At 57.1% G+C, this 57,671-nt stretch carries 49 protein-coding genes and 4 tRNA genes (2 of these 53 cut by a window edge); 43 read left to right on the forward strand and 10 right to left on the reverse strand.

From position 1 onward, the window contains the following. A protein-coding gene (gene rne / locus QQF73_RS07465; protein WP_285367785.1) for a ribonuclease E crosses the window boundary here: on the reverse strand, positions 1 to 665 show its beginning. It extends 2,530 nt beyond the left edge of the window; the window shows 665 of its 3,195 coding nt (coding positions 1-665); the start codon lies at positions 663 to 665; the stop codon falls past the left edge of the window. A 593-nt stretch (positions 666 to 1,258) separates the two neighbouring features. Between rne and rluC the strand changes: the two genes are divergently transcribed. The 3 genes from rluC to QQF73_RS07480 are packed head-to-tail and all read left to right on the forward strand — an operon-like array spanning position 1,259 to position 4,014. Continuing rightward, positions 1,259 to 2,284: a 23S rRNA pseudouridine(955/2504/2580) synthase RluC gene (gene rluC / locus QQF73_RS07470; RefSeq protein ID WP_228743309.1), complete on the forward strand. Its 1,026-nt coding sequence runs from the start codon at positions 1,259 to 1,261 to the stop codon at positions 2,282 to 2,284. Then, positions 2,285 to 2,932: an HAD family hydrolase gene (locus QQF73_RS07475; protein ID WP_285367786.1), complete on the forward strand. Its 648-nt coding sequence runs from the start codon at positions 2,285 to 2,287 to the stop codon at positions 2,930 to 2,932. Positions 2,933 to 2,970: 38 nt separating this feature from the next. Beyond that, positions 2,971 to 4,014 carry a S49 family peptidase gene (locus QQF73_RS07480; RefSeq protein ID WP_285367787.1) on the forward strand — a complete coding sequence of 348 codons (1,044 nt, stop codon included), beginning with the start codon at positions 2,971 to 2,973 and terminating at the stop codon, positions 4,012 to 4,014. 21 nt (positions 4,015 to 4,035) lie between these two features. Here the strand turns inward: QQF73_RS07480 and QQF73_RS07485 are convergent, their stop codons facing one another. Then, positions 4,036 to 4,632, reverse strand: a complete 597-nt coding sequence (locus QQF73_RS07485) for a Maf family protein (protein WP_285367788.1) — start codon at positions 4,630 to 4,632, stop codon at positions 4,036 to 4,038. A gap of 138 nt (positions 4,633 to 4,770) precedes the next feature. Here QQF73_RS07485 and QQF73_RS07490 point away from each other — a divergent pair, with 138 nt between their 5' ends. The 16 genes from QQF73_RS07490 (at position 4,771) to QQF73_RS07565 (ending at position 22,745) form a co-directional block, all read left to right on the forward strand. Then, positions 4,771 to 5,325 carry a YceD family protein gene (locus tag QQF73_RS07490; RefSeq protein WP_219866105.1) on the forward strand — a complete coding sequence of 185 codons (555 nt, stop codon included), beginning with the start codon at positions 4,771 to 4,773 and terminating at the stop codon, positions 5,323 to 5,325. Positions 5,326 to 5,406: 81 nt separating this feature from the next. Further along, a complete protein-coding gene (rpmF, locus tag QQF73_RS07495; protein WP_219866104.1) occupies positions 5,407 to 5,586 on the forward strand; it encodes a 50S ribosomal protein L32 in 180 nt (59 codons plus the stop codon). A gap of 43 nt (positions 5,587 to 5,629) precedes the next feature. Continuing rightward, positions 5,630 to 6,631: a phosphate acyltransferase PlsX gene (plsX, locus tag QQF73_RS07500; RefSeq protein ID WP_285367789.1), complete on the forward strand. Its 1,002-nt coding sequence runs from the start codon at positions 5,630 to 5,632 to the stop codon at positions 6,629 to 6,631. 112 nt (positions 6,632 to 6,743) lie between these two features. Continuing rightward, positions 6,744 to 7,688: an ACP S-malonyltransferase gene (fabD, locus tag QQF73_RS07505; RefSeq protein WP_285367790.1), complete on the forward strand. Its 945-nt coding sequence runs from the start codon at positions 6,744 to 6,746 to the stop codon at positions 7,686 to 7,688. Positions 7,689 to 7,704: 16 nt separating this feature from the next. Further along, on the forward strand, positions 7,705 to 8,448 hold the full coding sequence (gene fabG, locus QQF73_RS07510; RefSeq protein ID WP_285367791.1) for a 3-oxoacyl-ACP reductase FabG: 744 nt from the start codon (positions 7,705 to 7,707) through the stop codon (positions 8,446 to 8,448). A 133-nt stretch (positions 8,449 to 8,581) separates the two neighbouring features. Then, positions 8,582 to 8,815: an acyl carrier protein gene (gene acpP / locus QQF73_RS07515; RefSeq protein WP_007154069.1), complete on the forward strand. Its 234-nt coding sequence runs from the start codon at positions 8,582 to 8,584 to the stop codon at positions 8,813 to 8,815. Between the two features lie 131 nt (positions 8,816 to 8,946). After that, entirely contained in the window at positions 8,947 to 10,194 is a 1,248-nt protein-coding gene (gene fabF, locus QQF73_RS07520; protein WP_285367792.1) for a beta-ketoacyl-ACP synthase II, read from the forward strand. An 8-nt stretch (positions 10,195 to 10,202) separates the two neighbouring features. Beyond that, positions 10,203 to 11,021: an aminotransferase class IV gene (locus QQF73_RS07525; protein ID WP_285367793.1), complete on the forward strand. Its 819-nt coding sequence runs from the start codon at positions 10,203 to 10,205 to the stop codon at positions 11,019 to 11,021. 5 nt (positions 11,022 to 11,026) lie between these two features. Beyond that, positions 11,027 to 12,094, forward strand: coding sequence for an endolytic transglycosylase MltG (mltG, locus tag QQF73_RS07530; RefSeq protein ID WP_285367794.1), 1,068 nt, complete (start codon positions 11,027 to 11,029; stop codon positions 12,092 to 12,094). Continuing rightward, complete coding sequence (gene tmk, locus QQF73_RS07535) at positions 12,094 to 12,729, forward strand: dTMP kinase (RefSeq protein ID WP_219866098.1); 636 nt, start codon at positions 12,094 to 12,096, stop codon at positions 12,727 to 12,729. The genes mltG and tmk overlap by 1 nt, the downstream gene beginning before the upstream one ends. 39 nt (positions 12,730 to 12,768) lie before the next feature. After that, complete coding sequence (locus QQF73_RS07540) at positions 12,769 to 13,548, forward strand: helix-turn-helix transcriptional regulator (protein ID WP_219866097.1); 780 nt, start codon at positions 12,769 to 12,771, stop codon at positions 13,546 to 13,548. 195 nt (positions 13,549 to 13,743) lie between these two features. Then, the gene (putA, locus tag QQF73_RS07545) at positions 13,744 to 16,923 is read left to right on the forward strand and encodes a bifunctional proline dehydrogenase/L-glutamate gamma-semialdehyde dehydrogenase PutA (RefSeq protein ID WP_285367795.1); all 3,180 of its coding nucleotides are present in this window, start codon (positions 13,744 to 13,746) and stop codon (positions 16,921 to 16,923) included. A gap of 178 nt (positions 16,924 to 17,101) precedes the next feature. Then, the gene (putP, locus tag QQF73_RS07550) at positions 17,102 to 18,595 is read left to right on the forward strand and encodes a sodium/proline symporter PutP (protein WP_219866095.1); all 1,494 of its coding nucleotides are present in this window, start codon (positions 17,102 to 17,104) and stop codon (positions 18,593 to 18,595) included. Positions 18,596 to 18,827: 232 nt separating this feature from the next. Beyond that, a complete protein-coding gene (locus tag QQF73_RS07555; RefSeq protein ID WP_219866094.1) occupies positions 18,828 to 19,835 on the forward strand; it encodes a TAXI family TRAP transporter solute-binding subunit in 1,008 nt (335 codons plus the stop codon). Between the two features lie 2 nt (positions 19,836 to 19,837). After that, positions 19,838 to 21,985 carry a TRAP transporter permease gene (locus QQF73_RS07560; RefSeq protein ID WP_219866093.1) on the forward strand — a complete coding sequence of 716 codons (2,148 nt, stop codon included), beginning with the start codon at positions 19,838 to 19,840 and terminating at the stop codon, positions 21,983 to 21,985. Positions 21,986 to 21,998: 13 nt separating this feature from the next. Continuing rightward, positions 21,999 to 22,745 (forward strand): sulfite exporter TauE/SafE family protein, encoded by a 747-nt coding sequence (locus QQF73_RS07565; protein WP_219866092.1) that lies wholly within the window; start codon positions 21,999 to 22,001, stop codon positions 22,743 to 22,745. Between the two features lie 107 nt (positions 22,746 to 22,852). On the opposite strand, the gene acnB is transcribed toward QQF73_RS07565, so the two are convergent. Then, positions 22,853 to 25,447: a bifunctional aconitate hydratase 2/2-methylisocitrate dehydratase gene (acnB, locus tag QQF73_RS07570; protein WP_219868028.1), complete on the reverse strand. Its 2,595-nt coding sequence runs from the start codon at positions 25,445 to 25,447 to the stop codon at positions 22,853 to 22,855. Positions 25,448 to 25,640: 193 nt separating this feature from the next. Between acnB and QQF73_RS07575 the strand changes: the two genes are divergently transcribed. Next, entirely contained in the window at positions 25,641 to 26,246 is a 606-nt protein-coding gene (locus tag QQF73_RS07575; protein ID WP_285367796.1) for a MiaE family protein, read from the forward strand. Position 26,247: 1 nt separating this feature from the next. On the opposite strand, the gene QQF73_RS07580 is transcribed toward QQF73_RS07575, so the two are convergent. Continuing rightward, the gene (locus tag QQF73_RS07580; protein ID WP_285367797.1) at positions 26,248 to 27,129 is read right to left on the reverse strand and encodes a LysR family transcriptional regulator; all 882 of its coding nucleotides are present in this window, start codon (positions 27,127 to 27,129) and stop codon (positions 26,248 to 26,250) included. Between the two features lie 143 nt (positions 27,130 to 27,272). Here QQF73_RS07580 and QQF73_RS07585 point away from each other — a divergent pair, with 143 nt between their 5' ends. Then, positions 27,273 to 28,043, forward strand: a complete 771-nt coding sequence (locus QQF73_RS07585) for a ferredoxin--NADP reductase (RefSeq protein ID WP_219866089.1) — start codon at positions 27,273 to 27,275, stop codon at positions 28,041 to 28,043. 65 nt (positions 28,044 to 28,108) lie between these two features. On the opposite strand, the gene QQF73_RS07590 is transcribed toward QQF73_RS07585, so the two are convergent. Next, positions 28,109 to 28,684: an outer membrane protein gene (locus tag QQF73_RS07590; RefSeq protein ID WP_219866088.1), complete on the reverse strand. Its 576-nt coding sequence runs from the start codon at positions 28,682 to 28,684 to the stop codon at positions 28,109 to 28,111. Positions 28,685 to 28,946: 262 nt separating this feature from the next. On the opposite strand from QQF73_RS07590, the gene QQF73_RS07595 reads away from it, so the two are divergent. Next, entirely contained in the window at positions 28,947 to 29,339 is a 393-nt protein-coding gene (locus QQF73_RS07595) for an acyl-CoA thioesterase (RefSeq protein ID WP_285367798.1), read from the forward strand. A gap of 14 nt (positions 29,340 to 29,353) precedes the next feature. Here the strand turns inward: QQF73_RS07595 and QQF73_RS07600 are convergent, their stop codons facing one another. Further along, positions 29,354 to 30,406 carry a 2-dehydropantoate 2-reductase gene (locus QQF73_RS07600; protein WP_219866086.1) on the reverse strand — a complete coding sequence of 351 codons (1,053 nt, stop codon included), beginning with the start codon at positions 30,404 to 30,406 and terminating at the stop codon, positions 29,354 to 29,356. 195 nt (positions 30,407 to 30,601) lie between these two features. On the opposite strand from QQF73_RS07600, the gene QQF73_RS07605 reads away from it, so the two are divergent. From QQF73_RS07605 to QQF73_RS07625, 5 genes are all read left to right on the forward strand, one after another. After that, complete coding sequence (locus tag QQF73_RS07605) at positions 30,602 to 31,495, forward strand: hypothetical protein (RefSeq protein WP_416383193.1); 894 nt, start codon at positions 30,602 to 30,604, stop codon at positions 31,493 to 31,495. A 261-nt stretch (positions 31,496 to 31,756) separates the two neighbouring features. Continuing rightward, positions 31,757 to 32,782 carry an amino acid ABC transporter substrate-binding protein gene (locus tag QQF73_RS07610; protein ID WP_219866085.1) on the forward strand — a complete coding sequence of 342 codons (1,026 nt, stop codon included), beginning with the start codon at positions 31,757 to 31,759 and terminating at the stop codon, positions 32,780 to 32,782. A gap of 90 nt (positions 32,783 to 32,872) precedes the next feature. Beyond that, positions 32,873 to 34,060, forward strand: coding sequence for an amino acid ABC transporter permease (locus tag QQF73_RS07615; protein ID WP_285367799.1), 1,188 nt, complete (start codon positions 32,873 to 32,875; stop codon positions 34,058 to 34,060). Beyond that, positions 34,060 to 35,145, forward strand: coding sequence for an amino acid ABC transporter permease (locus QQF73_RS07620; RefSeq protein WP_219866083.1), 1,086 nt, complete (start codon positions 34,060 to 34,062; stop codon positions 35,143 to 35,145). The genes QQF73_RS07615 and QQF73_RS07620 overlap by 1 nt, the downstream gene beginning before the upstream one ends. A gap of 98 nt (positions 35,146 to 35,243) precedes the next feature. Further along, the gene (locus QQF73_RS07625) at positions 35,244 to 35,954 is read left to right on the forward strand and encodes an amino acid ABC transporter ATP-binding protein (protein WP_228743304.1); all 711 of its coding nucleotides are present in this window, start codon (positions 35,244 to 35,246) and stop codon (positions 35,952 to 35,954) included. A 36-nt stretch (positions 35,955 to 35,990) separates the two neighbouring features. Here the strand turns inward: QQF73_RS07625 and lpxH are convergent, their stop codons facing one another. Both lpxH and QQF73_RS07635 read right to left on the reverse strand, forming a co-directional pair. Then, a complete protein-coding gene (gene lpxH / locus QQF73_RS07630) occupies positions 35,991 to 36,716 on the reverse strand; it encodes a UDP-2,3-diacylglucosamine diphosphatase (RefSeq protein ID WP_285367800.1) in 726 nt (241 codons plus the stop codon). After that, positions 36,713 to 37,222 (reverse strand): peptidylprolyl isomerase, encoded by a 510-nt coding sequence (locus QQF73_RS07635; RefSeq protein WP_219866081.1) that lies wholly within the window; start codon positions 37,220 to 37,222, stop codon positions 36,713 to 36,715. Before QQF73_RS07635 ends, lpxH begins: the two co-directional genes overlap by 4 nt. Before the next feature lie 166 nt (positions 37,223 to 37,388). Between QQF73_RS07635 and QQF73_RS07640 the strand changes: the two genes are divergently transcribed. The 5 genes from QQF73_RS07640 (at position 37,389) to QQF73_RS07660 (ending at position 44,625) form a co-directional block, all read left to right on the forward strand. Beyond that, the gene (locus QQF73_RS07640; RefSeq protein WP_285367801.1) at positions 37,389 to 37,994 is read left to right on the forward strand and encodes a DNA polymerase ligase N-terminal domain-containing protein; all 606 of its coding nucleotides are present in this window, start codon (positions 37,389 to 37,391) and stop codon (positions 37,992 to 37,994) included. Between the two features lie 209 nt (positions 37,995 to 38,203). Next, on the forward strand, positions 38,204 to 39,103 hold the full coding sequence (gene ligD, locus QQF73_RS07645; protein ID WP_219866079.1) for a non-homologous end-joining DNA ligase: 900 nt from the start codon (positions 38,204 to 38,206) through the stop codon (positions 39,101 to 39,103). 132 nt (positions 39,104 to 39,235) lie between these two features. Then, complete coding sequence (locus QQF73_RS07650) at positions 39,236 to 40,915, forward strand: glutamine--tRNA ligase/YqeY domain fusion protein (RefSeq protein WP_219866078.1); 1,680 nt, start codon at positions 39,236 to 39,238, stop codon at positions 40,913 to 40,915. Continuing rightward, the gene (gene cysS / locus QQF73_RS07655) at positions 40,912 to 42,300 is read left to right on the forward strand and encodes a cysteine--tRNA ligase (protein ID WP_219866077.1); all 1,389 of its coding nucleotides are present in this window, start codon (positions 40,912 to 40,914) and stop codon (positions 42,298 to 42,300) included. Before QQF73_RS07650 ends, cysS begins: the two co-directional genes overlap by 4 nt. Positions 42,301 to 42,444: 144 nt before the next feature. Beyond that, positions 42,445 to 44,625, forward strand: a complete 2,181-nt coding sequence (locus QQF73_RS07660) for a malate synthase G (RefSeq protein ID WP_219866076.1) — start codon at positions 42,445 to 42,447, stop codon at positions 44,623 to 44,625. Positions 44,626 to 44,715: 90 nt separating this feature from the next. Here the strand turns inward: QQF73_RS07660 and folD are convergent, their stop codons facing one another. After that, positions 44,716 to 45,573, reverse strand: coding sequence for a bifunctional methylenetetrahydrofolate dehydrogenase/methenyltetrahydrofolate cyclohydrolase FolD (gene folD, locus QQF73_RS07665; RefSeq protein ID WP_219866075.1), 858 nt, complete (start codon positions 45,571 to 45,573; stop codon positions 44,716 to 44,718). 232 nt (positions 45,574 to 45,805) lie between these two features. Here folD and QQF73_RS07670 point away from each other — a divergent pair. From QQF73_RS07670 to QQF73_RS07715, 10 genes are all read left to right on the forward strand, one after another. Next, positions 45,806 to 45,882, forward strand: a tRNA-Pro gene (locus QQF73_RS07670). A gap of 33 nt (positions 45,883 to 45,915) precedes the next feature. Beyond that, positions 45,916 to 45,992 (forward strand) — tRNA-Arg (locus tag QQF73_RS07675). Positions 45,993 to 46,078: 86 nt separating this feature from the next. Then, positions 46,079 to 46,154 (forward strand) — tRNA-His (locus QQF73_RS07680). A 75-nt stretch (positions 46,155 to 46,229) separates the two neighbouring features. Next, positions 46,230 to 46,314: transfer RNA gene (locus QQF73_RS07685), tRNA-Leu, on the forward strand. A 221-nt stretch (positions 46,315 to 46,535) separates the two neighbouring features. Next, entirely contained in the window at positions 46,536 to 47,840 is a 1,305-nt protein-coding gene (gene tig, locus QQF73_RS07690; protein WP_285367802.1) for a trigger factor, read from the forward strand. Positions 47,841 to 48,014: 174 nt separating this feature from the next. Further along, positions 48,015 to 48,650: an ATP-dependent Clp endopeptidase proteolytic subunit ClpP gene (gene clpP / locus QQF73_RS07695; protein ID WP_219866073.1), complete on the forward strand. Its 636-nt coding sequence runs from the start codon at positions 48,015 to 48,017 to the stop codon at positions 48,648 to 48,650. 76 nt (positions 48,651 to 48,726) lie between these two features. Next, a complete protein-coding gene (clpX, locus tag QQF73_RS07700; protein ID WP_219866072.1) occupies positions 48,727 to 50,010 on the forward strand; it encodes an ATP-dependent Clp protease ATP-binding subunit ClpX in 1,284 nt (427 codons plus the stop codon). Between the two features lie 167 nt (positions 50,011 to 50,177). After that, positions 50,178 to 52,595 carry an endopeptidase La gene (lon, locus tag QQF73_RS07705; RefSeq protein ID WP_219866071.1) on the forward strand — a complete coding sequence of 806 codons (2,418 nt, stop codon included), beginning with the start codon at positions 50,178 to 50,180 and terminating at the stop codon, positions 52,593 to 52,595. A 239-nt stretch (positions 52,596 to 52,834) separates the two neighbouring features. Continuing rightward, on the forward strand, positions 52,835 to 53,107 hold the full coding sequence (locus tag QQF73_RS07710; RefSeq protein WP_041344017.1) for an HU family DNA-binding protein: 273 nt from the start codon (positions 52,835 to 52,837) through the stop codon (positions 53,105 to 53,107). A gap of 153 nt (positions 53,108 to 53,260) precedes the next feature. Further along, a complete protein-coding gene (locus tag QQF73_RS07715) occupies positions 53,261 to 55,114 on the forward strand; it encodes a SurA N-terminal domain-containing protein (RefSeq protein WP_285367803.1) in 1,854 nt (617 codons plus the stop codon). A 94-nt stretch (positions 55,115 to 55,208) separates the two neighbouring features. Here QQF73_RS07715 and QQF73_RS07720 read toward each other — a convergent pair whose 3' ends face one another. Next, complete coding sequence (locus QQF73_RS07720; RefSeq protein WP_219866069.1) at positions 55,209 to 56,081, reverse strand: MurR/RpiR family transcriptional regulator; 873 nt, start codon at positions 56,079 to 56,081, stop codon at positions 55,209 to 55,211. A gap of 213 nt (positions 56,082 to 56,294) precedes the next feature. On the opposite strand from QQF73_RS07720, the gene zwf reads away from it, so the two are divergent. Continuing rightward, positions 56,295 to 57,671 carry the 5' portion of a glucose-6-phosphate dehydrogenase gene (gene zwf, locus QQF73_RS07725; RefSeq protein WP_219866068.1) on the forward strand. It continues 99 nt past the right edge of the window, so the window shows 1,377 of its 1,476 coding nt (coding positions 1-1,377); its start codon is at positions 56,295 to 56,297; the stop codon falls past the right edge of the window.

A 57,671-nucleotide genomic window follows, 5' to 3' on the forward strand; every position in this document is an offset into this window, starting at 1 on the left:
TAGTCACGTACCGCGCGAATAATGACGTTACTTTCCTGGTGGATCAGGAACGGCGCTTTGCGCTCGCCGGCGGCCTGGGTAATGGCTTCCCAGAACTGAACCAGGTAATCAAGGTCCCACTGGAGTTCTTCCGTGGTTCGCCCGATACCGGCCGTGCGGACGATGATGCCCATGGATTTGGGCACCTGGACGTCGTTCATGGCCTCTTTGAGTTGGGCGCGCTCATCACCCTCGATACGCCGTGAAATACCTCCGGCGCGAGGGTTGTTGGGCATCAGTACCAGGTAGCGCCCGGCCAGGGAAATGAAAGTGGTCAGGGCCGCGCCCTTGTTGCCGCGTTCTTCCTTGTCAACCTGGACAATGACTTCCTGGCCTTCGGATACCACATCCTTGATGTTGATCTTGCCTTCGATCTGGCCGGGGGATTTCTTGAAGTACTCCTTGGAGATCTCCTTCAGAGGCAGAAAGCCGTGGCGCTCGGCGCCAAAGTCAACAAAGGCAGCTTCAAGGCTGGGCTCGACGCGCGTAATGCGGCCTTTGTAAATGTTGGCTTTTTTCTGCTCGCGGGAGCTGGATTCGATGTCGAGGTCGAACAGACGCTGGCCGTCGACCAGAGCTACGCGCAACTCTTCGGGATGAGTTGCATTGATGAGCATTCTTTTCATGGAAAGAAAGGGTTCCTGTCGTTTGATTTTGACAGAAAACCGGAGGGGATCGCATCAGCGAAGCGGGATGTGCGTGCCGCGGGGCTCTTCTACAGCAAGAGCAGGCCGGCGGCCAGACGAATCAGACCCTTATGGGGTGCGATTCTCTTGGTCTGAGACCACCGACTGTCCGACTGCCGGTAGGCAGCGAGAGGTCGTGTGAGGTTCGTGTCTGTTGACGCATGTTATCCGTTTTCAGGTTCACTCAGGTGCCTGGGTCTCACGTCGTATTCGTAAGCTGGACGGCCCGGCCCTGCGTGGCAATGATTCTTCGTGATGTTGCCCGTCGGTTTTCCGCACGGTTTTCCACTTCTCCCGAAGGCAGGTTCACAGCCGTCATCGGTCTGTCCTGGAGCTCCGGGAGCATTTCCTCCGCCGATCCCGATAATGATTGGGTATGCGGCGTTCAAACTCTCGAATAGTGTCGGTATACTTCTGCCGCTCCGGCTTCTGACTGGAGTTCGTCAGGCCGTAGACAAACGGCAGAGCACGCCGGAATATAACAGTATTCGGGTGGCCGTTCAATCCCGTACACACGCCTATTAAGGAATTCCATGTCTCGCAAGCCCGCGACAAGAAAAACCACCCGGAATGAGGGGCCCGAAGCGCATTCCGGTGGCCGGAAGGAGGTGCGCCAGGCGGTTCAGTGGGTCACGGTCGATGAGGACAATGAAGGGCAGCGCGTCGACAACTTCCTTCTGGCGCAGCTGCGCGGGGTGCCGAAAAGTATCATCTACCGGGTGGTGCGTAAGGGCGAGGTGCGCGTTAACAAGGGGCGTGTAAAGCCCGATACCCGATTGAAAGCCGGTGACCAGGTCCGTATCCCGCCGGTGACCCGGAAGGAAAGGCCGGCGCAAGTGGCACCGGGCAGTCGGGTTCAGGGCGTGATGGAGGCTGCGGTCGTTTTCGAGAACGACCAGATGCTGGTGGTTAACAAGCCGTCGGGCATCGCTGTGCACGGAGGCAGTGGTCTCAGCTTTGGTCTGATTGAGGTGTTGCGCTCCGCGCGGCCGGAGGCTCGCTTCCTGGAATTGGTGCATCGGCTCGATCGGGATACGTCCGGCCTGATTATGGTTGCCAAGAAGCGGTCGGCACTTCGCTACCTGCAGGATGAGTTGCGTCAGAAACGAATCCGGAAGCATTATCATGCGTTGGTCGCGGGCCATTGGTCGGATTCGGTTGGTCGGGTGGATGTGCCGCTTCTGCGCTACGAAATGCCCAATGGCGAGCGTCGGGTGAAAGTGGATGATGCGGGCAAGGACTCGCTGACGCTCTTTCGCTGCCTGGCGCGGTATGAGGGTTACAGTCTGGTGGAGGCGTCGCCGATTACGGGCAGGACCCATCAGATCCGGGTTCACAGTGCCTGGGCGGGTCATCCGATTGCCGGTGATGACAAGTATATGGATGATGTGAGTCTGAAAGCTTTCCGCGCTATTGGCGGTCAGCGGCTCATGCTTCACGCCCGCGCGCTCGAGTTTGCCCTGCCGGTAACCGGAGAGGCGATGCGCCTGGAAGCGCCCTACGACGATGCATTCAACGACGTGCTCAGAAAGCTCGAGGCGCGTAACAGGAATCGATAAATGAAGGTCAAGGTCGTTATTTTTGATTGGGACGGGACCCTCGTGGATTCCGTCGAGCACATTGCTGAAAGCCTGCATCAGGCCGCTACCGATCTGGGGTATCCGCAGCTCGAGCGGGAGGCCTACCGGGATATTATCGGGCTTGGAATGGTGGAGGCGCTGGAAAAGCTCTATCCCGGAATCAGTCGGGAAGAAATGAACGCCATACGCGAAGGCTACGGCCGGTATTTCTTCAGCAAGGTCACTACGCCGCAAAATGTCTTTGATGGCATGGCAGACGTCGTCACCGATCTCCGTGGTTCGGGGCGCGGCTGTTCAGTTGCCACCGGTAAGAGTCGGCGCGGACTGGATATGGCCCTGGTTTCCAGTGGTCTTGGTGACCATTTTGATATCACCCGGTGTGCTGACGAGACCCGATCCAAGCCTGATCCTGCCATGCTTGAGGAAATTATCCGTTTTTACGGAATCGAGCCGACGGAAGCCGTGATGATCGGCGACACCCGGTACGATCTGGATATGGCTCAACGCCTGGGGATGCCGTCAATCGGAGTCGAGTGGGGGGTGCACAAGCGCGACGTCCTTGAGGATTATGCTCCCCACGCCATCGTCGACACTGTGGTCGATCTTCGCCGTGTGCTGGGGCTCTGAAGTTTCAATCAAAATAATGTTGCTGACAGGATGTATGCATGACTGACTGGGATTCCGATAAGACACCTGAGTGGGGTGACAAGCCCGTGGCGCCGGAAGATGGCGGCAAACCTCACGCTGGCCGGAGGGGACCGAACTTGCCACCGGAGAGTGGGCGCGACTGGAAGCTGATTGAAAAGCTGGTGATGTCGCTTCAGTCTGAACAGCGTCGCAGTCGGCGTTGGGGCATCTTCTTCAAGTTCCTGACCTTTGGGTATCTGATTGCCCTTCTGCTCCTGTTCAAGTTCCCGCTGGGCGACACAATCGATACAGCGACCGGCAAGCACACCGCCTTGATCGAGGTGAGTGGCACGATTGCGGCTGATGAGCTGGCCAGTGCCGATAATATTGTGGGCGCGCTGCGTTCCGCCTTTGAAGAGAAGAATGCGGTTGCTGTGGTGTTGCGGATCAATAGTCCTGGTGGAAGTCCGGTGCAGTCGGGCTATGTCTACGATGAAATCAAGCGCCTGCGGGCGGAATACCCTGACAAAAAGGTGTATGCAGTGATTTCGGATATCGGAGCGTCCGGCGCCTATTACATAGCGTCTGCGGCTGATGAGATTTACGCCAATCGTGCCAGCCTCGTCGGGTCTATCGGTGTGGTGGCTGGCGGCTTCGGTTTTACCGGCGTCATGGAGAAGGTGGGTGTAGAGCGTCGGCTATACACCGCGGGCGAGAACAAGGCGTTCCTTGATCCGTTTTCGCCGGAGCAGGACGAAGAAGTGGCCTTCTGGCAGGACGTTCTCGAGAGCACTCACAGCCAGTTCATTGAGGCGGTCAAGGCCGGTCGTGGTGATCGCCTTGCGGACGATGACCGGCTTTTCAGTGGTCTGGTCTGGAGCGGTGAGCAGGCTGTGGAACTGGGTCTGGTCGACGGTCTGGGTAGCTCATCCTGGGTGGCCCGCCAGATCGTAGGTAAGGAAAATCTGGTGGATTACAGTCGGCACAAATCGCCGTTGCAGGACCTTGTCGACCAGCTCGGCGTTGCCTTTGGTGAAGGGTTTGCCGGCCAAATGCTTGAGTCCCGCCTGGAGCTCCGCTAGGCGGGGTATCTGAGGGGCTGCTCAAATCTCGAGTAACGGGTTTCGTCCCCAGTTTCTCAGCATGTCGTTCAGCGCGATCAAAGGCAGGCCTATGAGACTGTTCGGGTCGCGCCCGTCCATGCGGCTGAACAGGGAGATGCCAAGCCCCTCCATGCGGAAGCTCCCTGCGCAGTCGTAGGGTTGCTCCCTGCGAAGGTAAGCGTCAATCTCTTCGAAACTAAGGTCTCTGAAGTGCACCGCAAAGGGTTCGCAGTGGTTCTGGATGTTTCCGGAGCCGGTGTCGAGCAGGGTCAGGCCGGTCATGAACAGTACTTCGTGGCCGCTGCTCTGGCTCAGTTGCCGGATTGCCTGTTCGTGATTTCCGGGTTTGTTAAGCAAGGTGCCGTTTGGCAGGCAGGCGACCTGATCAGAGCCGATTATCCAGTGCGCAGGATAGCTATCGGCAAGGCTACGGGCCTTGGCCTCTGAAAGTCGGGTGGCCAGCTGGTCTGCGGTTTCCCCCGGTTCCGGGGTCTCATCAATGTCGGGGCTTGCGGTCTCAAAGGGCAGGCCCAGCCTTTTCAGCAGGTCCCGGCGGTAGGGTGACGAGGAGGCCAGCAGCAGAGGGGAAGAGGGCATCGAGAGATTCCTTGTCGCGTTTGTTGGTGTCGCACGGGCCAGCTTATCGTAAAATACACCTATCTTCCGCCAACCCCCTGGCCAAAAGACAACGAAGTCTTTGACACCAGCGGGCCGCGCCCCTAAAATTGCGCGCCTATGTCAAAAGCTCCGCACGCCGAGTTGCCCAAGTCCGTCGATCCCTACCGATTGGCGGAACATAACAGCACACTGGAGGGAGAAATCCCCCTCAGTGCGTTGTCTCGTTTCCGGGAAGCAGTGCTGGGTGTTGATGAAGGCGCCGTCTGCAGTGTCAGGCTCTCCTTTTACATGGATGCCGAGCGCCGCCGCATTGCATCAGGAGAGCTGGAGGCTCCGGTCAGACTGGAATGTCAGCGTTGCATGAATGCCATGCAAACGACGCTGGTATCCCGGTTTACTCTGGGGCTCGTGACCAGCGATGAGCAGGCGCAGCAGTTGCCGAAAGATCTGGAACCGTTCCTGACGGATGACTTCAGTGCGGATCTCTGGTCCATGGTTGAGGACGAGCTGTTGTTGGTGCTGCCGGCATTCCCGTTGCACGACCGGAACGAGTGTCCGGCTCGGGAAGAGTTGGAGGCCTATGAGCCTGACAGTTCGTCCGCGCAGCCGGAGGAGCCACGAAAAGAGAATCCCTTCAGCGTGCTGGCGGATCTCAAGAAGACGAAACATTAAGCGGGTGCGGGCTCTGTTCGGGAGTCGGCGCCGTACAACGAACACACGTTCTATTTACGTTAACAGGTCAGGAGCATAATCATGGCTGTACAGAAAAACCGTAAGACCCGTTCCAAGCGTGGCATGCGTCGTTCGCACGACGCCCTGAGCGCTACCGCTCTGTCCACCGACGCGACTACCGGCGAAGTTCATCGTCGTCACCACGTCTCCCCGGACGGCTTCTACCGCGGCAAGCAGGTAATCGAAGCAGGCGACGAGTAAGCTCTCAGCGAAAAGGCGCCGCCCAGTGTCGGATGGAGAAACGGTGAAACCGGTTACCATTGCGATTGACGCCATGAGCGGCGACCGCGGCGCCACAGTGGTGGTTTCCGCGGCGCTGGATGCGGTGCGAGAAAACGAAGCCTTGAGTATCGTTCTGGTTGGTATACGGAGCGAACTCGAGGCTTTGTTGCGTGAGGGGCATGCCAGAATCCGGATCGTCGAGGCGGCAGATGTCGTCCGGATGAACGAGCGCCCGTCCCATGCGCTTCGCCACAAGAAAAACTCTTCCATGGCCATTGCTCTCGGGCTGGTCCGGGACGGAGAGGCGCAAGGGTGCGTAAGCGCCGGAAACACGGGCGCCCTGATGGCGTTCGGTCGGTCCATCATCCGGATGTATCCGGGAATCGAGCGTCCGGCCATCTCCAAGCTTATTCCATCGCTTCGTGGGCGCTGTCACGTCCTGGATCTCGGGGCGAATGTCGACTCCACTGCAGAAAATCTCTACCAGTACGCCCTGATGGGATCGCTTATGGCATCGGCCATGTCGCGCCAGTCTGAGCCGCGCGTGGCGTTGCTCAACGTTGGCGAGGAAGAGATCAAGGGCAATGAGCAGGTGCGTCTTGCGTCCCATATGCTTGCACAGTGCGATACCATCAACTACATCGGTTACGTTGAGGGCAGCGACCTGTTTCGGGACGTGGCTGACGTGGTTGTCTGTGACGGTTTCGTTGGCAACATTGCGCTGAAAACCGGCGAGGGCGTTGCCGGGCTGCTGATTGAGTTGATGGAGCAGGCCTTTACCCGAACCCTGTACGGGCGGATAGTGGGGTTGATGGCCAGGCCTATTATTGGCCGGTTGCTGCGGCTAATGGACCCGTCCCGCCACAATGGTGCCAGTCTGCTCGGTTTGCAGGGGGTTGTGATAAAAAGTCATGGCAACGCCAATGAGCGGGCCATGCTGGCCGCAATTCGCCAGGCCGTGAGGGAGGTGGAGCTCGAAGTGCCGCGCCGCATCAATGAGCGTCTCGACGATCTCATGCTGTAACTGTCTGAGACTAAAGTCTGTCCTGTTTTTGTCCTGCATTCGCGGATAATTGGCCTAACTTGTACTATTGGCTAATCTCCCGAAACCCCTCAATGACGTTAAGATCCTGTTTATGAAATCAGCCTTTATTTTTCCCGGTCAAGGGTCCCAGTCTGTCGGCATGCTCTCCGCAGCGGCAGAGGCCTGGCCCATCATCAACAGAACTTTCGCCGAGGCGTCCAACGTGCTCGGGTATGATTTGTGGCAAGTCTGCCAGAAAGGTCCTGCCGAAGAACTGAATCAGACCACGGTGACTCAGCCTGCACTGTTGACTGCGAGTGTTGCCTTGTGGCGGCAGTGGTTGGTCGCCGGTGGTGGTGGCAGTCGCCCCGATTTTGTGGCGGGCCACAGTCTTGGTGAGTACAGTGCGCTGGTGGCGTCTGAGAGCCTGGATTTCGTCGAGGCCGTCAAGCTGGTTCGCCTGCGTGGCGAGTTGATGCAGGAAGCGGTCCCGGCTGGAGAGGGCAAAATGGCGGCGATTCTCGGTCTTGAAGACGAGGACGTGGTGGCAGCATGCGAGAGCGCTGCTCAGGGTGACGTGGTTGCCGCGGTCAATTTCAATGCACCGGGACAGGTTGTGATCGCTGGCTCCGCTGCCGCTGTCGAGCGTGCTATCGAGGCATGCAAGGAAAAGGGTGCGCGCAAAGCGATGCCTCTTCCCGTCAGTGTGCCGTCCCACTGCGCGCTGATGAAAGGCGCCGCCGAAGAGCTGGCAGAGGCACTTGAAGACGTTCGCTTTAATGACGCTGTCATACCGGTTATACAAAATGTTAACGCAGTTGCTGAGACGGATTCCGATACACTCAAGGCCAATCTGCTGAAACAGCTTTATTCGCCCGTATTGTGGACGGATTCGGTTCGTACTCTGGTCGACCATGGCGTAGAGGTGGCTGTTGAATGTGGCGCCGGCAAGGTACTGGCCGGTCTGATCAAACGTATTGATCGCGGGCTGACTGTTCACGGTATTGAAGATCCGGATTCTCTGGCGAAAGCGCTGGACGCATTCGGTCAGTCATAAAGAAAGGGAGTTATTCATGTCTCTGGAAGGCAAAACCGCACTGGTGACCGGTGCAACCCGTGGCATCGGCAAAGCTATTGCTCGGGCGCTGGCCGAGCAGGGTGCCGAAGTGGTGGGAACCGCCACCAGCGCCGAGGGTGCCGAATCCATATCCAACGATCTGAAATCCGCTGGCCTGAAGGGCTACGGGATCGTGATGAACGTCGCGGATCCCGAGAGTATTGATGCCGGCCTGAAAGCGGTTACGGAAAAATCCGGAGCGCCGCAGATACTGGTCAACAATGCCGGTATTACCCGTGACAACTTGCTGATGCGGCTGAAAGACGATGACTGGTCTTCGGTTCTGGAGACCAACCTGTCCAGCGTCTATCGGACCAGCAAGGCAGTGCTTCGGGGGATGGCCAAGGCCAAGTGGGGGCGGATCATTAACATCAGCTCCGTGGTTGCCGGTATGGGCAACCCGGGCCAGAGCAATTACTGTGCAGCCAAGGCTGGCGTGGAAGGCTTTACGCGCAGTCTTGCGAAGGAAATGTCGAACCGGGGTATTACCGCAAACTGCGTCGCACCCGGGTTTATCGACACGGATATGACAAAAAAACTGGACGACAAGCAGCGTGAGGCTATGCTGGAAATCATACCTGCGGGTCGTCTTGGTGAGCCGGAAGAAGTTGCAGCCGTAGTTGCCTTCCTGGCCTCAGATGCAGCCGGATACGTAAGTGGCGAGACCATTCACGTCAACGGCGGAATGTACATGGGATAAGCGCCTGGCGTTGCTTTCACGCAACCCCTTGTCGCACAACATGTTTGACCGAATCCCTGCTTGTTTGCAGGTAGGGTTTAATCTAAACTGGCAGCACTAGAGTTGCTTGGTTGACACACAAAGTGAGGACATTATGAGTACAGTTGAAGAGCGCGTTAAGAAGATTGTTTGTGAACAGTTGGGCGTAAAAGAGTCCGAAGTTCAGAACACATCTTCTTTTGTAGAGGATCTTGGCGCTGACTCACTGGACACCGTTGAGCTGGTCATGGCACTGGAAGAGGAATTCGAAACTGAGATTCCTGATGAAGAAGCCGAGAAACTGGCCAGTGTTCAGGACGCGATCGACTACATTGTCGCGCACACCTGATACTCTGCAGTTATAAAAGCCAGGCAAGAAGCCGTCCTTGTGACCAAACTAAGGACGGCTTTTTTATTGGCCGGAGTTCGGGTTCAATCGGTGAACGGAAGCACTCAGACTAGATTCAGGTGAAAGGGGTTATGAGCAAACGACGGGTTGTCATCACAGGCATGGGCATGTTGTCTCCTCTGGGCAACGACGTACAGAGTTCCTGGGAAGGCGTTCGCACAGGTCGCAGTGGAATAGGCATGATCGAGCGTTTTGACACTTCCGGGTACAACACCCGTATTGGTGGAGCCATCAGGGATCTGGATCTTGAACCGTGGCTGTCCACCAAGGACGCCAGGAAGCTTGACGCCTTTATTCATTACGGTCTGATTGCGGCGCAACAGGCTGTCGATGACAGCGGTTTGAACGACTATGACGAGCTCGATAAGGAGCGTGTGGGTATTGCCATCGGTTCCGGTATTGGTGGTCTGGAGTACATTGAAAAGAATGTCCTGACCATGGACAAATCCGGTCCCCGAAAGGTGTCGCCGTTTTTCGTACCTGCGTCGGTCATCAATATGATATCCGGTAATGCTGCCATCCGTTTCGGTTATCGTGGTCCCAACATTGCCATTGTCACCGCCTGTACCACGGGTACCCACAACATTGGGTATGCGGCACGAACCATTGCCTACGGCGATGCAGACGTGATGCTTGCGGGTGGTTCGGAAATGGCGACCACGCGCACGGGGATTGCTGCGTTCTCCGCGGCTCGGGCGCTGTCCACGCGCAATGAAGAGCCGGAAAAAGCCAGTCGTCCCTGGGACCGCGAACGCGACGGCTTCGTGTTGAGTGATGGCGCGGGTGTGGTGGTTCTGGAAGAGCTGGACCATGCCAAAAGGCGGGGAGCGACCATCTACGGAGAGGTTATCGGCTTCGGCATGAGCGATGACGCCCATCATATTACCGCGCCACCGGAAAGCGGGGAGGGGGCTGCTCGTTCCATGCAGAACGCGATCCGTGATGCCGGCATCAGTTCCGACGAGATTGATTACATCAACGCTCACGGCACGTCCACCCTGGTGGGCGATGTGGCTGAGGTGGCTGCCGTGAAGAGTGTCTTTGGTGATCATGCCCAGAAACTGGCAATGAGCAGTACCAAATCCATGACCGGGCACTTGCTCGGGGCCGCGGGTGCGGTTGAAGGCATATTTTCGGTACTTGCAATTCGCGACGGACTCCTGCCGCCGACAATTAATCTGGACAACGCGGATGAAGGCTGCGACCTGGATTTCGTCGCCAATGCCAGTCGCAATGCTGATGTGCGTGTGGCGCTTTCCAACTCCTTCGGTTTTGGTGGCACCAACGGGACTCTGATCTTTCGCCGTTACGAGGGCTGAGTAGTCCCATGCTCAACCTGTTCTGGGCGGACGAGGCCGGTCTCCCTGCCAATGATCGCGGACTTGCCTACGGTGACGGTCTGTTCGAGACCATCCGTATGGAAGGGCGGCAGGGTGTCCTGCTTTCACGGCATATCAACCGCCTGGTCCGGGATGCAGCGCGACTGGGCATTACGGTATCGGGAAGCGAGTTAAAGTCGGTCTGTGCCCGGGCGGCTGACCGGCTGTCCGGGGGGGGTGATGGAGCTGGCTGGATTCTCAAGCTGACCCTGACCCGAGGTGGGGGCGGCCGTGGCTATCGTCCGGATTCAGCCATGGTCCCAAACCTGATGGTATCCGGGACCTCACCCCCGCCCCAGACCGACCCCGCCGGAGTTGTCGCGGACTTCTCCCGAGTCCCTCTGACGGTGAATCCCCTGTTTGCGGGCATCAAGTCACTGAATCGGCTTGAGCAGGTGATGGCCGCACGGGAGCTGGACGACCGGCTGTTTGAAGTCATTATGTCGAACAGTGCTGGGCATCTGGTCGAGGGCACCAGAACCAACCTTCTGGTCAAGGTCCGTGATCGCTGGGTAACGCCGCCCGGTGCCTCATTGGCGGTTGCTGGAATCATGCGTGAATGGGTACTCGAGCGTTTGCGGGAGCGAGGAGAGCATGTGGAGGAGCGTCCGCTGACCACGGACGATATCCTGGGTCCGGATTGCCGGGGCCTGTTCCTGCTCAACAGCGTGCTCGGAGTGGTCCCGGTTCGCACTCTCGCCGACCATGATTTGCCTGTCGAAACCGGACTTGCGACAATCTTCAATCCTTTCGAACTACTGGAATAATTCCCTTGCTCAAGAAGTTACTGATAGCCTCATTTAGTGCGGCGATACTGGTTGCAACCGGCACCGGGCTCTGGGTGTGGCAGGGTTTTCAGACCCTTGAAAAGCCCGTGGCTCTGGACGAGCCGGTTCTGTTCAGTGTGCCCAGTGGTGCCGCGTTCAGTCAGATTGCCCGAATGCTCGAGCGTGAAGAGCTGGTTGATCAGAGTCTTTGGCTGCGTCTGCATGGGCGCCTCTATCCGGACCAGGCCCGGATTCAGGCCGGCGAGTATGAGTTTACCGATGGCATGACGCCGCTGGACATGGTTGCTGCCATGGTGTCGGGTGATACCAAGCACTGGTCCGTTCAGTTTATTGAAGGTTGGACGTTCAGTGACATGAGGGCTGCCCTGGCCCGGACAGAGCGACTTGAGCAAGTCACCAAGGACTGGACGGATGACGAAATCATGGCGGCAGTAGGGGCCGAGGGCGAGCACCCGGAAGGTCGCTTTTTCCCGGATACCTATCTGTTTACCAGTACCGAAACGGATCTTGATCTCCTCAAGCGCGCCTTCAACACCATGTCGGCGGTATTGGAGGAGGAATGGGCTGGCCGCGAGGAAGGGCTGCCCTACGATACCCCCTATGAAGCGTTGATTATGGCCTCCATTGTCGAGCGTGAAACCGGCGCGCCGTATGAGCGAGAGCAGGTGGCCGGTGTATTCGTTCGCCGATTGCAAAAAGGCATGAGGCTGCAGACCGATCCCACGGTGATCTACGGTATGGGCGACAAGTACCAGGGACGCATTGGCAGCCGTGATCTGCGCACGCATACCCCCTATAACACCTACCGGATTGATGGTCTTCCGCCGACGCCGATAGCATTGCCGGGCCGCGAGGCCATTCATGCGGCGCTGAACCCGGATGATGGCAATGCGCTTTATTTTGTTGCCCGGGGGGATGGCACGCACAAATTCTCCCGGACGCTGGCGGAGCACCAGAAAGCCGTTCGCGAATTTCAGCTCAATCGTCGTAAAGACTATCGGTCGTCACCAGCCACCCAGAGTGATGAAGATAATGGTAGTGGAGACCAGTGATGGCCTTGCGCGGTCAGTTTATTACCTTTGAGGGCACCGAGGGGGTTGGGAAATCCACCCAGTTGGCGAACGCTGCGGCAACCCTCGAGGCCCTTGGCGTTGACGTCCTCGTCACCCGTGAGCCCGGGGGCACGCCAATGGCAGAAGCCATCCGGGAACTGCTGCTGACCCCCCGGGATGAACCGGTAAACGATCTCACTGAATTGCTGCTCATGTTTGCCGCCCGGGCCCAGCACTTGCACACCCGTATTCTCCCGGCATTGGAACAGGGGCAGTGGGTACTTTGCGACCGGTTCACCGACGCCACCTTCGCTTACCAGGGCGGCGGGCGTGGCGTTCCCGTTGACCGGATCGCTCAGCTGGAAACTCTGGTCCAGGGGGACCTACGGCCAGACCATATCATCCTGCTGGATGCACCGGTGGAGACTGGCATGAGACGCGCCAGCCAGCGCGGTGAGCTCGACCGTTTCGAGCAGGAGGCTGTGTCGTTTTTCCAGCGTATCCGCGACACCTATCTGGAGCGCGCAGAGGCTGCGCCTGAGCGGTACAGCATCGTCGACGCCGGAGATCCGCTCGAGCAGGTCAGCGCCCATGTACGTGACCTTGTGTGCAAGTTTCATTCAGATCTGCTTTAATTAAGTAACATTCTCAGTAATTAAGGTCCGTTCGCGTCTATGCTGGATGCACGCCTACTGAAGTTGCCCATTGCCTCTCATCAGCACCGACATGAGCATCATCAGATCGTGGTGGGCGTTCAGGGCGAAGCGGAACTCAGTGTGGACGGCACCGGCTCCCACCTGGATACCTGGAAAGCCTGCCTGGTCCCGACCGAGGCCCGCCATGACTATTGTGGCGACAATCAGAATCATGTTCTGGTCATCAACCTCGACCCTTACATTCCCGCGATCAACACACCCGCTCACGGCGATTACGAGTGTCTCGCACCACTTTTTGAGCGCCCCCGTACACTGGGGATGGACAACAAGTTACAGGGGCTTGTGCAGTTCGCCGCCGGAGAATTCGATCGGTCACCGTCGAACGACAGTATGAAGCGCCACCTTGCGGCCAGCATTCTTCATTGCATGGCGGAACGGCTGAACGCGAGTCGGACGGTTGCGACGAACCGTCAGGCGGTTCGCCCGGATACAGTGCGGCGTTACATCATGGAAAATCTCCATCGCAAGATCACCGTTCAGGATCTTGCGGGTGTGGCCTGTCTCAGCGTCAGTCGTTTCCATGAAATGTTTCGGGAAGTCACCGGCGTGACCCCGCACCAGTTTCTCCTCCAGACCCGGCTGGACCAGGCGGCCCAGCTCCTCATGTCCACCTCTCTTTCCGTCTCGGAAGTCAGCTATCGCACGGGGTTTTCGTCCCACAGTGCGTTGACCAATGCCTTGAGAAAACACAAGGGCACGACCCCCACAAAGTTACGATTTGGTGAAAAAGTAGCCTAAATTGCGAAAAGATCGGCTTTTTCGGACGAATTTATAAAAGAATCGTAGGATTTTGTAAGCCGCGGGTCCGTAGTAATACTAAGTTAAACGGTAACTTAATTCGTCAGAGTTGCAGGCCTTTTTGCGCCAGTGTGATGACGCTGTAATCACGAACCGGATGCCGGCCAAAACCGGACATTCATAACAGGTGCCGACATGTTTCACGCGAGCAAGGTTCTAGAGCCTGCCTTCCAGGAGCAGCCCCGATCTGTCTTCTGGCAGGGCCTGGTTGCGAACTATGCTGTGGACGAAGCCGGGTACCTGCAGGAGCTGATCGCACTTGCTCAGAGTGATGCGGCTGAAGATCGGGCGATCACCGAAACCGCTACCGGATTGATTGCCAAGGTGCGTGAACAGGACGATGCTGTCCATATGATTGACGCGCTGTTGCAGGAATACAGCCTCGATACTCAGGAAGGCATCTTGCTGATGTGCCTGGCCGAAGCGCTGATGCGCATTCCCGATAAGTACACGGCCGATGCCCTGATTCACGACAAGATGTCTGTGGCGGATTGGCAGAAGCACGTGGGACGCAGTGAGTCGACGCTGGTCAACGCCTCTACCTGGGGGTTATTGCTGACAGGGCGGGTCGTGAAGATGGATAAGCGCCTGGACGGGTCCCCGTCCAGCGTCTGGAAACGACTGGTGAAGCGCAGCGGAGAGCCAGTCATACGCAGTGCGATGTACCGGGCGATGGGCATCATGGGGAAACAGTTTGTCCTCGGCCGAGACATTGATGAAGCGCTCAGGAATGCCCGGGACTATCGTGAGATGGGCTACACCTATTCCTTCGATATGCTGGGGGAAGCGGCGCTGACCGCTGAGGACGCCGCCCGCTACCTGAATGACTATATGAAAGCCATCGAATCGGTGGGCGCTGACTCGGTTCCCGGTCATCGTGAGCCCCGGCCTTCTATTTCGATCAAACTTTCCGCTCTTCATCCCCGCTATGAATACGCCCAGGAGGAGCGAGTTCTCAAGGAGCTGTATCTCACCGTTCGCGATCTCGTGACCTTTGCGCGTGAAAGGCATGTGTCCATCACGATTGATGCGGAAGAGATGGATCGGCTGGAGATCTCGCTGAAGCTTTTTGAAAAAGTTTTTTCGTCCAGTGCTGCCAAAGGGTGGGGCGGCTTCGGGCTGGTTGTCCAGGCGTATTCCAAGCGCGCCCTGCCGGCATTGTGCTGGCTGACCAAACTGGCAAAAGAGCAGGGCGATGAAATCCCGATCCGGCTGGTCAAAGGTGCCTACTGGGATACTGAAATCAAAATCTGTCAGCAGTTGGGCCTGACGAGTTACCCGGTGTTTACCCGCAAGGAAGCGACGGACACATCCTACCTGGCCTGCCTGCGGTATCTATTGAGTGACTACACCGATGGTGCGCTTTATCCGCAGCTGGCCAGTCACAATGCCCATACCGTTGCCTCTGTGTTGGTTATGGCCAGAAATCGCGAGCGCAAGATCGAATTCCAGCGGCTGCATGGCATGGGGGACGCACTCTACAACAGCATCCTCAAGGATAACGACATTCCCGTGCGCATCTACGCGCCGGTTGGAGCCCACAAGGACTTGCTGCCGTATCTGGTCCGGCGGCTGCTGGAAAACGGAGCAAATTCGTCGTTTGTTCACCGGCTTGTGGACGCTGCGACGCCGATCGAGGCACTGGTCCAGAATCCCGTTCAGGAGTTGCTGAAATACGAGTCCATGCCGAACGACCGAATTCCTGCACCTACGGACATTTATGGACAGGAGCGCATCAATTCCCGGGGCCTGAATATTCAGGTTGAGACGGATCTCGCCTTCCTGCTGAGCGGTCTCGACCAATGGGGGGGGCAGAGCTGGACTGCCGGGCCCATCATTGGCGGAACTCGCCATATCGACGGCGAGCGCGTCGAGGTCCGCTCGCCCTATGACAACTCTCGCTTGGTTGGATCGGTCGTATTCGCCAGTGAACGGCATGCTGAGGAAGCGCTCGCGGTCGCACGCAACGGCTTTGGTCCCTGGAACGCCCGCCCGGTCCAAGAGCGGGCGCGGTGTCTTGAAGCCTATGCCGATCTGCTCGAGAAAAACCGGGCTGAACTCATTGCCATTTGTTGCCGGGAAGCGGGAAAAAACCTGCAGGATGGCATTGATGAGGTCCGAGAGGCCGTGGATTTTTGCCGCTACTACGCGATACAGGGCCAGGCCCGTTTCGGCGATGCCATTGCCATGCCCGGGCCGACCGGGGAAAGCAATGAACTTTACATGGAAGGGCGGGGCGTCTTCCTGTGCATCAGCCCCTGGAATTTCCCACTGGCTATTTTTACCGGCCAGATCATGGCGGCTCTGGTATCCGGCAACAGCGTCATTGCCAAGCCGGCCGAGCAAACGAGCCTGGTGGCGGGTCGTGCTGTTGAGCTGATGCTCGAGGCTGGCTTTCCACCCGATGTAATTCAACTGTTACCCGGTGATGGCGCAAAACTTGGCGGCAAACTGACCCCGGACCCCAGGATTGCCGGAGTTGCCTTCACCGGATCTACTCAGGTGGCGCGGCTGCTCAACCGCACGCTGGCCCAGCGTGAGGGTGCGATTGTGCCGCTGATTGCCGAAACCGGCGGCCAGAACGCAATGATTGTGGACAGCAGCGCGCTTCCGGAGCAGGTGGTTCGTGATGTGCTTCATTCTGCCTTTGCCAGTGCGGGTCAACGGTGCTCTGCGCTGAGGGTGTTGTATCTTCAGGAGGACGTTGCCGAGCGGGTGGAGTCGATGCTGGCGGGTGCCATGCGGGAACTGTCCGTGGGTAACCCGGAGAAATACAGCACCGACATCGGTCCGGTGATCGACGCCGAGGCCCGGAAGGGACTGCAGGAGCATCTCAACGAGCTCGAACAGTCTGCCCGCTTTATCGCCCGTTCGCCGTTGCCGCCATCGTGTTCGGTGGGGCATTTTGTGGCGCCGTCAGCCTACGGTATCTCGCGCATGGACGATCTGAAGTCGGAACACTTCGGGCCCGTTCTGCATGTGATCCGATACAAGGCCGAGCTGCTGGATGCGGTGATCGAGGAGATCAATGGCGCCGGGTATGGCCTGACGCTTGGTATCCACAGTCGCAGCGAATCGACCGCCGCCTGGATTGAACAACGTGCCAAAGTCGGTAACTGCTACATCAACCGTGACCAAATAGGTGCGGTCGTTGGTGTGCAGCCGTTTGGTGGTCTGGGGCTGTCCGGTACTGGTCCGAAAGCAGGCGGGCCACACTACCTGCAGCGGTTTGCAACCGAGCGAACCAGGACCATCAACACCACGGCTGTGGGGGGCAATGCGTCGCTGTTGTCACTAGGCATTGAAAAAGTTTAGGAATTACAAAAGTATAGTAACGACACGGATGTCGTCTAGAATTCGGGTATCTGGCGCCTTCGGGTGTCAGGTTTCCGTCTCAGGGTTGTCCCTCTCATCCTGTCCGCAGGGTGCAGAAGGAGAGCCGTTCCAAAGCCAACAATAAACAACCCAGATAGCGCACGGGGAGAAAACCGAAATGATAGGAAACAGTGTTGGGATCAGTATTACGTTCCTGGCCTATATTATGCTGATGCTTGGCGTCGGCTATGTAGCCTGGAAACGCACTTCTAATCTTTCCGATTACATCCTGGGTGGCCGTAGTCTTGGCCCCCTGCCATCTGCAATCAGTGCCGGCGCGTCCGACATGAGTGGTTGGCTTTTGCTGGGCCTGCCCGGTTACGCATACGCGGCCGGTTACGAGGCCATCTGGATTGCCGTTGGCCTGCTGGCAGGTACCTGGCTGAACTGGCTGTTTGTTGCCAGCCGCCTGCGTACCTATTCGCTGTCCGCTGGAGACTCGCTTACGCTGCCGTCGTACTTCGAGAACCGCTTCCATGACACCAGTCGCATCCTGCGTGTGGTGAGTGCCTTTTTCATCCTGATGTTCTTCCTGTTCTATACCAGTTCCGGTCTGGTAGCAGGGGGCAAGCTTTTTGAAACGGTATTCGGGCTTGATTACACGGTTGCCGTGATTGTCGGCACCATTGCGGTGGTTTCGTACACCTTCTTTGGTGGCTTCCTGGCCGTGACCTGGACCGATGTGATTCAGGGCCTGTTGATGTTTGCAGCTCTGTTGCTCGTGCCGATCATGGCGATCAATGCTGACGGTGGCTGGAGTGCAACGACAGCCGCGATGGAAGCGAAGAATCCTGAGTTCCTCAATGCCTTTACGGGCACGGATGGCGCGGCTCTGGGTGTCCTCTCGATCCTGTCCCTGCTGGGGTGGGGCCTGGGTTACTTCGGCCAGCCGCACATTCTTGCGCGCTTCAAGGCTATTCGGAGCGAGGATGACGTACCTGCGGCGCGCCGTATTGCCGTGACCTGGAGTGGTCTCGGCCTGCTGGGCGCCCTGCTGTGTGGTTTCGCCGCCATCGGCTATTTCGAGACTCCGCTGGATGACGGTGAGCGCGCTTTCATGCTGCTCGTTGATGCCCTGTTCCATCCGGTCATTGCCGGTATCCTGCTGGCGGCCATCCTTGCGGCCATCATGAGTACAGCGGACTCCCAGTTGCTAGTATCTTCCTCTGCGCTGGCGGAAGATTTCTACAAGGCACTGTTCCGTAAGGAAGCCTCGCAGGAAGAGTTGGTCTGGGTCGGACGGTTTGCCGTTGTCGGCATCGCGGTCATTGCCTGTATTCTGGGCCTCAACCCCGACAGCAAGGTCCTGGAACTGGTGTCATACGCCTGGGCCGGCTTCGGTGCGGCCTTCGGTCCGGCACTGATTCTGTCGCTGTTCTGGCGTGAAATGACCCGCAACGGCGCAATTGCCGGTATCATTGTGGGTGGCGCGACAGTCGTAGTCTGGGGCAATATGTCCGGCGGTCTTCTCGACCTGTACGAGATTATTCCGGGCTTCATCTTTGCCACCATTGCGATCGTGCTTGTCTCCAAGTTTGGTGATAAGCCGCACGCCGAGATCCTGGCTGGTTTCGATAAGGCCATCAAGGCTCGCTATCACAACCTGCCGTAACTGACCGCCCCGGCCGGGCTGAACAGCGAACGCCGGGTAGGTAAAAGCGAAAGCCCTCGTCAGCAATGACGGGGGCTTTTTTTTGGTTCCGGTCCAGACCCTTGCCAGGAACCTCTAGTACATAGGTCGAAGGTGGCGCTGTGTTGCTGGCAGTCGTTTCGTCTAAGCGCTACCTTGATTACTTGTTAGGAAATGTCTCGAAATAACAATAAGCATATGAGGATAAGGACTTATGAACCGGAAAAGTCTGTGTAAATCTGCTGTGGGCGTGGTCGCCGCAGCTGCCGTTTCGCTGTCGGCCAGCGTGCAGGCCGAAGGCAATTACGTGATGGGCACGGCCACCACCGGTGGCACCTATTACCCGGTTGGCGTGGCCATCTCCACTTTGGTCAAGGTAAAACTCGAACCGCAAACCAATATCTCTGTTTCTGCCATCAGTTCGGCAGGTTCTGGTGAGAACCTCAAGCTGATGGACGAAGGGCAGATCCAGTTCGGCATTCTTCAAGGGCTATACGGCGCCTACGCCTGGAACGGTACAGGGCCAGTCCCCAAGGCTTACAAGAACCTGCGCTCAGTATCAATGCTGTGGCAAAACGTCGAACACTTTGTCCTGCGTGACAGCGTCGTGAAGACTGGCACCATTTCGGATATGACCAACCTGTACGGTGAAGGCTTCTCCATCGGTGCCCGTAACTCTGGAACCGAAGGCTCGGGCCGTTTCATCCTTGGTAAGGTGGGCATTGATCTGGAGCAGGTGGATATTGCCTATCTCGGCTACGGTCCGAGTGCCGATGCGATGCAGAACGGAAATATCGACGGAATGAATATTCCGGCGGGTGTACCCGCTTCGGCGGTGACTCGTGCATATGCCAACCTTGGCGACGAAATTGCCACATTGAACTTTACCCCCGAGCAGTTGGCTCAGGTCAACAGCGACTTTGAGCTGTGGACGCCGTATACCATTCCGGCCGGCACCTATCCGAATCAGGACAAGGACATCAACACCATTGCCCAGCCAAATATCATGGCGGCGCGCGCCGATGTCCCGGAAGAAGATGTCTATCAGATTACCAAGACCATCTACGCCAATCTGCCATTCCTGAACAACATTCATCCGGCCACCAAGGCCATGGCACTGGAGAGGGCTATCGCTGGTCTGCCTATGCCGCTGCACCCTGGTGCTGCGCGTTTCTACCGTGAGCAGGGCCTCGACATTCCCGAGCGACTGATCGCGGAATAAACGTGGCAGAGCAATCAACCAGCGAACCTCGCATTGAGGTTCGCGACGAAAGCGCCAGCGACGCCAGCCAACGCCTTGATCACCGGCTCCTCGGACCGGTGATTTTTGGTTTGGCCATCGCAACGTCGCTGATCCATTTGTACTTCAATACCGTGTCCACGCTTTCCGAGTTGTGGACATCTGCTTTGCACTTCGGCCTGTTTGGCCTGATCTGTGCGCTCACCACCCCCATGCTGAAGGCGCACTCTGTGACTGGACAACGAGCAGTGCTGGGCGTGGATGTGTTCCTTGGGCTTGCAGCGTTAGCCTGTGCTGCCTACTTAATGCTGTTCGAAAACGCGCTCTATGAGCGCGGGGTCAACTTCAGCAAGGGCGATTGGATCTTCTCCGTGACAGCGGTGCTGCTGATTCTCGAATTTGCTCGCCGTACCGTGGGCTGGTTTATCCCGATGCTGTGTATCCTGGCCTTGTCCTATGTCGCCTGGTGGGGGCAATACGTAGACGGGATCTTCAACTTTCCGGGGCTGACTTGGGAAACTGTCCTATTCCGCTCCTACATTGGGGGACAGGGCATGCTGGGCTCGATCGCCCGAATCTCCTGGACCTATGTGTTCATGTTCATCCTGTTTGGGGCCTTCCTGGTGAAGTCCGGGGCCGGTGATTTCATTATCGAACTGGCCCGGTGCGCCGCTGGTCGCTTTGTAGGTGGTCCGGGCTTCGTGGCGGTGTTTTCCTCGGGGCTGATGGGCTCGGTGTCCGGTTCCAGCGTCGCTAACACCGTATCCACTGGTGTGATCACCATTCCGCTGATGCGGAAGGCCGGTTTTCCGGCCCGGTTTGCCGCCGGTGTAGAAGCTGCAGCCTCGACCGGTGGCCAGTTGATGCCACCTGTGATGGGGGCAGGTGCGTTCATCATGGCCTCTTATACCCAGGTGTCCTATCTCACCATCATTTCGGTCGCCGCGTTGCCGGCCCTGCTGTATTTTCTGTCAGTGGCCATGTTTGTTCGGATCGAAGCCAAGCGCAGCCACGCCGTCAAGCTGGACGATGCTGATGCGCCTAGTCTAAAAGAAGTGCTCAAGGATGGCTGGCATTTCCTGCTGCCACTTGTGGTGCTGGTGGCAGCGCTGATCTATGGCTTCACGCCCACCTACGCGGCCGGTATTGCTATTCTCTCGGTGATCGTTGCGTCCTGGGTATCGAAGTATCCGATGGGGCCGAAGGACATTCTGGAAGCTCTGGTGATGGGGTCCCGTAACATCACCACCACCGCAATTCTGTTGATTACCGTGGGACTGATTGTGATGGTGGTCTCGACCACGGGCATCGGTAATACCTTTTCAATCATGATTACCGACTGGGCCGGCGGCAGCCTGCTCATTACCATTGTCCTGGTGGCACTGGCATCGCTGATCCTGGGCATGGGATTGCCGGTGACGGCGGCCTACATCGTGCTGGCCACGTTGTCGGCGCCGGCGATCTACAACCTGATTGCCGAAAGCCAGTTATTGGAGCTGGTGATGAACGGCAAGCTGCCGGAACAGGCCAAGTCGATCTTTATGCTGGCCGCACCGGATAAAATGGAGTTACTGAATGCGCCCATGGATCTGGCCAGCGCAAAACAGCTGCTGGCGTTGGTTCCGGACACCTTCAGCAATCAATTGTTGGAGCAGGCTCTGTCGCCGGCAACCCTGTCGATGGCGTTGGTGGCGGCCCATATGGTGATTTTCTGGTTGTCCCAGGATTCCAATGTGACACCGCCGGTGTGCCTGACGGCCTTCGCCGCCGCCGCCATCGCCGGCACGCCTCAGATGCGCACTGGCTTTACAGCATGGAAGCTTGCCAAAGGGCTTTACATCGTACCGTTGCTGTTTGCCTATTCACCGCTGATCACCGGAGAATTTGACCAGATGCTTCAGGTGTTCTGTTTTGCGCTATTTGGCGTCTACGCCATCGTAGCGGGGCTTGAGGGGTATCTGGAGCATCCTCTCAATCCGCTTGTGCGTTTGCTGATGTTTCCGATCGGAGTGCTCATGCTCTGGCCCCATGGCCAGATAATGCTGGATGTGGCCGGCCTTTTGATTTTCATCGTTGCCTTTGCTTGGAGTAGTCGCCAGGGCAGCCGGGTAGCCAATCCCGCCACCGCATGACGGAAGCCGGACCATGACGCTGTTGGAAATGCTGGCGTTGATGGCGCTTGGAGGAATCGCAGGCTTTATCAATGTGCTGTCGGCCGGCGGGTCCATGCTGACCCTGCCGTTGCTGATGTTTCTTGGCCTGCCACCGCAGGTGGCCAATGGCACCAACCGCGTGGCTATTACCCTGCAAAGTATCACCGCAGTGGGCAGTTTTTCCCGCATGGGGCACGGCAACCTGCTGGTGAGCCTGCGCCTGGCGGTGCCCGCAGTGCTGGGATCGTTGCTGGGGGCCTGGGTTGCCACCTGGGTGCCGGATGCGGTGTTCCAGGTGGTTCTGGTCTCGGCCATGATCGGCGCCTCGGTGTTCATGTTATTGCCTCAGCCAGCTCTTGATACCCGCCCTCTGACAACCGATCGTTTGAGCCCGGCCATCTATGTCGCGATGTTTTTTGTTGGGATGTATGGCGGGTTTATCCAGGTGGGCGTCGGCGTGCTTTTCATCGTTGTCCTTTACCATATGCTCAAAATTGACCTGCGACAGGTGAACGTCCTCAAGGTTTCCATTGTCTTGCCTTTCACCTTCGCGGCGCTTGTGGTGTTTGCCATCAACGATCAGGTGCGCTGGGGTGTAGGCCTGACCCTGGCGCTGGGCAACGTTACCGGCGCCTTCATAGCGACCCGGGTCAACATGAGTAAGCAGGGTGCGCGTTGGGTCAAGGCGATCACGTTGGTGATGGTGGCGGCGATTCTTGTACGACTGATTCTTTACTGATAGCTGAAAATGGGTGTTCGACTGGGAAAGCGAGCGTGATTGGGGCATAAAAAAACGCCAGCCCGAAGGCTGGCGTTTTTATGGAGCTAAACCGCAAAGGTTGGATCTTAAGCGACGTTTGCCTCAGATGCCTTGCTGGTGTAGTTCTCCATCTGGTCGAAGTTGAGATACTTGTAGATCTCTTTCGACATGCTGTTCAGGTCCTTGGCGTACTCCATGTACTCCGCCGGAGACGGGAGTTTGCCCAGAACCGCACCAACCGCAGCCAGTTCCGCAGAGGTCAGGTACACGTTGGCACCGTCGCCCAGTCGGTTCGGGAAGTTACGGGTGGAGGTAGACAGCACGGTGCTCTTCGCAGCTACGCGAGCCTGGTTACCCATGCACAGGGAGCAGCCCGGCATTTCGGTGCGAACACCGGCGGTGCCGTAGATGTTGAAGTAACCTTCTTCCATCAGCTGGGCCTGGTCCATCTTGGTGGGCGGGGACATCCACAGGCGGGTCTTCAGGGGCTCCTTGTTCTGCGCCAGCAGTTTGCCGGCGGCACGGAAGTGACCGATGTTGGTCATGCAGGAACCGATGAATACTTCGTCGACCTTGTCGCCAGCGACTTCGGACAGGAACTTGGCGTCGTCCGGGTCGTTGGGGCAGCACACGATCGGCTCTTTGATGTCGGCCAGATCGATTTCCACCACGTGGGCGTACTCGGCGTCCTTGTCGGCACGCATGAGCTTCGGATCGGCAATCCATTCTTCCATCTGCTTGGCACGACGCTCCAGGGTACGCGGGTCGCCGTAGCCTTCAGCAATCATCCAGCGCAGCATGGTGATGTTGGAGCGAAGGTACTCAGCCACGGAATCTTCAGACAGGTTGATGGTACAGCCGGCTGCAGAACGCTCTGCGGAGGCGTCAGACAGCTCGAATGCCTGCTCGACTGTCAGGTGCTCCAGACCTTCGATCTCCAGGATGCGACCGGAGAATTCGTTGATCTTGCCCTTCTTCTCCACGGTCAGCATGCCCTGCTTGATGCCGTACAGGGGAATGGCGTGTACCAGGTCGCGCAGGGTAATACCCGGCTGCATTTCACCTTTGAAGCGAACCAGTACCGACTCGGGCATGTCCAGCGGCATTACGCCGGTGGCAGCTGCGAAGGCAACCAGACCGGAACCAGCCGGGAACGAGATGCCCATCGGGAAACGGGTGTGGGAATCACCACCGGTACCCACGGTGTCTGGCAGCAGCATACGGTTCAGCCAGGAGTGGATGATACCGTCGCCCGGACGCAGGGCAACACCGCCACGGGTCTGGATGAAGTCTGGCATGGTGTGCTGCATTTCTACGTCTACCGGCTTCGGGTAGGCCGCTGTGTGGCAGAAGGACTGCATAACGAGGTCTGCCTGGAAGCCCAGACACGCCAGGTCTTTCAGTTCGTCACGGGTCATCGGGCCAGTGGTGTCCTGGGAACCGACAGTCGTCATGTGCGGCTCGCAGTAAGTGCCGGGACGAACGCCTTGGCCTTCTTCAAGGCCACACGCCTTGCCAACCATCTTCTGGCCGAGGGTGAAACCCTTGGTGCCAGCTTCCGGGTCTTTCGGCAGACGGAAGATGTCGGTCGCACCCAGGCCAAGTGCAGCGCGTGCCTTGGCGGTCAGACCACGGCCGATGATCAGCGGGATACGGCCGCCGGCCTGAACTTCGTCCAGGATCACGTCGGACTTGAAGCTGAACTCGGAGATGGTCTCGCCGGCCTCGTTCAGGATCTTGCCTTCGTACGGACGGATATCGATAACGTCGCCCATGTTCAGGTCGTCGACCGGGGCTTCGAATACCAGGGCGCCAGCGTCTTCCATGGTGTTGAAGAAGATCGGGGCAACCTTGTTGCCGATACAGACACCGCCGGCACGCTTGTTCGGAACGCCCGGGACGTCTTCACCGAAGAACCACAGAACGGAGTTGGTGGCAGACTTACGTGAGGAGCCGGTACCGACCACATCACCGACGAATGCCACGGGCAGCCCCTTGGACTTGATTTCGTCGATCTGGCTCATAGGGCCGGTGATACCCGGCTCTTCCGGCTTCAGGCCGTCGCGCTCCATTTTATAGGCAGCGCGGGCGTGCAGCGGGATGTCCGGACGGGACCAGGCATCCGGAGCCGGAGACAGGTCGTCGGTGTTGGTTTCGCCGGTCACCTTGAAGACCACCATCTTGGTGCTCTCGGGAACCTTCTTCTTGTTGGTGAACCACTCGGCGTTGGCCCAGGATTCAACAACGGCCTTGGCGACGGCATTGCCGGCGTCCATTTTTTCCTTCACGTCGTTGAAGGCATCGAACATCAGCAGGGTGCGCTTGAGCTTTTCACCGGCCAGTTCGGCCAGCTCGGCATCGTCCAGCAAGTCGACCAGGGTGGCGATGTTGTAGCCCCCCTGCATCATGCCCAGCAGCTCAACAGCTTTCTGCTTGCTCAGCAGCGGAGAACTGGCTTCGCCCTTGACGATGGCGGTAAGGAACGCGGCTTTGACGTATGCTGCTTCGTCCACGCCTGGCGGGATGCGGTTTTCCAGAAGATAAACGAGAGTTTCTTCTTCACCGGCCGGCGGGTTTTTCAGCAGTTCAACCAGAGCGGCGGTTTGTTCGGCGTTCAGCGGCTTGGGAGGAATACCCAGAGCTTCACGTTCTGCAACGTGTTCACGATAGGCTTCTAACACGATATGGACCCTCATCAGTTGGAATGTCCCGCGCCCTTGGCTATAGAGCCCGGCGGGAGTTTTATGGCGGAAAGGCCTTAAACTGGCGCTGCATTCTATAGGAAACCCCTTATAAAGTTAAGATGGACAGAGGTCGGAGTGTTCTGATACATGCGCTATACTCCGCCGTCCAACTCACCAGCCCCATATCGACATGACCGAAGCCCTGCAAGAGATTCACGCGTTCCTGCCGTGCCGTACGCCGCAGCAATGGATCGACAACGCCCTGGCCAATCAGGATCTTATGCTGATTGATCACGCCCACTGTGAAAAGAAGGCAGCATCCACGGCGTTGAGCCTGATGTACCGTTACGTTGATAACACCGACTTGCTGAACAAGATGTCCCGGCTGGCACGGGAAGAACTCCGGCACTTCGAACAGGTGCTGGCAATCATGAAGAAGCGGGGCGTAGAGTATGGCCATCTGACTCCCGCGCGCTACGCGGCAGGCCTGCGGCAGGAGGTCAGGGCGGAGGATCCGGGGCGTCTGGTGGATGTCCTGATTGTCGGTGCCATTATCGAGGCCCGTTCATGCGAGCGCTTTGCAACCCTGGCGCCGCATCTCGACGACACGCTGGCCGATTTCTACAACAGCCTGCTGAAATCTGAAGCCCGTCACTACCAGGATTACCTGAGGCTGGCAGAGCAGGCGAATGGAGGGCCTGTGACGGATCGTGTCCGGGAGTTCCTTGAAATTGAGCATCGACTGATTATCGAGCCGGACACCGAGTTCCGTTTTCACAGCGGCCCGGTGCAGTAAGTCAGAGTTTTCGGCACAGCTCCATCCACGCGTCAATCCCGGCGCTGCGATATTTTTGCTTGTGAAGAATGAAGTAGAACTGACGGTCGAATTGCCGGTGCTCGGGCACTTTTAGCGGAACCAGGCTGCCACGTCTGAAAGCGTCCTCAAGGACCACCTCGGAAAGGCAGCCGATGCCAAGGTTGGTTTCCACCGCCCGCTTGATCGCCTCGGTGTGCTCCAGCTCCAGCAAGACGTTCAGATCGGACAGCAGACCGTGCATGCCCCGTTCGAAGCTTTGCCGGGTGCCGGAGCCCTGCTCGCGCATGATCCAGGTGGCTTCACGCAGATCGTCATCGGTCAGGGACGTCTTGTTGGCCAGCGGGTGGCTGGGGGAACAGAAAACCACCAGCTCGTCTCCGCGCCAGGGCAGAACCTCCAGTTCGGAGGAGTGGAGCTCACCCTCGATCAAACCGATGTCCAGTTCGAAATCCCGGACCCGTCGGGCAATGGTGCTGGTGTTGGCGACCTCCAGGGATACCCTTGGGTGGGTAGGGGTATTCATGTATTGGGCCATGACGCCCACGGCCAAATAGTTACCGATAGTCAGCGTGGCTCCGACCTTCAGGGCGCCCACTTCGGAGTGTTTACTGAACGCTCGCTCCAGCTCTTTGGCCTGCGCCAGTACAGCCTCCACTTTCGGCCGGTAAAGGCGCCCGAGTTCATTGAGCTGCAGTCGCTTGCCCACGCGATCGAACAGCTGAATATCAAACTGGTTTTCCAGTTCCTTCAGCGCGCTGCTGGCGGCGGACTGGGACATGGCCAGGGATTCGGCGGCGCGGGTAATGTTCTGGAAATGCGCGGCAGCCAGAAAAACTTCCAGTTGGCGAAAGCTGTATTTCATAAGAAAACGCTCTAAATCGATTGGGCCGAATAAGGTTATGAGAATATCCCATTTTCCCGATAGGTTAGTGGTGGGTTACACTTTAGGCAATTTAAAGTTGAAACTTTCGCAGTGAAAAGCGACCCGAACAGGACGAGGTTTACATGAGCAACCTGATCAAAGAAACAGTGACCAGCGTACACCACTGGAACGACACCCTGTTCAGCTTCAAGACCAGCCGTGATCCGGGATTCCGTTTCAAGAACGGCCATTTTGTGATGATTGGCCTGGAAACCGACGGCAAGCCCCTGATGCGTGCCTACAGCATCGCCAGTGCCAACTACGAGGAAGAACTGGAGTTCTTTTCCATCAAGGTTCAAGACGGCCCGCTGACATCGCGCCTGCAGAAGATTCAGGTGGGGGACGAGATTCTGGTCAGCCGCAAACCCACGGGCACGCTGGTTCTGGATAACCTGTTGCCAGGCAAGAATCTTTGGCTGATCAGCACCGGTACCGGCCTTGCGCCGTTTATGAGTATTATCAAGGATCCGGAGGTTTACGAAGCGTTTGATAAGGTCATCCTGACCCACGGCGTCCGTTACGTGTCCGAGCTGGCCTATCAGAGCGAGATCGAAGAGCTGCCGGAGAACGAATTTTTCGGCGAGATGGTCAAAGGTAAGCTTGAGTACTACCCGACGGTCACCCGCGAAGACTTCCGTAATCAGGGTCGTCTGACTGATGCCATGGAAACCGGAAAGATTACCCGGGACCTTGGTCTTCCGGACTTCGATCCGGAGAACGACCGCTTCATGATCTGTGGCAGTCCGAGCATGCTCAAGGATACCTGTGCCATTCTCAACAAGATGGGATTCAAGGAAGCCCGTGGTGGAGAAATGGGCCACTACGTCATTGAGCGGGCCTTCGTCGAGCAGTGAAATACCGGCGGCGGTGTTATTGAGAAAAAACCGGAGCAGGGCTCCGGTTTTTTTATTTCTACCTGTCAGAACCGGAAGGTCGCACCGACACTGAATACGTCGATATCCTCGTAGGTATCCAGTCGTCCAACCAGTGCCAGATTGTCGCGGAGGTTGTACCGAGCGCCGATACCGATGGCGATGTCAATGCTGGAGTCATCTGCAGATGCGGTTGCGCTGCCATTGCTGGCTGATGCTTCGGCATCCGTGTACGCCAGCCCAAGGCGTCCCAGCACTTCGAGGTCCTTGATCTGCTTGTCCAGGCTATAGGTATAGGTTGCATAACCGGCCAGTGACGCATAGCTCGCTTCGACTTTGCCGCCGAAATAGTTTGATTCAGCGTCGACTGCCGTAAGAGTCAGATCGGCTTCAGCGCCCAGCCCTGGGTAAACGTGGGCCAAGCTGGTTCCGAAGGTGCCTGCAACAACGATTGCACTATCATCAAGCCCCACATCCGCGAAGCCGAGCCGTGCTTCTACATAGCCATTCTCAACCAGACTTTGGCCGCTGATGGCGCTCCCATTGCTGCTGTGGTTGTCTGCGTGAGCATATCCGGATGCCAGGGCAGCGGTCAGCGCTGAACAGATCAGAACGTTTTTCATAGTGTTTCCTTGAATTACTTTTTATTGACGCACATCCGATTACGGGGCGCAGGCGAACCCTATAGCAGGCCCGGAATACAATCGACATGAATCTTGTAAGATATTGAAAAGGAATCGTAATTTTTGCGCAGCGTGTGAAGTGTTACGCATCGGGGTGCACGGTATCCGGACTGATCAGCCTCTACTTACATCGCAGGTCCTTGCGTTTCGGAGGTCTTGCCGGGCGGTGTATAATGCCCGGTTTTCACGACAGGAAAATGCGATGTTTGAACTGGAAATTGAACCCCGATTCAGCGACACGGATGCCCTGGGTCACATCAGTAACACCGCGTTGCCAATCTGGTTTGAGCAGGCAAGAACGCCGGTGTTCAAGATCTTTCACCCAAGCCTCGACGTCGAAGGCTGGCCGCTGATCATTGCGCGCCTTGAGGTCGACTTGCTGGCCCAAAGCTATTGGCACATGCCGGTACAGCTCCGGACCGGCATTGGCAAGATCGGCAACTCGTCATTTCACGTGGTTCAGGAAGCCTGGCAGAACGGCAAGCAGATCGCGCGCGGCGTCGCGGTGCTGATCCACTTCAATTATGACACTGAGAAAGCCCTGTCGATTCCGGATGACATCCGGGCAAAACTGTCAGAGCACCTGATCAACTGAGGCGTCGGGAGCGTTCAGGAATTCGCTTTGCGCAGTGCGGCCCGAAGTTCTGCCAGTAGCTCGTCCCCCGGCCAGCGTCTGCGGGTTTTCTCGCATTCATGCACGAGCTCCGTCAGGCGCCGGTTTACCGGCGCCGACTTGTTCAGGGTCTCGGCCAGCCTGACGACTTCACCGTTGATCCAATCCACCTCAGTTGGCCGGCCGGCTTCCAGGTCCTCCCACATAGACGACCGGGCGATCGGGTCAATGGCCAGCATGCGGCTTGCCAGTCGCTTGAACAGCCAGTCGGGCAGGCTCATCACGACGGGCACCAGGCGCATTGGAATCGCTGTTAGCTTGATCGTGTCAATGCCCGCGTGTCCCATAAGGCTCAGGGTTTCGCGCTGGGCCGCTGCCAGGCAGCGTCGATAGGAGCGATCGGACAACTCTTCCAGCAAAGGCACATTGGACAAGGCGTTGATCGGGTTGTTCAGATTGAGCAGGAGCTTGGACCACATCACCGATTTCATGTCGTCACGGAGTTCCAGTGGCAGGCCGCATAGTTCAAATAGCGGCAGAAAAGCGTCGAGGCTGTCGTCTCGCTCCGCCATCAGATGACCTTCGGTACCGTGATGAAAGTGTCCGGGGCTTTTCTGGACGACATTGAACGGAATCATGCCGGCACACACCCGAGCATTGGGCAGGTGTTGACGAAGTTCTTCCGCATTCGAAATGCCATTCTGCAGACTGATTACAGGCGTCCCAGGCTTGAGGTGCCTGGCGAGCGTCAGCGCCGCCTCGGTTGTGGCAGCAGACTTTACCGTCACAAGAACCAGGTCGGCTTCAGCAACTTGCGCGGGATCCTCCGTGAACTGCTCGGGCGTGAGTTGCGTCTGAAATTCGAAGCTCTGGTAATCCGTGACTACCAGTGGATGTTTTTTCAGGGTTTGACCGATCCGGGCGCGGCCGATCATAACCACGTTTGCGCCCCCGGATATCAGTCGGCCGCCCACATAACAGCCCACGCTGCCTGCCCCGAACACGACAATACGAGGAGAGGAAGAGCGGGAAGAAGTGGCCTGTACCATGATGAATCCGTTGTTTTTGTTATGACACCGTGAAGAGTGTCTGGCACCTCCTGATAAGTCAATGCGGTTTATTTCAATTTCGTAAGCCAAATTCTGTCCCCCGGTAATCACGACTGTTCCATACTTAAGCGTCTTGAATTCAACCGGGAGAGATTGTTGGTCGCTTCCGAACGGTACAGAGGAAGAGGTATTTTCGTGGCTTTGGCAAAGAGTGTGTGGTTTTGCGCGATTGCGGTTCTGGTGCTGACGGGGTGCGATGCACGGGAAGAGAAGGTCGGTTATCAACCCCCGGAAATGCAGGCCGACGCCGAGGCGGAATCCGACGAACCCGATGTCTCCATAACGCTTGAAGCGGCCCAGATGGATTGGGTTGGAGCTCAGATTTTCCGCAACGAATGTGCGGGTCAGCTCGACTGTCTCGTGCACTGGAATGTGGGGGAAAAGTTTCCGTCATTGGGGATCGGGCATTTCATCTGGTATCCCAGGGGCGTGGAGGAACGTTTCGTCGAGAGCTTTCCAGCGCTTATCCAGTACATGATGCAGCGGCAGGCTTCCGTGCCTGAGTGGTTGCGGGAGTTGGAACCTTTTGACGCACCCTGGCCGGATCGCGAGGCGTACCTGGCCTCCGAAGACTCCGTGGAAATGGCAGAGCTGCGGGAATTCCTCGCCGGTACCCAGGGCCTACAGGCCGAGTTCATTGTCCGCCGTGCCAAACAGTCGCTGACCGATGTTGTCGCTGCTGCACCGGAGGAAAAGCAGGAGGCCGTAAGGAATCGACTTAAATCCCTGACGGCGACCCCCGGAGGAATCTATGCGCTGATGGATTACGTCAATTTCAAAGGCGAGGGCCTTTCGCAGATGGAGCAATACCATGGACAGGGCTGGGGGCTGCTGCAGGTACTCCTTGCCATGGAGAAACAATCGCCTGACCAGACGGCACTGACCCGTTTTCGGAAGGCGGCGGCGGATGTACTGACCCGCCGGGCTGAGAATGCCGAAAATCCGATTGAAAGGGAACGTTGGCTAGAGGGCTGGTTGAAGCGACTGGAGACCTACAAGGAACCGGCAGAAATGAGAGCGTCCACATAAAAATTTCGTAAAAACTAGTTGAAATCTCGAACTTTGTTCTACTTTGTAAGGGTACGGTCCGTTAATCTTGCTTCAGGACAGGGCACGGAATCAGGCTCGATGCGCCATTTCGGTGCCGGTTTGACTTTTATTGCTTGCTGAGGCGAGAATTGAGGCTGGTAAATTGAAAATAAGTACAATGAATCAATAACCTAGCTTGCATGGCTCACAATTTGCTGACAACCATTGCGAAGCAACCAACCGAAGTTCGGAGATCCGATAATGAAAAAGACGAAATCGATTGCCCTGGGAATGGCACTGACAGTGGGCGCTTTCACGGCCACAGGTGCAATGGCCGCAACGACGCTGGAAAATGTGAAGGATAAGGGGCACCTCCAGTGTGGTGTGACTAGCGGTCTGCCCGGGTTCTCCCAGCCTGATGAAGAAGGCAACTGGACCGGCATTGACGTGGATACTTGTCGCGCCGTCGCCACTGCCATCTTCGGCGATTCCAAGTCGGTTGAATTTACTCCGCTGACGGCAAAGGAGCGGTTCACCGCCCTCCAGTCAGGTGAAATCGACATGCTGTCCCGGAACACAACCTGGACGCTCACTCGCGACGCTTCCCTGGGTCTGAATTTCGCAGGCGTTAACTACTATGACGGTCAGGGGTTCCTGATCAACAAAGGGATTGGTGTTGATGATGCCACCCAATTGGATGGCGCCACCATTTGTATCCAGTCCGGTACGACCACCGAACTGAACCTGTCCGACTATTTCCGCGCCAAAGGCATGGAATTCAAGCCAATCGTGTTTGATACCTCAGAGCAGACTGTTCAGGGCTTCTCCGCAGGTCGCTGTGATGTGCTGACATCCGACCGTTCACAGTTGGCCGCTCTGCGCTCCAAGCTGGCGGATCCGAGTTCCGCGAAGATCCTGCCGAACACCATCTCCAAGGAGCCGTTGGGTCCGGTGGTCCGTCAGGGCGACGACCAGTGGTTCAACATCGTGAAATGGGTGCTGTCTGTTCAGATCAACGCCGAAGAGCTGGGCGTAACCAGTGCCAATGTTGACGATATGCTCAAGTCCGACAACCCGAATATCCAGCGCTTGCTGGGTACTGAAGGCGACATGGGAGCCAAGCTTGGTCTTCAGCACGATTTCGGTTACGAGGTTATCAAGCACGTCGGTAACTATGGCGAGATGTACGATCGCAACGTTGGCCCGGACACGCCGCTCGGGCTTGATCGTGGCCTCAACGCCCTGTGGACCGAAGGCGGCATCATGTATGCTCCGCCGGTACGGTAAAACCTGAAAGCGTATGCGGGCGCCCCTATCCGGGGCGCCCGCTGTTATCTCTGATGACGTTAACTGCAGGGAAGCTTTCCGGGAAAATGCATGAAAAAACAAACCATTGATTCAAGACCCGCGGGCCCAAAACCCTGGTATGACCCTCGGGTACGCTCGCTCTTCTTCCAGGTTGTCGCTATAACTCTGGTCTTCTGGGGTGGCTGGACACTCGTCGACAACACGCTCTCGAATATGGAGAGCCGCGGTATCAGCACCGGTTTCGGATTCCTCGAGGAGTCGGCCGGTTTCGGCATCATCATGCACCTTGTGCCCTACGATGCCACCATGTCCTACGGACGAACCTTCTGGGTAGGTCTCACGAACACCCTTCTTGTGTCTGCAATGGGTGTTGTGGCGGCAACGATCCTGGGTTTCGTGCTCGGTATCGCGCGTCTTTCGAGCAACTGGCTGGTTGCCAAAATCTCGCTGGCCTACATCGAAGTCATCCGTAATATTCCACTACTGCTCCAGATTTTCTTCTGGTATTTCGCGGTCCTGAGCAATCTGCCGTCTCCCCGACAAAGCGTCGATGTGGGTGGCACCCTGTTCCTGAATAACCGCGGACTGTATCTTCCAGAACCACTGACTCAGGACGGTTTCGGATTGGTTTGGGGAGGCGTTCTTGCGGCCATCGCGGCAGTGATCGGGATTCGCATCTGGGCCAAGAAGCGGCAGCTGGCTACCGGCCAGATCTTCCCAACCTTCAAGGTTGGCGTTGCCATTCTCGTGCTGGTGCCGATCATCTCGTATCTCGTGGCGGGCAGACCGCTGGAGTGGGAAATTCCGGCGCTCAAAGGCTTCAACTTCGGCGGTGGTATCACTATCATTCCGGAGCTGGCCGCGTTGTGGATTGCCTTGTCCCTTTACACCGCGAGCTTTATCGCGGAAATCGTTCGTTCCGGCATACTGTCGGTCAGCAAGGGGCAGACCGAGGCATCCAAAGCGCTAGGGCTTCCGCACGGTCTGACCCTGAGGTTGGTGGTTATCCCCCAGGCAATGCGGGTCATCATTCCTCCGCTGACGAGCCAGTATCTGAACCTGGTGAAAAACTCCTCGCTCGCAACCGCAATCGGTTACCCCGATCTGGTTGCCGTCTTCATGGGCACGACCCTGAACCAGACCGGACAGGCAGTTGAGGTCGTGGCGATGACAATGGCGGTCTACCTGACTATTAGTCTGCTGATCTCCCTGTTCATGAATATCTACAACCGGGCCGTGGCGATTAAGGAGCGATGATGACTGAGTCTACGATGAAACCTCCCAAGAAAGTGCTCAGTCCGGTCAACTGGATGCGCCAGCATCTTTTTTCCACCTGGTACAACGCGCTGCTGACCGTCGTGGTCGGTTACCTGATTGTTACCAGCGTCGGGCCGTTGCTGAACTGGGTATTTTTTGATGCCAATTTCCAGGGCAGTGACCCTAGTGACTGTAGTGGGGCAGGTGCCTGCTGGCTGTTTATCAACCAGCGTCTTAATTTCTTTATCTACGGGTTTTACCCGGATGAACTGCAGTGGCGCGTGGACTTCATGTTCCTGCTGCTGGCAGTGTCTTTCGTTCCCCAGTTCATTGAACGTTTTCCGGGGCGGAAGTGGCTTGGCATTTTCGGGATGACCGGTCTGCCATTGATTGGCTTCTTCCTCATTCCGGGCGGGAGCTTTGGCCTTGAGCAGGTAGAAAGTACCAAGTGGGGCGGGTTGATGCTGACGCTGATCCTCGCCTACATCGGGATCATTGCGTCTCTCCCCATAGGGACCCTGCTGGCGCTTGGACGGCGTTCAGAGATGCCAATCATTCGAGGACTGTGTGTCGTCTTCATTGAAGTGTGGCGCGCAGTGCCGTTGATTACGGTGCTGTTCATGGCGTCAGTCATGCTGCCGTTATTCCTGCCCGAAGGAATGAACTTTGAGAAGTTGGCGAGGGCGCTGATTGGTATAACCCTTTGGCAATCGGCCTACATGGCCGAGGTTATCCGCGGGGGCTTGCAGGCCATTCCGCGTGGGCAGTACGAGGCTGCAGATGCACTTGGGCTGGGTTACTGGCGCAAGATGGGGCTCATCGTCCTGCCACAGGCGCTGAAGTTGGTGATTCCCGGCATCGTGAATACCTTCATTGCCCTGTTCAAGGACACCACGCTGGTCCTGATCATCGGCCTTTTCGACATTCTCGGTACGGTTCAGTCAACCGTAACAGACCCGGCCTGGCAGAACGTTGCCGTGGAGGGGTATGTCTTCGTGGCCTTCTGCTTCTGGGTGTTCTGCTTCGGCATATCCCAGTACAGCCAGAAACTTGAACGCAAACTCGACACCGGTCACAAAACCTGATGGGTAATCCAATGACAGAACAGACCCAAACTTCTGAAACACAGTCTTCCCCTCGGAGTGAGGCGGGCCAGAAGCCTGACATTATCCGGGTTGAAGGGATGCACAAATGGTATGGTGATTTTCACGTCCTCAAGGACCTTAATCTGAACGTTAAGCAGGGCGAGCGCATCGTCATCTGTGGCCCGTCCGGTTCTGGTAAATCGACCTTCATCCGGTGTCTCAACCGGTTGGAAGAGCACCAGCAAGGCAAGATCATCGTGGACGAAGTGGAACTGACGGACGACGTGCGTCACATCGACACGGTGCGCAGGGAAGTGGGCATGGTGTTCCAGCATTTTAACCTGTTCCCGCATCTCACGGTTCTGGAGAACTGCTGCCTGTCCCCGATCTGGGTGCGTAAGATACCGCGCAAGGAAGCGGAAGCGTCGGCCATGGAATACCTGGAGCGGGTCAAGATCCCGGACCAGGCCAATAAATTCCCGGGTCAGCTTTCCGGTGGCCAGCAGCAGCGTGTTGCCATTGCCCGGGCACTGTGCATGAAACCGAAAATCATGCTGTTTGATGAGCCGACGTCGGCACTCGATCCGGAAATGATCAAGGAAGTGCTGGACGTCATGATTGAGCTGGCGGGAAGTGGCATGACCATGCTTTGCGTAACCCATGAAATGGGCTTTGCGAAGACCGTGGCAGACCGGGTGATCTTCATGGATGGCGGCGAAATTGTGGAGGAGGCACCTCCGCACGAGTTCTTTACCAATCCGCAGGAAGCGCGAACCCAGAAATTCCTCAAGCAGATTCTGCAGCACTAAGACCAAAAAGGCCGGGCAATTGCCCGGCCTTTTGCATTAGATGGGGTACTTATCCAGTACCGGCTCCTCGCCGGGCCGTACCTCCAGCCACCACACGTTCTTGTCCCAGTCCCCGAGCACAATCCGTTTCGCCGGTTGGCCGTTGGCCTCCAGTTGATGCTCTGCGGGACGATGGGTATGGCCGTGGATAAGCCGCTGGACCCCATGCGCCTCCATTTCTTTCACCACTTCTTCCGGAGTGACGTCCATGATGGTTTCTTCCTTGCCCTGATTCTTGGCCATGCTGATTTCCCGTAACTGACGGGCCATCTGCTGTCGGTCGGCCAGGGGCCGCTGCAGAATCATTTGCTGCCACTGAGGATTGCGCATGTTGGCTCGGAATTTCTGGTATTCCACGTCGGCCGTGCAAAGGCTGTCCCCGTGCATAAGCAGGGTAGGGGTGCCGTACAGGTCCACCACGGTGGGGTCATCCAGCAGCGTGGCACCGGCTCGGTTGCAGAAATCTTCCCCAATCAGAAAGTCCCGATTGCCATGCATCAGGAAGATTGCGGTGCCGCTTTCGTTCACTTCCTTCAAGGCGGACGCCACCTTCTCCTGAAGCGGAGTACGCTCGTCGTCACCAATCCAGGCTTCGAAAAAGTCGCCCAGGATGTAGAGTCTTTCCACACCCATCGCCTTATTGGTCAGGAAATCCAGAAAAGCCTCGGTAATATCCGGCCGCGACTCCTCCAGGTGAAGGTCGGAGATGAACAGCATGGTCACGCTGTGCCTCCGTCCTCCAGAACTTCGGCTTTTTCGATAACGACGTCGTCGGCGGGGACGTCCTGGTGGCCGGCTTGCATGGTGGTGCGTACCGCGCGAATCTGATTGACCGTGTCCATGCCCTCGACAACCTTACCAAAGACGCAGTAACCCCAGCCTTCTGCGTTCTTGGCGGTATGGTCCAGGAAACCGTTGTTTTCAACGTTGATAAAGAACTGGGCGGTGGCGGAGTGTGGATCCATAGTCCGCGCCATGGCCACCGTGCCCTGCATGTTGCTTAGGCCGTTGTCGGCCTCGTTCTTGATCGGCTCCCGGGTTTTTCGGGGTGTCATGCCGGGCTCGAAGCCGCCCCCCTGAACCATGAAGTTGCTGATCACACGGTGGAAAATCAGGCCATCGTAAAAGCCATCGCGCACATATTGTTCAAAGTTCTTAGCTGTTTCCGGGGCTTTGTCGTAGTCCAGTTCCAGCTTGATGTCACCGTGATTGGTTTTCAGCAGAATCATTCGTGGTTCCTGTTAGGTCGTTATGGATCGTAGAAAAATTGCTAGGCTTATTGTACTGGAGAGTCGAGTACTGTGCATGACCCGGCTCCGGATTTCTCGACGCTGGCCATCGTATTATCAGGCCCCAGGGTTGCGGGCAGAAAGAGCGAGCGGTGGAGGAGGCAGAATGACTGGAGATCGCCTGTCGAGTTATCGCAAAAAGAGGAATTTCAAGCGTACCTCGGAGCCGCGCGGGAGTTCAGGTTCGTCCCGGGGAGGGCGGAGGTTCGTTATCCAGAAACACGATGCGTCGAGCCTTCATTATGATTTCCGGCTGGAAGTAAAAGGGGTTCTGGTGTCCTGGGCTGTTCCCAAGGGGCCTTCGACCAATCCTGCTGACAAACGTCTCGCAATCCAGACAGAAGATCATCCCCTGGATTATGCACAGTTCGAGGGCTGCATCCCAGCTGGAGAGTATGGGGCGGGCACAGTAATGGTCTGGGATACCGGGACCTATCGTAACCTCCGTGCTGAAAAGGGTCGTGACTCAAAAAGCATGGAGGCGTCGCTGGAGGATGGCCTGGTGGAAGTTTGGCTCCAGGGCGAAAAGCTCAGTGGGGGCTACGCATTAAAGCGGATGCAAGGCAGTAATAAGCCTCAGTGGTTGCTGATCAAGATGGATGATCAGGCCGCCGATGCCCGTCGCAAACCCGTTTCCACCGAACCCGATTCCGTGAAGACAGGCCGATCCATGGCCAGGATTGCAGCTGAAGAAGGAGGGGGCGATGACTGACTGGCCTGACCGCCTTTCCCGCGGCGACCGGCAACTGCTCACGAAGTGACTGTAGTTCGCGGGTCCCCTTCGTTTTACCGACCATCGTAACGAAGACGGCCTGGCATACTACCGCGAGGCCTGCCAAAAAGTTGGGAAGGGGTGATTGCCAAGCGGGCAGACAAGCCCCTATCGATCGTCCCGCTCCAGTCACTGCGGGAGGAATCAGTATGGCAAAGCGACGGTTCGGCCCATATACCGTAGATGTCTCCAACGAGGGCAAGGTCCTGTTTCCGGATGCCCATATTACCAAGGGCGACCTGATCGACTATTACGAAGCCGTTGCCGACACCATGCTGGGATACCTTGAGAACCGGCCGCTTGTCCTTCACCGCTTTCCGGATGGGGTCAAGGGGGAGGGGTTTGTCCAGCAGCGCGTCTCAGATTATTTCCCGGACTGGCTTGATACGTTGACGGTAGATCGGGCCGAGGCCGGCAAGGGGCGGGTGCAGCACCCGCTCTGTAACAACCTTGTGTCGCTGATTTACCTGGCCAACCAGGCAACGATCGCCTTTCACCGGTGGCTTGCCCGAGGTGATCGTCCGGATTGTCCCGACCTGCTGGTGTTCGATCTCGACCCTTCCACCAGAGACTTCAGTCGGGTGGTCGACGCGGCGAATAAAGTCATTGAGCTCATACAGGCGGTCGGAGGCACTCCCTACGCCATGACTACGGGCTCGCGGGGTTTGCATGTGGTCATGCCGTTGCGCCGTGACGATGGTTTCGATGAGGTACGGGGAGTCGCCCAGCGGATGGCAAAGTGGCTGGCCGACCGATACCCCGAGCGTCTTACCACCGAGCACCGTAAACGCAATCGCGGTGACCGGATTTACCTCGACGTAGCGCGCAATGCCTATGGCCAGACCTTGGTTTCTCCCTACTCCGTGCGGGCAAAGGCCGGCGGCCCTGTGGCTATGCCACTGAGGCTTGAAGAACTGGACGATCCCGAACTTCGTCCGGACGGCTTCTCGATGGAGGAAGCCCCGCATCGGCTCAAGCAGCGCGGTGACGCCTGGAAAGGCATGCACCGACACGCTGTCTCCCTCGCGACCGTCCGCAAGGCACTCTGAAGACCGCGGCAGCCCCCGACGGGTTATCGGTGCGGCATCTTCATCGACTTTGTATTGCAGGCATGAGTTGGGCAGGGTTTTGTGAGTATAATAGGCGGTTTCAGATCCACCTCCTTTTCTAACAGAGAATGTATGAGCGCCGAATCGAAGAAAGCCCACAACTTTATTCAGAGCCTGATCGAAGACGCCATCGCCAAGGGCGAGCACACTGGCAAGGTGGTGACCCGCTTTCCGCCAGAGCCGAATGGCTATCTGCACATTGGCCACGCCAAATCCATCTGTCTGAACTTTGGCATCGCCGAAACCTTTGGTGGCGAATGCAACCTGCGGTTTGACGACACCAATCCGGAAAAAGAAAACCAGGAATACATCGACGCCATCAAGCAGGATGTGGAGTGGCTTGGCTACCAGTGGGCTGGTGATGTCCGTTTCGCGTCCGACTACTTTGACGCGCTGTACGCGTTTGCCGAGGAGCTGATTGAAAAGGGTAAGGCTTACGTCTGCGCCCTGTCTGCCGACGAAATGGCCGAGTACCGTGGCAGTCTGAAAGAACCCGGGAAAAACAGCCCTTATCGGGACCGGCCAGTCGAGGAGAACCTTCAGCTGTTCCGGGACATGCGCGACGGCAAGTACCAGAACGGTGAGCTTGTGCTGCGGGCGAAAATCGATATGGCGTCCCCCAATATCAATCTCAGGGATCCTATTCTTTACCGCATCCGCTATGCGGACCACCACCAGACCGGTGACAAGTGGTGCATCTATCCGATGTACGATTTTACGCATCCGATTTCAGATGCGATGGAGGAGATTACACATTCCCTGTGTACGCTCGAATTTGAGGATCACCGTCCGCTCTACGACTGGGTTCTGGATAACATTTCCGGTCCCTGCCATCCGCGCCAGATCGAGTTTGCCCGGCTGAACCTGAATTACACCATCACCAGCAAGCGCAAACTCAAGCGCCTGGTGGATGAGCATCATGTCGATGGCTGGAACGATCCCCGGATGCCCACCATTTCCGGCATGCGCCGTCGCGGGTACACCCCCGAGTCCATCCGGACCTTCTGCGACATGGTTGGTGTCAACAAGGCAGGCGGGACCGTTGATGTGGGGATGCTGGAGCACGCCATTCGCGAGGACCTGAATACGCGGGCGCCGAGAGCCATGTGTGTCATGCGTCCGCTGAAAGTGACGTTGACCAATTACCCGGCCGATAAGACGGAAACCCTGGTGCTGCCGGTCCACCCGCAAAACCCGGACATGGGTGAGCGGGAAGTGACCTGGAGTCAGACGCTGTTTATCGACCGTGAGGATTTTGTGGAGGAGCCGCCGCGCAAATGGAAGCGGCTGGCACCGGACCAGGCCGTTCGCCTGCGCGGGGGCTACGTGATGACCTGTCGCGAGATCGTTCGTGACGACAGCGGCGAGATCGTCGAGCTCAAATGCGAGTACGATCCCAAGACCCTTGGCGTGAACCCGGAAGGTTACAAGCCTAATGGTGTGATCCACTGGGTCTCGGCCACCGACAGCGTTGAGGCAGACGTCAACCTCTACGACCGTCTCTTCAACCACGAATCCCCGGACAGCGACAAGGACGGTGACCTTGTCGATCACCTGAACCCGGAATCGCTGGTTGTGCTCACAGGAGCGAGGGCCGAGAAAGGGCTGGTCGAGCCCCGCACCGACCTGCCGTACCAGTTCGAGCGAGAGGGGTATTTCTTCTGCGATCCGGAACTCACCGCAAGCGCCGGCCGGCCCGTTTTCAATCGGACCGTTACCCTGCGCGATTCCTGGGGTAAGGGGGGCAAGTGATCCGTATTTACAACACGCTCTCGCAGCAGAAGGAAGAGTTCCGGCCGATCGAGTCGGGCAAGGTGCGCATGTACGTCTGCGGGATGACCGTTTATGACTACTGCCATCTCGGCCACGCCCGGGTTCTCGTGGCCTTTGACGTCATTACCCGTTATCTCAGGCATCGTGGCTACGACGTTCACTATGTGCGCAACATTACCGATATCGACGACAAGATACTGCGTCGGGCGGACGAGAATGGCGAGGCCTTTACGGACCTGACTGAGCGCATGATTCGCGCCATGCATGAGGATGAGGCTCGGCTGGGGGTGCTGTCCCCAACCGAAGAGCCTCGTGCGACCGCCTACATTGACGAAATCGTGGCGATGATTCACAAACTGGTTGCCAGCGGCCATGCCTACGCAGCGGATAACGGCGATGTGTACTTCGCGGTCAACTCCTTTGCCGACTACGGCAAGCTCAGCAAGAAAAAGCTGGAAGACCTGGTCGCCGGTGCGCGCGTCGACGTGCAGGAAGCCAAGCGCAGTCCTGCGGACTTCGCGCTCTGGAAAGCCGCGGCTGAGGGCGAAGTCAGCTGGCCGTCGCCCTGGGGCGAGGGTCGTCCGGGCTGGCACATCGAATGTTCCGCCATGTCTACGTGCTGTCTGGGTGACACTTTCGATATTCATGGCGGTGGCCCGGATCTGCTGTTTCCGCATCATGAAAATGAGATCGCTCAGTCGGAGTGCGCGACGGGCCACGATTTCGCCAGAACCTGGATGCATGCGGGTGCGATCAGGGTTAACAAGGAAAAGATGTCCAAGTCCCTGGGCAACTTCTTCACCATCCGTGAAATCCTTGAGACATACCCTGCCGAAGTCGTGCGGTATTTCCTGGTGTCGAGCCACTATCGCAGCCAGGTTGACTATTCCGAGGAAAACCTGGCTGAGGCCGGTCGAACCCTGACCAAGCTGTACCATTCGCTTCGAGGCATCGTGCCCGCCAAAGATGGAGACGTTGCGGAAACCGAGTACGATAGACGATTCCAGGAAGTGATGGACGACGATTTCAATACCGCGGGCGCCATCGCCGTGCTTCATGCTGTGGCCAATGATATCAACCACCATCGGCGTGAAGGTCGTGACCAGGAGGCTAAGGAAAGCGCGTCCGTGCTGGTTCGTCTTGGTGCGATCCTGGGCTTGTTGCAGCAGGATCCGGAGGCATTCTTCCAGGCTGACACCGGCGGTGAACTGAGCGCCGAGGACATCGAGGGAATGATTCAGGCCCGGGCTGATGCCCGCGCGGCACGAGACTTTGCCGAAGCGGATCGCATCCGCGACGAACTGGCAGGCAAGGGTATTATTCTGGATGATTCCCGCGAAGGTACCAGCTGGCGACGGGGATAGCAGGGCGGAGAGTCCACGAATGCCGTGTTGCGCGGGCGGGAATGACCTGATAGGCATTTTCCCGTACAATGCGGCGCTCAAATTAGAATGCCCCCTCGTTGCAAAGGGGGAGTCGGGAAACGTAACCCACTGAGGCAGACAACGATGACAGAACGCGTACAAGTCGGCGGCATTCAGGTCGCGAAGAATCTGTATGATTTCGTAAACAACGAGGCAATCCCGGGAACCGGTGTCGACGCTGACAAATTCTGGGCAGAATTTGACAAGATCGTGAACGAGTTGGCCCCGCGCAATCGCGAACTGCTGGCCAAGCGTGATGCAATCCAGGAAAAGATGGACAGCTGGAACCGTGACCACAAAGGTCAGAAGCTGGACATGGCCGAATACAAGTCCTTTCTGAAGGACATCGGTTACCTGGTTGACGAGCCGGCGGATTTCAAGATTTCCACCTCCAATGTTGATCCGGAAGTTGCCACCATGGCAGGTCCGCAGCTGGTAGTGCCGATCATGAACGCCCGTTTCGCCCTGAACGCCGCAAACGCGCGTTGGGGTAGCCTGTACGACGCGCTTTACGGTACCGACGCCATTTCTGAAGAAGGTGGTGCGGATAAAGGTCCCGGCTACAACCCGGTGCGCGGTGCCAAGGTTATCGAGTGGGCTCGTAACCTGTTGGACAGCTCTGCACCGCTCGCCTCAGGCAGTCACAAAGACGCCGCCAAGTACAGTGTTGAGAGTGGCAAGCTCGTCGTCACGCTGCAGAACGGTGAGACCACGGGCCTGAAAGATGAGTCCGGGTTTGTCGGTTACACCGGAGCCGCTGATGCCCCGACAGGTGTGCTGCTGGTCAAGAACGGCATGCACTTCGAGATCCAGATTGATGCCAGCCACCCGATCGGCAAAGACGACGGTGCCCACGTCAAGGACGTGCTCATGGAGTCGGCCCTGACCACCATCATGGACTGCGAAGATTCCGTGGCAGCCGTCGACGCTGACGACAAGGCGCTGGCCTATCGCAACTGGCTCGGCCTGATGAAAGGTGATCTGCAGGAAACCTTCGAGAAGGGCGGCAAGCAGCTAACCCGTAAAATGAACGCAGACCGCACCTACACGGCCCCGGATGGCGGCGAGCTGAGTCTGAAAGGCCGTAGCCTGATGTTCATCCGTAACGTTGGTCACCTGATGACCAATCCGGCCATCCTGCTGAGCGACGGACAGGAAGTGCCTGAGGGTCTGATGGATGGTCTGATCACGTCCCTGATTGCCATCCATGACCTGAAAGGCAAGGGTCAGTTCCAGAACAGTACCAAAGGTTCCATGTACATCGTGAAGCCGAAGATGCATGGCCCGGAAGAAGTGGCGTTCACCAACGAATTCTTCGGTCGCGTCGAGGACGCCCTGGGTCTGCCCCAGTTCACGCTGAAAGTCGGTATCATGGACGAAGAGCGTCGGACCACCGTTAACCTGAAGGCCTGTATCCATGCCGCCAAAGAGCGGGCAGTCTTCATCAATACCGGCTTCCTGGATCGCACCGGTGATGAAATGCACACCTCCATGGAGCTGGGGCCGTTCATTCGCAAGGGCGAGATGAAGCAGGCGGCCTGGATTAATGCCTACGAGCAGTGGAACGTGGACATCGGTCTGGAAACCGGGTTCCGTGGTGTTGCCCAGATTGGTAAGGGTATGTGGGCTATGCCAGACCTGATGGCCGGCATGCTGGAAGCCAAGATTGGTCACCCGAAATCCGGCGCCAACACCGCCTGGGTTCCATCCCCGACTGCCGCCACGTTGCACGCCACTCATTACCATCAGGTCAGTGTGGCCGATGTTCAGAAAGAACTTGAGAGCCGTGCCCGGGCCAGTCTGGACGACATCCTGACCGTGCCAGTGATGGCCGATCCGGGTGCGCTGTCCGTGGACGAGATTCAGCAGGAGCTGGACAACAACGCGCAGGGCATCCTGGGCTATGTTGTGCGCTGGGTTGAGCAGGGCGTTGGTTGTTCCAAGGTTCCTGATATCAACAACGTAGGGCTGATGGAAGACCGTGCCACTCTGCGCATCTCCTCCCAGCTGTTGACCAACTGGCTGTACCACGGTGTTTGCACCGAGGCGCAGATTGAGGAAACCATGAAGCGTATGGCTGCTGTGGTTGATAAGCAAAACGCCGGTGATGCGTCCTATCGCAACATGGCGCCGAACTTTGACGACAGTGTTGCCTTCCAGGCGGCGATGGATCTGGTCCTCAAGGGTCGGGAGCAGCCGAACGGCTACACCGAGCCGCTTCTGCACGCCTACCGTCTGAAGGCGAAAGCCAAGTACGGCGAATAAGCGTAAGCGAGAAACACAAAAAACCCCGCTTCATGCGGGGTTTTTTGTGTCTGGAGGAGTGGTCGAGGCCTGAATCTCCGGCGCGGGGCGTCAGTCCTTGTGCAGGACGTCTGCCGCGTAGAGTGTGTTCTGCAGCAGGGTCGCGATGGTCATCGGACCAACGCCACCCGGTACCGGCGTGATGTAGGCGGCGCGTTCCGCTGCCGTCTTGAAGTCCACATCACCGTGCAGCTTGCCGTCCGCCATCCGGTTGATGCCCACATCAATCACTGTGGCTCCGGGCTTCACCCATTCGCCCTGGATCAGGCCGGGCTTGCCGACTGCTGCCACCAGGATATCGGCTTCCCGGACGAATTTTTCCAGGTCCGGTGTGAAGCGGTGGCAAACAGTGATGGTTGCACCTTTGAGCAGCAGTTCCATGCTCATGGGCCTGCCGACTATGTTGGACGCGCCGACGATAACGGCATGCTGACCCTTATAGGGCGTGTTAATGCTGTCAAGCAGGGTGATGATGCCGGCCGGGGTGCAGGGTCTCAGAGTCGGCTTACGCTGCATCAGGCGCCCGATGTTGTAGGGATGGAACCCGTCCACGTCTTTGTCGGGGCGAATCTTGACGAGGATTGGATCCGCATCGAGATGCTCCGGCAGCGGCAGTTGAACGAGGATGCCGTCTACCGTCGGGTTCTCGTTCAACTCGTCAATGAGGGCTTCCAGGGCTTCCTGGGAGGTGTCTGTCGGCAGGTCATAGGAGAGCGAGAGGATGCCGGCTTCATCGCATGCCTTGCGTTTGTTGCCGACATACACGTGGGAGGCCGGGTCGTCTCCTACCAGAACCACGGCCAGCCCGGGAGCCCGTAATCCCTGTTGCTGGCGGGCTTCTACACCGGCTGCAACCTGCTGTCTTACACCGGCGGCAATTTCTTTTCCGTTAATCAGTTTGGCGCTCATGTCTCGTCTTGTCGGTTGGGCGTTGGAGAGTGAAGGCAGCGCATTGTCTCATGCTTCCGGCGGAACTCCAATTGGCGGGTAGGGGGGGGAGCGATGAGGGAACTTTTAGGGTGGCCCAGCGTCATACAGAATCCTGATCTTTCGGTGAATTTGGAATTCCGTGTTGACGGCGTGGTCCGGCGCCGGTAATATGCGCGCCAACTTTGCTGAGGCACTTGTTGTTCAGTTCAGACGGGGTATAGCGCAGTCTGGTAGCGCGCCTGCTTTGGGAGCAGGATGTCGGGAGTTCGAATCTCTCTACCCCGACCACTTTTCTGAGTATTCAGGTGGGCGAACGGTTAAGCGCCCGTAGCTCAGCTGGATAGAGCACCCGCCTTCTAAGCGGGTGGTCGCAGGTTCGAGTCCTGCCGGGCGCGCCATTAAGTCGTCGGCTTGGTCCGAAACCGGGGTCGCCAACCAGCAAAGTTGAAAGGTCGAAAATACCGAAAGGTATGTCCTGATTGTGGTGGACGTAGCTCAGCTGGTAGAGCTCAGGATTGTGACTCCTGCGGTCGAGGGTTCGAACCCCTTCGTCCACCCCATTTTTCCTGATTTGTTTTCCGCTTCTGCATGACTCCCTGCTGGCAACGGCAATTCCCGGGTTTTGCAGATGATGTGCGAGAGTGGCGGAACTGGTAGACGCGCTGGATTTAGGTTCCAGTGGGGCAACCCGTGAGAGTTCGAGTCTCTCCTCTCGCACCACCCTTTCTTTTTCTCTTTTTGTCCCCAAATCTATTTCACAGTAAGTCGGTCCGGTATTGCCCCGCTCCGGGAACTGCTTGTGGCAAGTGATTCTCTCGGTAGGCCAAACCGTGATAAACTGTCGGCTTTTAAATTTCGGTCCTTTTGTGGGAGTTCACCCCGAAATGGACTTTTTGCTTTTATTTCATTCACATACTGAACCTGTTATTTGAGGATCTTCCATGCAAGTGTCTGTTGAAACGACCTCCAACATCGAACGTCGCATGACGATTGGTGTGCCCGCCCAGGAAATTGATCAGGCGGTTCAGAAACGCCTGCAGGAAACAGCACGTACTGTGCGTCTGAACGGTTTCCGCCCGGGCAAGGTGCCCATGAAGGTGGTCAAGCGTCGTTTCGGTGACAGCGTCCGCCAGGAAGTGGTTGGCGAAGTCATGCGTGACCAGTACATCAAGGCACTGCAGGAGCAGGACATCAATCCTGCGGGCTGGCCCAAGTTCGAACCGAAGACCATGGAAGAAGGCAAGGATCTAGAGTTCGTTGCGATTTTCGAGGTACTCCCGGAAATCGAACTGGGGGATCTGAGCAAGGTTTCTGTCGAGAAGCTGACTTCTGAAATCTCCGACAAGGATATCGACAACATGATCGATAACCTGCGTCGTCAGCAGGCCACCATGAAGGAAGTCAAGCGCAAGTCCAAGAACAAGGACGTGCTTACCATTGATTTCAAAGGCTTCATTGATGGCGAGGAGTTCGAGGGCGGTGCCGCTGAAGGTCATCGTTTGACCCTGGGCTCTGGCCAGATGATCCCTGGCTTCGAAAAGGCCATTCAGGGCGGTAAGGCCGGCGAGGACATGGAAATTGAAGTGACCTTCCCGGACGATTACCACAACGAAGATCTGGCGGGTAAGCCGGCGAAATTCGAGGTCAAGATCCACAAGGTTGAAGAGCCACAGCTGCCGGAACTTGATACGGAATTCTTCAAGAAGTTCGGTATTGAGGCGGAAGATGAAGCCACTTTCCGCGAGGAAGTGAAGAAGAACATGGAGCGCGAGCTGAAGCAGGCGGTCTCCAACAAGGTCAAGAACGACGTGGTTGACGGGCTGCTTGAAAGCACCGAGCTGGACGTGCCGGCTGCGCTGGTCGATCAGGAAATTGATCGCCTCCGTCAGGACGCGGTTCAGCGTTTCGGTGGCCAGGTTGATTTCCAGCAGCTGCCGAAGGAAATTTTCCAGGAGCAGGCTGAGCGGCGCGTCAAGACAGGCCTGCTGTTCCAGGAAGTGGTCAAGCAGAATGATCTGAAGGCGGATCCGGCCAAGGTAGATGAAAAGATCCAGGAGATTGCATCTACGTACGAACAGCCTGAAGAAGTTGTTGCCCACTTCAACAGCAATTCTGAGCAGAAGTCGCAGATTGAGTCTTCAGTGCTTGAAGATGCGGTTGTCGATTTTGTTCTGGACAAGGCCAAGGTCAAAGAGAAAAAGGTCAAGTACGAAGAAGCCGTTCAGGCTGGTCAGCCTCAGCGCTGATCCTGCCGGGGCCGGAACTGATTCTGGCCCTGCTGGCCGAATTCAGAAAACAGCCGGCTTGTCCGGCTGTTTTCATCTGGGCCTGCGGCTGGCAAAGTAAGAGGTGAAAAACACCTGTAATGAACGCCGTGGCGCGAGTCCACGACCCATTGTCCATAAGGAGTTCAGGCGCACATGACGCAGAAACCAATTGATGGTCCCGCAATGGTTACCAATTCCGGCCTGGTGCCGATTGTTATTGAACAGACTGCTCGGGGCGAGCGTTCGTTCGACATATACTCCCGTCTGCTCAAGGAGCGGGTGATTTTCATGGTTGGCCCGGTTGAAGACCACATGGCGAACCTGATTGTTGCCCAACTGCTGTTCCTGGAATCCGAGAACCCGGACAAGGACATCCACCTGTACATCAACAGCCCGGGTGGGTCAGTCACTGCCGGTATGTCGATCTACGATACCATGCAGTTCATCAAGCCGGATGTCGCCACGCTGTGCGTGGGTCAGGCCGCAAGCATGGGCGCGTTTCTGTTAGCCGGTGGCGCCGCAGGCAAGCGCGCTTGCCTGCCGAACTCCCGGGTCATGATCCACCAGCCGTTGGGTGGGTATCAGGGCCAAGCGACCGATATCGAGATTCACACCCGTGAAATTCTCAAGATCCGTCATACCCTGAACTCGATTCTGGCCCATCACACCGGTCAGGAGCTGGATACCATCGCCAAAGACACCGATCGTGATTACTTTATGGATCCGATGCAGGCGAAAGACTACGGGCTCATTGATTCTATACTTGATAAGCGCGTACCGAATAAATAATACTGGAAGTAATCGCATCATACTTGGCCGGCGTATTAGCCAGTAACGCCGGCTAACCAAGATCAGAGGTAATTCAATGGCAGATGAAAGAAACGGCAGAGGCGACGATAACGGCAAGTTGCTTTACTGCTCGTTTTGCGGAAAGAGCCAGCATGAAGTCCGTAAGCTCATTGCAGGGCCCTCGGTGTTCATCTGCGACGAGTGCGTTGACCTGTGCAATGACATTATCCGTGAAGAGATTCAGGAAAATGCTCAGGAAGAAGCCAGCGACCGGCTCCCGACACCCGCAGAAATCCGCGACACTCTGAATGAGTATGTTATTGGTCAGGACCGTGCCAAGGTTGTGCTTTCGGTGGCGGTTTACAACCACTATAAACGCCTGCGCTACGGTGAGGGCAAGGCGGATGTTGAGCTCGGCAAGAGCAACATTCTTCTGATCGGACCGACCGGTAGCGGCAAGACTCTGCTGGCTGAAACTCTGGCGCGGATGTTGAATGTGCCGTTCACCATCGCGGATGCCACGACGCTGACCGAAGCCGGCTATGTGGGCGAGGATGTCGAGAACATCATCCAGAAGCTGCTTCAGAAGTGCGATTACGATGTCGACAAGGCCCAGCGCGGTATCGTCTACATCGATGAGATCGACAAGATCTCCCGCAAGTCAGATAACCCGTCAATCACCCGGGATGTGTCGGGCGAGGGTGTGCAGCAGGCGCTGTTGAAGCTGATCGAAGGCACGGTGGCGTCGGTTCCGCCTCAGGGCGGGCGCAAGCATCCGCAACAGGAGTTTTTGCAGGTGGATACCGGCAACATCCTGTTTATCTGTGGTGGTGCCTTTGCAGGCCTGGACAAGGTGATTCAGGAGCGTTCAGAGCGGAGTTCCATTGGTTTCTCGGCAGCTGTGGTCAGCGAAGAGGACAAGAAGAGCGCCGGTGACATCATCAAGGATGTGGAAACCGAGGATCTGGTCAAGTTCGGCCTGATTCCCGAGTTTGTGGGCCGTCTCCCGGTGGTCGCGACTCTGACCGAGCTGGATGAAGCCGCGTTGGTGCAGATCCTGACGGAGCCGAAGAACGCGCTGACCAAGCAGTATCAGAAGCTGTTCGATATGGAAGGCGTCGAGCTGGATTTCCGGGAAGATGCTTTGCGGGCTGTGGCGCGCAAGGCCATGGAACGGAAGACCGGTGCTCGTGGACTGCGCTCGATCATGGAAGCCACGCTGCTGGATACCATGTATCAGATCCCGTCAGAGCACGACGTAACCAAGGTTGTGATCGATGAAAGCGTGATTGACGGGGACTCCGAGCCCTTCAAGATTTACGCCAGTAGTGATCATGCCAAGGCTGTACCGGAAGACTGATCAGTTGGTCTGACATCAAGGTACACGGGAGAGGGGCGGCAACGCCCCTTTTCGCGTTCTGTTTCCCCATTCTCCCTCTCTGTTTCGTTTGGTAAAAAGATTGCAATTTATGCGGGCGCCCCAATGAAGGGTGATATGCTCAAAGAAACACCGTCAGAGGATTCCCTATGACCCGGATACCCGAAAATACTGTGCACGAATACCCGTTGCTGCCGTTGCGTGATGTGGTGGTGTTCCCGCACATGGTGGTCCCGCTGTTTGTGGGCCGCGAAAAATCCATTCAGGCGCTTGAAGCCGCAATGGAAGGAAGTAAGGAAATCCTCCTGGTTGCCCAGCGGGATGCCTCCACCGACGAGCCTGGCCCCGGCGATGTTTTCGATATGGGCACACTGGCGACCGTATTGCAGATGCTGCGGCTCCCGGATGGCACTGTGAAGGTGCTGGTTGAAGGTAATGCCCGGGCAACCATCAGCGACATTTCGGAGGGTGATTACCTCTCCGGTGGTGCGGTGTTGATGGACGAGGAAGGGCTCCCCGAGCGTGAGCAGGACGTTCTGATCAAGACCCTGATGGACGAATTCGAGAAGTACGTGAAGCTCTCCAAAAAGGTGCCGTCAGAGGTGTCCAACGCGCTGACCGGTATCGAGGAACTGGAGCGCCTGGCAGATACCATGGCTGCGCATCTGGAAATGCGAATTCCGGAGAAGCAGGAACTGCTGGAGGCGCTGGATGTGCGCAAGCGGGTGGATCTGCTCCTGGGTAAGCTGGACGGCGAGATCGATCTGATCGAAGTTGAGAAGCGCATTCGCGGTCGCGTCAAAAAGCAGATGGAGCGCAGCCAGCGCGAGTATTACCTGAATGAGCAGATGAAGGCCATCCAGAAGGAGATGGGCAATCTGGGTGAGGGTAACAACGATTTTGAAGAACTTGAGCAGAAGCTTGAGGAGGCGGGTCTGCCTGAAGAGGCGCGCAAGAAGACCGAGACCGAACTGAACAAGCTCAAGATGATGTCGCCGATGTCGGCCGAAGCCACGGTGGTGCGTGGGTACATCGACTGGATGCTGGCGGTGCCCTGGAAGAAGCGCAGCCGGGTCCGTCATGACATCGAAAAGGCCCGTGAGATTCTGGACCGGGACCACTATGGGCTGGACGAGGTCAAAAAGCGGATTCTCGAGTACCTGGCGGTTCAGAGCCGCGTGAAGAAAGTGAAAGGTCCGGTGCTGTGTCTGGTGGGGCCTCCGGGAGTCGGCAAGACCTCGCTTGGCCAATCGATCGCCAGGGCGACCAATCGGAAATACACGCGCATGGCGCTTGGTGGTGTGCGCGATGAAGCCGAAATCCGGGGTCACCGGAAAACCTATATCGGCGCGCTTCCCGGCAAGTTGTTGCAGAAGCTGTCCAAGGTCGGCGTGAGAAATCCGCTGTTCCTGTTCGATGAGATCGACAAGATGGGCATGGACCATCGTGGCGACCCTGCATCGGCGCTGCTCGAGGTGCTGGATCCAGAGCAGAATCACACCTTCAACGATCATTACCTGGAGGTGGATTACGACCTCTCGGATGTCATGTTCGTGTGTACCTCCAATTCCATGGACATTCCGCCGGCCCTTCTGGACCGGATGGAGATTATCCGCATTCCCGGGTACACCGAGGACGAGAAGGTAAACATTGCATTGCGTTACCTGTTGCCGAAACAGATCAAGGCGAACGGCCTGCGCAAGGACGAACTGGTGATTCCTGAGGAAACCTTGAGGGATCTGATTCGCTATTACACCCGGGAAGCGGGCGTACGCGGCCTTGAGCGTGAAATTGCCAAGATTTGCCGCAAGGTGGTGCGCGAGCATGTCGAGAGCAATGACAAGGCCTCTGTGACTCTTGAGCCAGACGCGTTGGAGGATTACTCCGGGGTGAAGAAGTTCAAGTACGGTCTGGCGGAAGAAAAGAACCAGATTGGACAGGTGACCGGACTTGCCTGGACCCAGGTTGGTGGTGAGCTGCTTACCATCGAATGCGCTCTGACCCCGGGCAAGGGGCGGGTAGTTAAGACCGGTTCTCTGGGCGATGTCATGCAGGAGTCAATCCAGACCGCCCTGACAGTGGTTCGCAGTCGTGCGCCGGGGCTGGGAATTGCCGACGATTTCCACGAAAAACACGATCTGCACATTCACGTTCCCGAGGGTGCAACGCCGAAAGACGGTCCGAGTGCCGGTATTGGCATGTGCACGGCCCTGGTTTCTGCGCTGACCAAGATTCCGGTCAGGGCAGACGTGGCGATGACCGGTGAGATCACTCTTCGAGGTCGGGTTCTGGCCATCGGCGGGCTCAAGGAAAAGCTGCTGGCAGCGCACCGCGGTGGTATCAAAACGGTCCTGATCCCGGATGAAAATGTCCGTGATCTCAAAGAGATACCGGAAAACATAAAGGAGTCTCTGGAGATTCGTCCGGTTAAATGGATCGACGAAGTTCTGGATATTGCGCTGGCCTATCCGCCCGAACCCCGGGCAGAAGATGAGTCTTCCGGAGCAGGTTCCGGCAAGCCCCGCGATGACGAAAGCGATAGTGCAGAACGCATAAATACTCATTAAAGGCTTGATGAGTTGTTGACACGTGAGAGAGGCCGTTGGTATAACTGTTTCGCCGTGAAGCAGCCAATACCAAGGGCTCCCGCGCAGTAAGTGCCTATTCCGAACACCGGTTAAAAAACCGAAAGGAATAAGAAAACTGAAGAATGGAATTCTCCGACCGCTTATGCGATAGTCGAGAACGTCCGAGAAAAAACAAACCAACCTATAACATCTTCAACCTGAAATCGAAGGGGTTTAGTGTGAACAAGTCCGAACTTATCGATGCAATTGCAGAGTCCTCAGATATTTCCAAAGCCGCCGCTGGCCGTGCTCTGGATGCCATGACCAATTCCATTACCGGTGCCCTGAAAAAAGGCGATCAGGTTACTCTGATCGGTTTTGGTACTTTCTCCGTTAAAGAGCGTGCTGCTCGCACCGGCCGCAACCCGCAGACTGGTGCCGAGATCAAGATTCCGGCCTCCAAAGTGCCTGGGTTCAAAGCAGGCAAGGCCTTGAAAGACGCCGTTAAGTAACGGTTCTTTCTCTGGCAGCCCCTGTCGCAGGGGGCTACCCAAGAAGAATTTAAGGCGCATTCCGGACAGGGTGCGCCTTTTTACGTTCGGCGCCCTAACGCTCATCGCCTATAGATAAAAACTGCACGACCTTGAACAGGATTCGGGAGAAACATGCTTCAAGATATTCGGGAAAATGCCCAGGGCACCATTGCCAAGATCATCATCGGTCTATTGATCGTGTCCCTATCCATCTGGGGAATGGACGCCATCATCGGCGGGTTCTCCGGTGAGCCAGAAGTGGCGACAGTTAATGGTGAAGACATTACAGAGCGGGAATTTCTTCGTCTGGTCCAGATGGAGAGCCAGCGTCGACTGTCGCGCATGGAGACCCCGGACCCTTCGTTGCTTAAAGAAGACCAGATTCGCAAGGACGTGCTGGAATCCCTGATTCAGCAGGAGGTCCTTATCCAGGACGCCGGCAGTCAAGGGCTGGCGCTGACCGATGCCGACATTGATGCGCTCATTACCCAGATGCCCCAGTTCCAGGTTGATGGTCAGTTTAATCGGGACCGCTTCGTGTCTACGGTCCGTAACATGGGCATGGGCGTGGCCGAGTTCCGCGACGCTATGCGCAAGCAGTATGTGGTTAACCAGATTCGCGCCGGTGTTATTCAGAGTGGCGTGGCATCGGATGAGAGTGTGGCCCAGATTCTTCGAATCCAGAACCAGACTCGTGATTTCCGGCTTTTGACCGTACCCGACAGTGCCGTCGCAGGGCAGGTTGAGATTACCGAGGACGAGGTTCAGACGTTCTACGAAGAGAACAGCAGTGCCTTCCAGCAACCGGACCAGGTTGATGCGGCCTACATTACGCTGTCCCTTGGTTCACTGGCCGAAACCATTGACATCAGCGAGGATGAGCTGCAGGCCTATTACGAGCAACGCGCCGACGATCTCGCACGTGAAGAGCGGCAGGCATCGCATATCCTGATCGAAGATGGTGAAGATGCCGACGCCACCATTGAGACCATTCAGAAGCGCCTGGCGGATGGGGAATCCTTTGCCGATCTGGCCCGGGAATATTCGATCGATACCGTCTCCGCCGAGGAAGGTGGTGATCTGGGGTATGCCGGCCGCGGTGTTTACGATGAGGCCTTCGAGAAGGCTCTGTTCGCGCTTGATGAGGGTGAGGTCTCAGGTGCAGTGGAGACCAGTTTTGGGGTGCATCTGATCAAACTGGAGGACGTACGTCGTTCCGAGGTTCCGGCCCTTGAGGAAATTGCAGATCAACTTCGCAACGAGCTGGCTCGTGACCGTGCCGAAGAGCGTTTTGCAGAAATTCGCACCCAGTTGGCGGATTCCGCTTATGCAGCAGACGATCTGGCGGGACCGGCCGAGGAGCTCGGTCTGGAGGTGCGTGAGGCAACCGGCGTGACCCGAAATGGCGGCATGGCGCCGTTCGATCACGAGGGTCTGGTTCGCCAGCTGTTCTCGGCCGACGTGCTTGAAGAAGGCTACAACACCGAGCTGATCGACGTCGGTGATAACGTTTCCGTGGTGGCCCGTGTGCGGGAGTATCGCGAGGCGCAGCAGCTTCCTCTGGAGCAGGTGGCCGATGATATTCGCGCTACCCTTAAGGCGCGCGAGACGCGCGACGCGCTGCGTGAGAGGGCAGAAGAGATTATGGCCGGGCTCAAGGCAGGTCAGTCTCTCGAAGAGTTGGGGGCCGGAGAATGGGTAAGCTACGAAGCGAAGTCCCGGAACGCGCAGGAGGTGAGCGCCAGTGTCATGAGGGCGGTGTTCTCGCTTGAGCGACCGGCAGATGACGACGCCAGCTATGGACGGTCGGTCAGTGCTGAAAGTGCCTCGGTGATCGCGCTGGACCAGGTTAATCAAGGTGAGGTTGACCAGGATGGAGCCGAGTTCAGCCAGCTGAGTCAGTTCCTGGCGTCCCTGGAAGGGCAGCGGGAATATTCAGCGTATCAGGAGTACCTCCGGAATCGGGCCGAAGTAGAGCGCCCCTGAGCTGTATTGATGCGGCGGGCTGGAGGAGGCCCGCCGAGAAGGCCACAAAAAAACCCGGGATCTCCCGGGTTTTTTTTGTGGCCAAGTCCGAGCTTTAGGTTGTCGGAAAGCGAGTGGGCTTAAGGCTTTCCTTGATCTTTTTGAGGTGTCCGAGAAAATCGGCGCCGCGCTTGAGGGTCACTCCGGTTGCCAGGATGTCGATCACGGTCAGATGAATAATTCTCGATGACATGGGCATATATACTTCCGTGTCTTCCGGGGCTGTTACGCCCAGGACAACGGTGCAAATTTCGGCAAGCGGGGATTCAGGGTTGGTGATGCCGATGACCGTGGCACCGTTGGCCCGGGCAAGCTTGGCAATTTCGACAGTTTCACGGGTCCGACCGGTGTAGGAAATCAGAACGATGACGTCCCCCACGCTGGCCCCTGCAGCAACCATACGTTGCATCAGGGCGTCATCATAGGACATCACCGGAATGTTGAAGCGGAAAAACTTGTGCTGGGCGTCGAGGGCCACTGCGGCGGATCCGCCCATGCCGAAGAAATTGATCTGTTTGGCCTGGATCAGGTAATCAATGGCCATGGCCAGTGCCTTCGGGTCCAGGGCCTGGCGGGCTTTGTCCAGACTGGCAATGGTGCTCAGCATGATCTTGTCCGCAAATTCGGCCACGGTGTCGTCCGGCTCAACATTCTGGCCGACGTAAGGGGTGCCGGTTGCAATGCTTTGTGCCAGCCTGATCTTGAAGTCCGGGAAGCCGGTGGCGGAAAAGCCGCGGCAAAACCGGTTCACCGTGGGTTCGCTGACTTCTGCAGCGCGGGCCAGGGCGGCTATGCTGTAACGAGTGGCCGCGCTGGGGTCTCGAAGAATGGCTTCGGCCACTTTTCGCTCCGATTTGTTGAGGCTGTCGAGTCTGCCCTGGATGTCTTCGAGCAGATTGTCGTCACGGTGCGCCTGGTTCGCAGCCATTAAAGGTACTCCCTGAATCTTGGCGATCGTTGTTGTGAAAACGGGCTGATTATACCGTGTTTTCTATCGTTATGGGGTAGTAAAAGTGTCAAAATATGGGTTTTTGCCTTGGAAAATACCGATGAAGCTGCCATTCTTTTCATAAAATTACGACATTAAGCGATTGTTCGGGTGATTCCCCGAATTGCCGGACCCACCAGAGAGAAGGAATCAATGGTCAATAAGATCGATACCCGGTGTGACCTGATGCTGTTTGGCGCCCTCGGCGACCTGGCACAACGTAAGCTGTTTCCGGCTCTGTACCAGTTGGAGCGTGCCAATTTGCTGGCAGAAGGCAGTCGTATTCTTGCCATAGCGCGCACAGAGGCTGATACAGCGGCGGTTCGGAAGCAGCTGTTCGAGAAGCTTGAGCAGCATGTAAAGGCGGAGGAGTTCGAAGCCCCGGTGGTGAAAAAGTTTCTTGACCGGGTGGACTACCAGCGGCTGGACTTCAATCACCCGGATGACTTTGGCGTACTCAACGAGTGGCGCGATGATGCCAACAACGAACTGATCGTGTACATGGCGACGCCTCCAGCCATGTATGGCGTGATCGCCCGCAACCTCAGGGCGGCAAGCTGCTGTACCGAGAAAACCCGGGTTGTGGTGGAGAAGCCCATTGGTCACGATCTCGAATCCTCGAGGGTGATCAATGATGAACTGGGGGAGGTCTACAACGAAAATCAGCTGTTCCGGATTGATCACTACCTGGGCAAGGAAACGGTCCAGAATCTGATTGCCCTGAGGTTTGCAAACAACCTCTTTGCCTCGCAGTGGGATCAGAACCACATTTCCCATGTCGAGATTACGGTTGCCGAGAGCGTCGGTATCGAGGGGCGCTGGGGTTATTTCGACAAGGCGGGCCAGATCCGGGACATGATTCAGAATCACCTGCTCCAGTTGCTGTGTCTGATTGCCATGGACCCACCCTCCGATCTGTCTGCTGACAGCATCCGCGACGAGAAAGTAAAGGTGCTGAAGGCCCTGCGACGGGTCACCCCGGACATGATGGAAAGTCGCGTTGTGCGCGGCCAGTACACGGCGGGAACCAGCAACGGTAAGCCGGTCCCGGGATATCTGGAGGAAGAGGGTGCCATTAAGGGCAGTGCCACCGAAACGTTTGTGGCCCTGAAAGCGGAAATCGATAACTGGCGCTGGTCGGGAGTGCCGTTTTACATCCGGACCGGCAAGCGTCTGCCCGAGAAGCTCTCCCAGATCATCATTCATTTCAAACCGGCGCCCCATTACATTTTCGATCCGGATCAGAAGCATCTGGCGAATAACAAGTTGATCATTCGATTGCAGCCGGACGAAGGCATGTCGTTGAAGATCCTGACCAAGGATCAGGGGCTGGACAAGGGGATGCGCCTGCGTCAGGGGCCGCTCGAACTGACCTTTTCCGAGACCTTTGATACCGATCGCATTCCGGACGCCTACGAGCGGTTGCTGTGGGAGGTCATGAAGGGCAATCAATACCTGTTTGTTCGCCGTGACGAAGTTGAGCACGCATGGCGCTGGGTGGATCAGGTGATCCGCAACTGGCATGACAGT

Source organism: Marinobacter albus, from assembly GCF_030238305.1.
Lineage (GTDB): Bacteria > Pseudomonadota > Gammaproteobacteria > Pseudomonadales > Oleiphilaceae > Marinobacter > Marinobacter albus.

Excerpts from the sequence above, each read along its gene's own strand:
- rluC (WP_228743309.1), top strand. The coding sequence starts at position 1,259 with ATGTCTCGCAAGCCCGCGACAAGAAAAACCACCCGGAATGAGGGGCCC.
- QQF73_RS07475 (WP_285367786.1), top strand. The coding sequence starts at position 2,285 with ATGAAGGTCAAGGTCGTTATTTTTGATTGGGACGGGACCCTCGTGGAT.
- QQF73_RS07480 (WP_285367787.1), top strand. The coding sequence starts at position 2,971 with ATGACTGACTGGGATTCCGATAAGACACCTGAGTGGGGTGACAAGCCC.
- QQF73_RS07485 (WP_285367788.1), bottom strand. The coding sequence starts at position 4,632 with ATGCCCTCTTCCCCTCTGCTGCTGGCCTCCTCGTCACCCTACCGCCGG.
- QQF73_RS07490 (WP_219866105.1), top strand. The coding sequence starts at position 4,771 with ATGTCAAAAGCTCCGCACGCCGAGTTGCCCAAGTCCGTCGATCCCTAC.
- rpmF (WP_219866104.1), top strand. The coding sequence starts at position 5,407 with ATGGCTGTACAGAAAAACCGTAAGACCCGTTCCAAGCGTGGCATGCGT.
- fabD (WP_285367790.1), top strand. The coding sequence starts at position 6,744 with ATGAAATCAGCCTTTATTTTTCCCGGTCAAGGGTCCCAGTCTGTCGGC.
- fabG (WP_285367791.1), top strand. The coding sequence starts at position 7,705 with ATGTCTCTGGAAGGCAAAACCGCACTGGTGACCGGTGCAACCCGTGGC.
- acpP (WP_007154069.1), top strand. The coding sequence starts at position 8,582 with ATGAGTACAGTTGAAGAGCGCGTTAAGAAGATTGTTTGTGAACAGTTG.
- fabF (WP_285367792.1), top strand. The coding sequence starts at position 8,947 with ATGAGCAAACGACGGGTTGTCATCACAGGCATGGGCATGTTGTCTCCT.
- QQF73_RS07525 (WP_285367793.1), top strand. The coding sequence starts at position 10,203 with ATGCTCAACCTGTTCTGGGCGGACGAGGCCGGTCTCCCTGCCAATGAT.
- tmk (WP_219866098.1), top strand. The coding sequence starts at position 12,094 with ATGGCCTTGCGCGGTCAGTTTATTACCTTTGAGGGCACCGAGGGGGTT.
- QQF73_RS07540 (WP_219866097.1), top strand. The coding sequence starts at position 12,769 with ATGCTGGATGCACGCCTACTGAAGTTGCCCATTGCCTCTCATCAGCAC.
- putA (WP_285367795.1), top strand. The coding sequence starts at position 13,744 with ATGTTTCACGCGAGCAAGGTTCTAGAGCCTGCCTTCCAGGAGCAGCCC.
- putP (WP_219866095.1), top strand. The coding sequence starts at position 17,102 with ATGATAGGAAACAGTGTTGGGATCAGTATTACGTTCCTGGCCTATATT.
- QQF73_RS07555 (WP_219866094.1), top strand. The coding sequence starts at position 18,828 with ATGAACCGGAAAAGTCTGTGTAAATCTGCTGTGGGCGTGGTCGCCGCA.
- QQF73_RS07565 (WP_219866092.1), top strand. The coding sequence starts at position 21,999 with ATGACGCTGTTGGAAATGCTGGCGTTGATGGCGCTTGGAGGAATCGCA.
- QQF73_RS07575 (WP_285367796.1), top strand. The coding sequence starts at position 25,641 with ATGACCGAAGCCCTGCAAGAGATTCACGCGTTCCTGCCGTGCCGTACG.
- QQF73_RS07580 (WP_285367797.1), bottom strand. The coding sequence starts at position 27,129 with ATGAAATACAGCTTTCGCCAACTGGAAGTTTTTCTGGCTGCCGCGCAT.
- QQF73_RS07585 (WP_219866089.1), top strand. The coding sequence starts at position 27,273 with ATGAGCAACCTGATCAAAGAAACAGTGACCAGCGTACACCACTGGAAC.
- QQF73_RS07590 (WP_219866088.1), bottom strand. The coding sequence starts at position 28,684 with ATGAAAAACGTTCTGATCTGTTCAGCGCTGACCGCTGCCCTGGCATCC.
- QQF73_RS07595 (WP_285367798.1), top strand. The coding sequence starts at position 28,947 with ATGTTTGAACTGGAAATTGAACCCCGATTCAGCGACACGGATGCCCTG.
- QQF73_RS07600 (WP_219866086.1), bottom strand. The coding sequence starts at position 30,406 with ATGGTACAGGCCACTTCTTCCCGCTCTTCCTCTCCTCGTATTGTCGTG.
- QQF73_RS07610 (WP_219866085.1), top strand. The coding sequence starts at position 31,757 with ATGAAAAAGACGAAATCGATTGCCCTGGGAATGGCACTGACAGTGGGC.
- QQF73_RS07615 (WP_285367799.1), top strand. The coding sequence starts at position 32,873 with ATGAAAAAACAAACCATTGATTCAAGACCCGCGGGCCCAAAACCCTGG.
- QQF73_RS07620 (WP_219866083.1), top strand. The coding sequence starts at position 34,060 with ATGACTGAGTCTACGATGAAACCTCCCAAGAAAGTGCTCAGTCCGGTC.
- QQF73_RS07625 (WP_228743304.1), top strand. The coding sequence starts at position 35,244 with ATGCACAAATGGTATGGTGATTTTCACGTCCTCAAGGACCTTAATCTG.
- QQF73_RS07635 (WP_219866081.1), bottom strand. The coding sequence starts at position 37,222 with ATGATTCTGCTGAAAACCAATCACGGTGACATCAAGCTGGAACTGGAC.
- QQF73_RS07640 (WP_285367801.1), top strand. The coding sequence starts at position 37,389 with ATGACTGGAGATCGCCTGTCGAGTTATCGCAAAAAGAGGAATTTCAAG.
- ligD (WP_219866079.1), top strand. The coding sequence starts at position 38,204 with ATGGCAAAGCGACGGTTCGGCCCATATACCGTAGATGTCTCCAACGAG.
- QQF73_RS07650 (WP_219866078.1), top strand. The coding sequence starts at position 39,236 with ATGAGCGCCGAATCGAAGAAAGCCCACAACTTTATTCAGAGCCTGATC.
- QQF73_RS07660 (WP_219866076.1), top strand. The coding sequence starts at position 42,445 with ATGACAGAACGCGTACAAGTCGGCGGCATTCAGGTCGCGAAGAATCTG.
- folD (WP_219866075.1), bottom strand. The coding sequence starts at position 45,573 with ATGAGCGCCAAACTGATTAACGGAAAAGAAATTGCCGCCGGTGTAAGA.
- tig (WP_285367802.1), top strand. The coding sequence starts at position 46,536 with ATGCAAGTGTCTGTTGAAACGACCTCCAACATCGAACGTCGCATGACG.
- clpP (WP_219866073.1), top strand. The coding sequence starts at position 48,015 with ATGACGCAGAAACCAATTGATGGTCCCGCAATGGTTACCAATTCCGGC.
- clpX (WP_219866072.1), top strand. The coding sequence starts at position 48,727 with ATGGCAGATGAAAGAAACGGCAGAGGCGACGATAACGGCAAGTTGCTT.
- lon (WP_219866071.1), top strand. The coding sequence starts at position 50,178 with ATGACCCGGATACCCGAAAATACTGTGCACGAATACCCGTTGCTGCCG.
- QQF73_RS07715 (WP_285367803.1), top strand. The coding sequence starts at position 53,261 with ATGCTTCAAGATATTCGGGAAAATGCCCAGGGCACCATTGCCAAGATC.
- QQF73_RS07720 (WP_219866069.1), bottom strand. The coding sequence starts at position 56,081 with ATGGCTGCGAACCAGGCGCACCGTGACGACAATCTGCTCGAAGACATC.